Consider the following 54612-nt stretch of genomic DNA (forward strand, 5'->3'; position numbering starts at 1 on the left):
GATGGCCTCGAGCGCCGCGCGCAGGCTGTCCGAGCGGCGGGCCGTCGCCGCGTCGCGTTCGGCCTGCGTCGGCGGCGCTGTGCGGGGCGCGGCCGAGACCGGGCGCACGGCTTTGCGCCCCGCGCTAGCGACGATGGCGTCGATATCGAGGCCCGAGATTTCGTTCGATGACACGCTGCGCAGCGGTTTCGCGCGGACCTGTGGCGTCGTGGGCACGGGTGCGGGCGCAGCGGTTGTCGGGGCCGCAGCACCGGGTCTCGCGGCGACCGGCGGCGTGGTCGCATGGCCCGCCGCGCCGCCCAGATAGGCCGTCTGCACCGCCGGGTCGTGCAACAGCGCCTGCGCCGTGTCCTCGCGCAGGATGCGGCCGTTTTCCAGCAGGTAGCCCCGGTCGGCAATCGACAGGCTCAGCTTGGCGTTCTGTTCCACCAGCAGGATGCCCAGTCCCGCATCGCGCACCGTTTTCAGCGTCTGGAACAATTCCTTGGCCAGAAGCGGCGACAGGCCGAGGCTGGGTTCGTCCAGCATCAGGATCTCGGGGTTCGACATCATCGCGCGGCCGATGGCGACCATCTGTTGTTCGCCGCCCGACATCGTGCGCGCGGCCTGCCCGGCGCGTTCACTGAGCTTGGGAAACAGCGTCGTCAGGCGGTCGAGATTGGCCTGAACCTCGTCGCGTGCGCGGGCGGGGTTGCCGCCCAGCACGAGGTTCTCGCGCACCGTGAGTTCGCCGAAAATACCGCGCCCTTCCGGCACCAGCGCCAGCCCGCGATCCACGACCTTGTGCGCGGGCAGGCCCAGGACCGGCTCGCCGTCGATCGAGACTGCGCCGCTCGCCTGCCCCTCGCAGATCCCGGCGATGGCCTTGAGCAGCGTGGATTTCCCCGCACCATTGGCGCCCAGAATGACAACGATCTCGCCGGGTTTCACCCGCAGCCCGACCTCTTCAAGCGCGATATGCTTGCCGTAGCGAACCGAGAGATTGCTGACCTCAAGCATCGTCGTCTCCCAGATAGGCGCGGATGACCTCGCGGTCGGACAGGACCTCGGCGGGCGTGCCCTCGGCGATCTTGGCGCCCGAGGACATCACCACGCAGCGGTCGCACAGGCTGCGGATCGCATCCATGACGTGTTCCACCAGAATGATCGTGCGCCCCTCTTCGCGCAGCGAGCGGATCAGCGCGATGCCGGTGGACAGCTCGGTCGGATTAAGGCCCGCCAGCCATTCGTCGAGCAGCAGCACTTTGGGATCGCTTGCCAGCGCGCGCGCCAGTTCGACCCGCTTGGTGTCGATATAGGTCAGCGCCGAGACCGGCATTCCCATCGCCTGACCCAGCCCCAGCCGGTCCAGCAGGCCGCGCGCGAAATGCTCGGCCTCATGGCCCCAGCGGCGGCGATGGCCGAAGGCGGCGCCGGCCATGACATTCTCGATCACGGTCAGTTCGGGCAGCAGGCGGACCAGCTGAAAGGTCCGCGCCACGCCCAGCCGCGAGACCTTGTGCGCGGGTTTTCCCGCCAACTCCGCGCCGCGCAGCCGTATTGAGCCCGCGCTCGGCGCGAAACTGCCCGAGATCATGTTGATCATCGTCGACTTGCCCGAACCGTTGGGGCCGATGATGCCCATCACCTCGTGTTCGGCCACGTCGAAGCTGACATCGTTGACCGCGACCAGCCCGCCGAAGCGTTTGGTGACGTTGCGCGCTTCCAGAATGGGGCGGGTCATGGCTGGCCTCCGTAGCGGCGGCGCAGCCGGTCCCACAGGCCCACGAATCCGCCGGGCAGCACGTAGACGATCAAGAGGAAGGCGATGCCCAGCAAAAGCAGCGTCTGGTTGGGCGCCTGCCTTGTGATGACCTCCCACAACAGCGTGAAGGGGATCACCCCGGCGATCGGCCCCCACAGGCGTCCGGTGCCGCCCAAAAGCGCCATGATGACGACCTGAAAGGACAGAAGCGGCGCGAAGGCGGTGGCGGGTTCGATATAGATGTAGCGCGGCGCCAGCATCGCCCCCACGGCGGCGGCCACCGCGCCGGGCACCATGAACAGCGCGACCTTGGCCAGCGCGGTGTCGATGCCCAAATGCTTGGCGACCGTCTCGTCATTGCCGATGATCCTGAGCGCGAAGCCCAGCCGCGAGCGCCCGATCAGCCAGCCCAGCAGATAGACCAGCGCGCCCAGCCCCACGAGCATCCAGTAGATCTCGCGCTCGGTGATCGAGGTCAGGACATACATGCCGCGATGGCCGGTCTGGTTCTGCACCCAGGTGACGACCTGACGGACCATTTCGGCCAGGCCCAGCGTGAAGATCACGAAATAGACCCCCGACAGGCGCAGCGTCACCAGCCCCACCAAGGCCGCCAGCACCGCGCCGATCCCGGCGGCGATCAGCGGCAGGGCCCAGAAGGGCAGCGACTGAAACCCGAGGCCGGTGACAAAGGTGCCGACCCCGAAGAATGCCGCCGTCGCCAGCGAGATGTAATGCGTTGGGCCAGAGAAAAGCGCCCAGCTGGTCGCCAGCACGGCAAACATCGCCATCGTCGTGCCCATCGTCAGCCAATAGGGGCTGCCATAGACCGGCAACAGCGCGCAGAGCGCCAGAAGCGCTGCGGCGATGATGAAATTGCGGATCTCGCGCGTTGTCATCCGCGGGCCTTTCCGAACAGACCCTGCGGGCGGAACAGAAGCACCAGCAGGAACAGAAGATAGGCCGCCGCCAGCGTCAGGCCGGGATCGATGAGCCGCGCAACGGCGGTTTCGGCGATGCCGAGGATCACCGCCGCGACAATCGTGCCGCGAATATCGCCGACGCCGCCCATGATGATGATGATCAGCGCCTTCATGGTGAACAGAACGCCAACCGAGGCGTCGAGCGTGAAAAACATCGACACCAGCGCGCCGCCCGTGGCGGTGACTGCGCCGCCCAGAGCGAAGGCCAGCGCCGAGGCCGCGCGCACATCGACGCCCACCAGCGGCGCGGCGGCGGGATTGACCGAGACCGCGCGCAGCTTCAGCCCGGTGCGGGTAAAGGTCAGCCACAGCCACAGCGCGCCGCCGATCACCACGGCCAGCACGAAGGCCACGACCCGGTTCTGCGCGTATGAGCTTGAGAAGATCTCGACCGGCTGAGCAAGGAAAGCATAGTTGAAATAGCCGCCGCCGAAGGCCCAGGTCATGATGCCGACAAAGGCAAAGGACATGCCGAAGGTGGCAAGGATGCTGTCGACCTCGAGCGCGCCGCGGCTCTTCGCACGGGTCACCAGCGGTTGCAGCATGATCCGGTACAACAGCCAGTTCACCACGAAGGCGACAGGCGCGATCACGATCAGGCCGACGACCGGGTTGATCTGGCCTGCGGTGTAGAACCAGAAAGCGGCGAAACCGCCAGCGACCAGCATCTCGCCATTGGCCAGATTCATGATCCGCGCGACGCCGTATTGCAGGTTCAGCCCCAGCGCGATCAGCGCATAGGTGCCGCCCAGCAACAGGCCGGTTATCAGGATGAACATCGACTGCGTCCGATCAGCTCAGGAAGGGGCGGGTCAGGAAAGGGGCGGCGCCCGACGGCACCGCCCGCATCCGGTCAGTTCCAGCCGTCGAAGGTTTCGACCTCGGTCACGCCGTCGCGTCCTTGCGAGGCAACGCCCCGGAACACGCCGTCCTGCCACTGGCCCACGGTCCAGTAGCGTTCGTTGTCGTTGTTCTCGTTGAAGTTCACCGGTCCGAGGATGGTCGCGTATTCATGCGACTGGTCCTGCAGGTATTCCAGCACGGCGGCGCGGTCGGTGGTGCCGGCGCCCTCGATCGCCTGACCGAGAATTTCGAGCGCGGCATAGGTCGCAGCCGAGGCCCAGTAATCCGGCGCCTGTCCGGCCATCTCCATATGCGCCTGCGCGAATTCCTGGAACGCGGGATCGTCGGCATTCACGCCGCCCATGCCCAGAACGCCCTCGATCTGATCGCCGAACCGCTCCTGATAGGCCGGGAAGGCGGTGGCGACGGCGGTGAAGAATACCTGCGGCGCGAAGTTCTGCACGATGGCCTGATCGGTCAGCGCGAACGTGTCGCCGGGATAGGACCACGCGATGAAGGCATCGGCTTCAGCGGCGCGCGCGCCATCGATCACCGGGGCCAGATCCTGCGTTCCCAGCGGATACGAAGTCTCGTAGACGATTTCGAACCCGTTCTCCTCGAGGATCGCCTTCGAGATACCCGCCATTTCGATGCCGAACGCATCGGCCACGTTGACCAGCGCCACCCGGTCGCCCAGATCGCCGCGCTCGCGCATATCGACCAGAAGCTGCGCGGTATCCTCGGCCATCACGCTGGTGCGGCCCAGCACAAAGAACATGTTGGGGAATTGCGCGGCCAGCGCGGGCTGCTGATCGGTCACGGCGGTGCCGGTGATCATCGGATAGCCGAGCTGCGCGAAGATCGGCGCGGCGGCAAGGTTCAGGCCGGTCGAATAGGGGGCAACCATGAAGTCGACCTCGTCCTGCGTCGCCATGCGCTGGGCGGCCTGAATCGCCTGCTGCGGGTTGGTCTGGTCGTCGTATTCCACCAGCTCGATGGTCATCTGCTGGTCGCCGACCTGAAGCCCGCCGTCCTCGTTCGTCTGCTGCACCCAGAGCCGAACGGCGGGCCAGTGGGTCACGGTGGCCCCGCCCGCAAGCGGGCCGGTCTGCGGCGCGGCGGCGCCCAGCAGGATCGTGTCTTGTGCCCCGGCCGCGCCGAGGCTGCCAGCGAACAGGGCGGCGGCAGCCGCACCCGTCATGATCGTTCTGCGAATCATGGTCTCTCTCCCTGTTATGTCGAAACCGGCTTCGGGGCCGATCCCGTCTTTCGTCCTTCGCGAATGCGGTCCGTCTGTCGCGGCGTGGTCCGTCGTGACCGATGCCAGTCGCAGATCCGTCGCCGGGTTCGCGTCAAGGTCTGGTGCCTCCCTCCCGAAGCACGCTGAGTATTCATACTGGACGAGCCGGGATTCTTTTCAAGTCCCTGTGATCACGAATTCGCACCCTGGGGGAATAAGTCCGGTGCTGATTGCCAGAAGTCACTGATACCAAAGGTATGCCTGAGATCACGAAATCGCAGAAACGCGTTAAACTGCCGCATAAGCGCAGCCAGTTCCGGCGATCAGCCCGGCTTAATCTCTGTGATGTTCACGCGTTAAATGTATACATCCGCTCTGCGATTCGGTTCACAGACGCCTTCCCGCCGGTTGACGCGCGGGCGTTCGCCGGTGCGGAAATGGGTCATTGCGTGACCGGCCAGTTCTGGGCACCATGGGGCAAAACGCATCGAAAGGTGAGCAGAACGATGCAGATGAACCGACGCCTCTTCGGGCTGGGGCTGGCAAGCCTTGGCCTTTCCGCCTGTTCGCGCTCTGTCGCAAGCCGCCTGAGCACCGACGCGCCCGACACCCTTCCTCCCGACCTGTTGCCCGCGCCCAACGCGGATTACGACGCATGGGTCGCCGCCTTCCGTTCGCGGGCGATGGAACAGGGGATCTCGGCCTCGACCCTGAACACCGCCTTTCGCGGCGCGGGCTTCCTGCCCGGGGTGGTCACGCGCGACCGCAGCCAGACCGAGTTCCGGCGCTCGCTGGAAGATTACCTGTCCATCGCCGCTTCGGACGAGCGGGTCGAAAAAGGCCGTCAGGCGCTGGCGAGACATCGCACGACGCTCGAAGCGATCGAATCCGATAGCGGTGTCAACAAAGAGATCGTCACGGCGATCTGGGGTCTTGAGAGCTTTTATGGCGAGCGGCAGGGCCTGATCCCGGTGATCTCGGCGACGTCGACGCTGGCTTACGAAGGCCGTCGCGGGCGCTATTTCGAACGCGAGCTGATCGCCGCGCTGAGGATCGTGCAGAACGGCGATATCCCGGCGCGCCAGATGACCGGCAGCTGGGCGGGGGCGATGGGTCATACCCAGTGCATGCCCACGGTTTTTCAGGAATACGCGGTGGATTTCACCGGCGACGGGAGGCGCGACATCTGGTCTGCCGACCCCTCCGACGCGCTGGCCACCACGGCGGCCTATCTGCGCCGCCACGGCTGGACCCGCGGTCTGCGCTGGGGCGGTGAAGTCGGGCACGGTGAGCCCGAGGGGACGATCATTCAGCCGCAGGAAGGCGGGCCGCGTTTCTCGGTCACCCGCAATTTCCGGGTCATCAAACGCTATAACCCGTCGGACGCCTATGCGCTGGGCGTGGGGCATCTGGCCGACCGGATCGGCGGCGCGGGGCCGCTGCGCGGCACCTTCCCGCCTGACGAATACGGCCTGACCCGCGCCGACCGGATCCGGCTGCAAGAGCGTCTGACCGCGCGCGGCTTCGACACGCAGGGCGCGGACGGGGTGATCGGTGACAACACCGAAGCCGCGATCCGCGATTTTCAGGCCAGCCAGGGGATGGCGGTCACGGGCACGCCCTCGCAGGATCTGCTGCGGCGGCTGGGCTAAATCCGCGATTCCCGATCCCGGATCCGCCGGGACGGGGGCCGCGACAAGGGGAGGCGGATGGCCAGAATCCTGATTGCCGGCGCCGGTATCGGCGGCTTGTCGGCCGCGCTGAGCCTGCAGGCATCGGGGCACAGCGTGCAGGTCTTCGAGTCGGTCGCGCAGATCCGGCCGCTGGGGGTCGGTATCAACGTGATGTCCTCGGCGGCTTTGGTTCTGCGCGAACTCGGTCTGGCCAAAGCGCTGGACGAGACCGCGATCCGGACCCGGTGCATCGAGTACCGCACGCGCTTTGGCCATCTGATCCAGTCCGATCCGCGCAACGTGGAGGCCGGGTTTCCCGCACCGCAATATTCGATCCATCGCGGCGCACTTCAGTCCCTGCTGCTGCGTGCCCTGCAAGAGCGCGCCGGCGAGGGTGTGGTCGAGACGGGGCGCCGCGTCAGCGGTTACCGTCAGGATGCCGACGGGGCCGCGTTGATCTTTGCGGATGGCCGGATCGAGCGTGGCGATCTGATTATCGGCGCCGAAGGCCTGCGTTCGCCCCTGCGCGCGCAGATCCATCCGGATGACGGGCCGCTGAATTACGAAGGCACAATGATGTTCCGGGGCGCGGTGGAGATGCCGGTGATCGGCGACGGGCGCACGATGGTCATCGCCGGCGACCACGATTGCAAATTCGTCACCTACCCGATCAGCGAACAGGCCCGGCGCAAGGGACGCGCGCTGACCAATTGGGTGGCCGAGATCCGGCATTCCGCGCCGCGTCATATCGACGATGCCGATTGGCGGCGCGGGGCGACGATGGATTACATCACGCCATTCCGCGATTTCCGAATGCCCGACATGGATATCGCCGCGATCCTTGAGGCCACGGACAACGTGACCGAATTCCCGATGATCGACCGCGATCCGCTGCCCTTCTGGACCGATGGACGGGTCACCTTGCTTGGGGATGCCGCGCATCCGATGTACCCGATCGGCGCCAATGGCGCGAGCCAGGCCATTCTGGATGCAAGCGCGCTTGCCGCGGCTTTGGCAGAGGATCCGGGGCCGGGGGGCCTGAAAACCTATGAGGCCGCGCGCTTGCCCGTCACCACGAATGTCGTCCGCGCCAACCGTCTGGGCGGGCCCGAGCAGGTGCTCGACATCGCGGCGGCGCGGGTGACGGGGCCCGAAGACCGGATCGAGGATCTGATTACCAAAGAAGAGCTGGAAGAGGTCGCCGCGAATTACCGCCGGATCGCGGGATTCGACAAGGCGGGCGCATGACCCCATAGCGGCGCCTGCTGGCTTCCGGCGCGACCGCAGGGGCCGCGCCGGGAAAGTCGTATCGCGGGTTCAGCGCGCGAAGGGATCGGCCAGAGCGGGCAGCACCATGCCGGAGCAATCGCCGAAGCCGATCGTGTAGCCGTCGCCGTGGCAGACGCCCTTCAGGGTCAGCGTGTCGCCGTCCTCAAGGAAATTCCGCGTCTCGCCACCGTCCAGCGTCACCGGCTCCTTGCCGCCCCAGCTGAGTTCCAGTAGCGAACCACGGCTTTCCTTGGTCGCGCCGGAAATGGTGCCCGAGCCCAGAAGATCGCCCGCCCGCATCGGGCAGCCCGAGGTCGTGTGATGCGCCAGTTGCTGGGCCGAGGAATAGTACATTTCCTTGTAGTTCGTGCGCGTGATCTCGGTCGCCTTGCCGCCTTCGGGCGTCAGCTCGACCGAGAGGTCGATGTCATAGAGCATCGGCCGCGGCTCTTCGAGATAGGGCAGCAGTGGCTTCTCGCGCTCGGGCGTCGAGGCGCGGAACGGGGCGAGCGCGGGCTTGGTGACGATCCACGGGCTGATCGTCGTGGCCGTGGCCTTGGCCTGGAACGGGCCCAGCGGCACGTATTCCCAAGCCTGGATGTCGCGCGCCGACCAGTCGTTGAGCAGCACATAGCCAAAGATCATGTCGTCGGCTTCTGCCACGGTCACGGGGCCGCTGGACGGTTTGCCGACGATGGCGCCCATTTCCAGTTCCAGATCGAAGCGCGCACAGGGGGCGAAGTGCGGCGCGTCATCCTGCGGGCCTTTCAGCTGACCCCAGGGGCGGCGCACCCCGGTGCCCGACACGACGACCGACGAGGCGCGGCCGTTATACCCGATCGGGATATGCAGCCAGTTGGGCGGCAGTGCGTTCTCGGGCCCCCGGAACATCGTCCCGACATTGAAGGCGTGGTTCTTGCCGGCATAGAAGTCGGTGTATTCCGAAACCCGGAACGGCATATGCATGGTCACGCCCGACAGCGGGTGCAGGTATTGCGCGACCTGATCTTGCGTCGACGCATTGTCGGACAGATGTCCCAGAAGCGCCGAGCGAAGTTTTTCCCATGTCTCGGGGCCCGCTTCCATCAACGGGTTCCAGACGCCGCTTTGCAGCAGTTGGGTGTCCGAAATCCGCAGCAGCCCGGCTTTTTCCATGCCCGCCACGTCCAGCACCTGATCGCCGATGGCGACGCCGCAGCGGGGCTGCGTGCCGGGCGTCGAGAACACGCCGTAAGGCAGGTTGTTCAACGGAAAGGGGCAATCGGCGCTGTTGGCGCTGTCAATCCAGCTACGCATGAGGGTCATGTAAAGTCCTGTCGGTCGTGTGTCTTTGTGGCGGATACCTGGTTCAGATAGGGCCTGAACCGGGTCTGTGCTAGGGCGCGGGGCGCGCAGATGCGACCGGGGCCGCCTGCGGCGCGATCACTTGATGCCGGGTTTGCCGTCGAATTTCTTCTCGAGCGAGTTCCAGCATTCGAGATATTCGTCCTGCAGCGGCGCCTCGGTCGCGGCCCATTCCGTCAGGTGCTGCGGGAAGCGGGTCTCGAACATGAAGGACATCGTGTTGTCCAGCAGATGCGGCTTCAGATCGGAATTCGACGCCCCTTCGAACGCGTCACGGTCGGGCCCGTGCGGCAACATGCAATTGTGCAGGCTCAGCCCGCCCGGCTGGAAGCCCTGCGGCTTCGCGTCGTACTGGCCATAGATATTGCCCATCAGCTCGGACATGATGTTCTTGTGATACCACGGCGGGCGGAAGGTGTTCTCGGCCACCATCCAGCGCTCGCGGAACAGCACGAAATCGATATTCGCAGTGCCTTCCTGACCCGACGGCGCGGTCAGCACAGTGAAGATCGACGGGTCCGGGTGGTCGAACAGGATCGCGCCGACTGGCGAATAGGTGCGCAGGTCGTATTTCACCGGGCAGTAATTGCCGTGCCACGCCACCACATCGAGCGGCGAATGGTCGATGAAGGTCTCGTGGAACTGGCCGCACCACTTGATGACCACGCGGCTTTCGACCTCGCGATCCTCGAAAGCGGCGACGGGCGTCTTGAAATCGCGCGGGTTGGCAAGGCAGTTCGCGCCGATCGGACCCCGGTTGGGAAGGTCGAATTTCTGGCCGTAATTCTCGCACACGAAGCCGCGGCAGGGGCCTTCCAGAACTTCGACCCGGTATACGAGGCCGCGCGGCAGGATGGCGATTTCCTTGGGTTCAAGGTCGATGATCCCCATCTCGGTGCAGAACCGCAGACGGCCTTCCTGCGGCACTACCAGCAGCTCGCTGTCGGCCGAATAGAAATACTCGTCCTCCATCGACGCGGTCACAAGGTACACATGCGTGGCCATGCCGACCTGCGTGTTGACGTCGCCCGCCGTCGTGACGGTGCGCATGCCGGTGATCCACGAATAGCTCTCGCCCGCGCCCGGCATCGGCACCGGGTCCCAGCGATACTGGCCCAAGCTGATCACATCGGGCAGCACATGCGGCGCGGTTTTCCAGCCCGCGACCTCGATCTTCTTGAACCGCGCGGTGTGCTTGACCGAGGGGCGGATGCGGTAGCACCAGGTCCGCTCGTTCTGGCCGCGCGGCGCGGTGAAGGCGGTGCCGGAAAGCTGCTCGGCATACAGCCCGTAATTGCATTTCTGCGGGCTGTTCTGCCCCTGCGGCAGCGCGTCAGGCAGGGCCTCGGTTTCGAAATCGTTGCCGAAGCCCGGCATATAGCCCTCATGCGGACCGTTATGGGTCGTGGCACGGATCATGCCTTTCGGCAGGCTCTGGTCGGTCATGGCTGACTCCTGTTAGCGGCGTTCGGCCCGCACCCCGAAGGGCGGGCCTGTGCAGGTCCTGCCCAAACATTTATTGCACATGCAACAATGTCAAGCCCCCGGTCAGGCATGTGGTCGGGCATGTGGTCGGGCGAGGGGGCGGGCGGTCGCGTGTGTTGCCGCCTTGCTGGATTGTCCGGCGTTGATAGGCCCCGCAGCCTGCGTCGCATTGATTTCGGCAGGCGAGTGTGATCCGCTTGCGCACCCTTTCCCCGCCATACCGGACCCGATGACTGACGCCGACAGATTTGATCTCAACGACTTCCTTCCCTATCGGCTGAACGCCGCCGCCAGCCGGATCAGCCGGGCCTTTTCCGAGCGCTATCGCGAAGAATTCGGCATCTCGATCCCGGAATGGCGCGTGCTGGTGCATCTGCATCATGCCGGCGACGTCTCCGTCCGCGATATCGAGGCGCGGGTCGATATGGAGAAATCGAAAGTCAGCCGCGCCGCCTCGCGGCTGGAAACGGCGGGCTATATCACCAAGGGCGTGAACGATACCGACCGCCGCCTGCTGGTCCTCAGGCTGACCGACAAGGGCGAGGCGCTGGTCGCCCGCCTGCTGCCGGTGGCGATGGAATACCAAGACGAGATGCGCGCGCGCCTCGGTCCGCTGGCCGCGGGGCTCGAAGCCGGGTTGTCTGCGCTTCTGTCGGACGAGGCATGATCCGCGCGCTGGCGCTGATCCTGCTGTGCCAGCTCGCCGGCGAAACCGTCGCGCGCGGCCTGTCCCTGCCGGTGCCCGGCCCGGTTCTGGGTATGGTGCTGCTGCTGGGCCTGATGACAGCCTTTGAAACACTCGCGCAGCAGGTGAAACCCGTAGGCGAAGGGATCCTCGCGCATCTCTCGCTGCTCTTCGTTCCGGCCGGGGTGGGGGTCGTCGGCCATCTTGGCACGCTCGGCCCGCAGGCGCTGGGGCTGGGCGTGGCGATCCTCGTCTCGACCGCGCTGGCGATCGCGGCAGGGGCACTGGCCTTCACGCTGGTGGCGCGCTGGACCGGAGGGGTGGGCGAGGATGCGTGACGTGGCCGATATCTGGTCCTACCTCGCCGAAGGGCCGCTATTGTGGCTCACGCTGACGCTCGTTGCCTACAGCCTTGCCGAGACCATCGCCCAGGCGGCGGGACGCCATCCGCTGGCCAACACGGTCCTGATCTCGGTGATTTTGCTCGGCCTGATGCTGTGGGCCACCGCGACGCCCTACGCCACCTATTTCGAGGGCGCGCAATTCGTGCATTTCCTGCTGGGCCCGGCGACCGTCTCGCTGGCGATCCCGCTCTATGCGCAGGGCGCGCGGCTCAGGCGCGCGGTGCTGCCGGTGCTTGCGGGCGTCGGCGTGGGCTCGCTCGTTGCGGTCACCTCGGCGCTTGCCATCGCCCGCGCGCTGGGCGTGGACATGCCGACACTGGCGGCGCTCGCCCCGAAAAGCACCACGGCGCCGGTCGCCATCGGCATCGCCCAGTCGCTGGGCGGCTCGCCCACGCTGGCGGCGGTGCTGGTGATCCTGACCGGCATCACCGGCGCGCTGATCGCCACGCCGCTGCTGAACGCGATGGGCCTGCGTGACTGGCGCGCGCGCGGCCTTGCGGTTGGCACCGCGGCACATGGCATCGGCACGGCGCGCGCGTTTCAGGTGCACCCTACGGCCGGCGCTTTCGCCGGGATCGGCATGGGCCTGAACGCGATCCTGACGGCGCTTCTGGCCCCGGCCGTGCTGCATCTTTTCCAATAGGTCCCGCGCAGGCGGAGAGCGCCGGGGGCCAGCCCCCGGACCCCCGGGATATTTATCGAACAAAGATGCGCGGATTTTGGCCGCGGGCATCTCTAATCCGAAAGTATCCTGGGGGTGGATGGGCGCAGCCCAGAGGGGGCAAAGCCCCCCTTCCTTCCGTCGTTCCAGCGTGGCACATCTTCGGCAAAGGAGGCGCCGATGCCCGATTACCCATCCCTTGCCGCGACGATCCGTGCGCTGACGCAGGGCGAGACCGATCAGGTCGCGCTGATGGCGACGTTGGCCTGCGAGGTGCATCATTTTGATGATCGCTTCGACTGGACCGGGTTCTACCGCGTGACCGAGCCCGGGTTGCTGAAGATCGGCCCCTATCAGGGCGGACATGGCTGTCTGGTGATTCCGTTCGACAGGGGGGTCTGCGGGGCTGCGGCGCGCACGGGCGAGGTTCAGCTCGTTCCCGATGTCGAGGCGTTTCCCGGCCATATCGCCTGCGCGTCTTCGACGCGCTCCGAACTGGTCCTGCCAGTTTTCGACCGGGCGGGGGCGGTGATCGGCGTGTTCGATATCGACAGCGACCGGCCCGATGCCTTCACCCCTGAGGATGCGCGCGAACTGGCGGCGATTCTTCAGGAAACCTTTGCCAAAGAAACCGTTGCCGGAGGCTGACATGGTTCATCTGTGGGTCCGGGCCGAGCAGCGGCCCAACGAAGAGCGCGTGGGTCTAACGCCCGAAGGGGCGGCCGCATTGATTGCCAAGGGCTTTCGCATCACCGTCGAGGAAAGCCCGGCCCGTGCCCTGCCGTTGCAGCCCTATCTGGAGGCCGGTTGCGGGATGGCTCCCTTCGCCAGTTGGCCACAGGCGCCGGCCGATGCGATCATTTTCGGGCTCAAGGAACTGCCCGCCAATGGCACGCCGCTGATGCACCGGCATATCTTGTTCGGCCATGCCTATAAGGGGCAGCCCGATGGTCCCGCTTTGCTGGCGCGGTTCCGCGCCGGGGGCGGCGTGCTTTACGACCTCGAATCGCTGGTGGACGAAAGTGGCCGCCGTGTCGCCGCTTTCGGCTACTGGGCCGGGTTCGCCGGTGCGGGGGTCACGGTCAAGGCCTGGGCAGCACAGCAGGCGGGCGGGATCTGCCCGCCGGTCGCGCGCTACCGCGATCAGCAGGCGATGGTGGCCGAACTGGCACAGGCTCTGGACGGGCGGCAGCCGCGCGCCCTGATCATCGGCGCTTTGGGGCGTGTCGGTCGCGGGGCGGCCGATCTGCTCGGGGCGCTGGGTCTGTCGGTAACCTGCTGGGACATGGCCGAGACGGCGTCGGGCGGGCCGTTCCCCGAGATCCTTGAGCATGATCTGTTCTTCAACTGCATTCTGGCCCGGCCCGGCTGCCCGGTCTTCGTGCCGCATACCGCGCTGGCCGCGCCGCGCAAGCTGACCGCAATCGGCGATATCGCCTGCGATCCGGGCAGCGCGTATAATCCGGTGCCGGTCTATGACCGCGCCACCGATTGGGAGGCGCCGGTGATCCGCGTGCAGGACGCGCCGCCGCTCGATGTGATGGCGATCGACAACCTGCCTTCGCTTCTGCCCGTCGAGGCGTCCGAGGATTTCGCCGCCCAGTTGTTGCCGTATCTGATGGCGCTGGATACGCCCGAGGCCGGGGTCTGGGGCCGCGCGAAGGCCGAATTCGAGCGTTTCACAGGTTAAAAAGGTCCGGTCGGGGGTTTTCGAATCTGTGCTTTACGGGCATAGAAAACGGCCCGGCAGACGTGCCGGGCGTTTTCATTGGTGAGCCGATGTCTGCCCCTCCTGAATTGCCGGAGACCGCTCCGATGACGCCGCCGCCCGGTGGCGCGACCCTGCCCCCGACGCCTGTACGTACCGGGTTCCGGACCAATGCGCGGGCCGTGCTGGTGCTGGGCCTGCCTTTGGTCGGCAGCCACGTGGCGCAGTTCGCGCTGCATGTGACGGACACGATCATGCTGGGCTGGTACGGCGTTACCGACCTTGCGGCGGGGGCGCTGGGGGCCACGGTGTTCTTCGTGCTGTTCACGCTGGGGATCGGGTTCTCGCAGGCGGTGATGCCGATGGTGGCGACCTCGGCCGCGTCGGGCGAGGATACCGAAGTGCGGCGCGTGACGCGGATGGGGATGTGGCTGTCGCTGATCTATTTCGTGATCGTGCTGCCGTTCTTCCTGTTCTCGGCGCCGTTGCTGAACCTGCTGGGGCAGGATCCCGACGTCGCACGTCTGGGCGGCGGCTATCTGGCTATCGTCGGCTGGGGATTGGCACCGGCGCTGCTGGCGATGGTGCTCAAGAGCTACCTCGCCGCGCTTGAGCGCACGCAAGTGGTTCTGTGGGCGACGCTTCTGGGGGTGGCGGTCAATATCGGCGTCAACTGGGTGCTGATCTTCGGCAATCTGGGCTTCCCCGAGATGGGCGCGCGGGGCGCCGCGACGGCCTCGGTACTGGTGCAGCTGGTGACGCTGGGGGCGCTTCTGGCCTATGCGCTGTGGCTGCCGGCGCTGCGTCACTATCAGCTTCTGGTGCGCTTCTGGCGGCCCGACTGGGCGGCTTTGCGGCAGGTCAACGCGCTGGGGCTGCCCATCGGGCTGGCGCTTCTGGCCGAGACCGGGCTTTTCGCGGCCTCGGCGGTGATGATGGGATGGCTGGGCAAGGAGACGTTGGCCGCGCATTCCATCGCGCTCGAGATCACGGCGATGTTCTTCATGGTCCATCTGGGTCTGTCGAACGCGGCGACCGTGCTGGTGGGCCGCGCGCGCGGACAGCGCAATCCCGAGGCTTTGCGCGCCGCCGCGACTGCGTCGGTGATCATCTCGCTGATTTTTGCGGTGGCGACGATGGGCGTGTATCTGATCTTCTCCGAACAGATGGTCGGTCTGTTCCTGAAACCCGACGATCCGGCGCGCGTCGTCATCGTGCCTCTGGGCGCCACGCTGCTGTCGGTGGCCGCTTTGTTCCAGCTGGCGGATGGCGGGCAGGTGATGGCGATGGGGCTCTTGCGGGGGATGCAGGATACCCGCCAGCCGATGGTGATCGCCGCTGTGTCCTACTGGCTGATCGGGCTGCCCGCGGGCTATGCGCTGGGCTTCATCGTCGGCTGGGAGGGCATCGGTGTCTGGTTGGGTCTGGTCGCCGGGCTGACCTGCGCCGCGATCGCGCTGCATGTGCGGTTCTGGCGGTCGATCTGAGCGCATAGCCAGCGGATCTGCGACACCAGCTCGCCGGGGGGCTGACAGCGCAGGATGTCGCGGATCATGCCCGCATCCGAGACGAGGCCGCGCCAGAGGCCTTGTTTCTGCGCCTTCCACGGGCTTGAGACGCCGCGCCAGCCGACCACGGCGACGCGCGCGTCGCGGGACTTCAGCGCGCGGTTAAGGAAGACTTCGAAGCCGAAGGCGGGCAAGCCGGACAGATGCGGGGCGACCTCTTTGAGCAGCGCCACGGGCAGCACCCGCTCGCCCGAGATGTAATCGACCCCAAGCGCCTGCCACAGTCCCGGCGCGTTGCCGCGCAGCGACAGCGTGGCCTGCGCCTGACCGACCAGAACGGGCGCGGCAAGGCGGGTGATGTCCTGCGCGGTCAGCCCCACCAGATCGGCATCGAGCAGCATGACGTGCTCGCCCCTCAGTGCGGCGATGCCTGCGGCCAGTGCCGCCGTCTTGCCGCCATTGACGGGCAGCGCCAGCACCTCGGCCCCCATGGCGCGCGCGATCCGGGCGGTGCCGTCGGTCGAGCCGTCATCGACCACAAGGACGCGGTCCAGCATCGGATGGCCCAACGCCGCGCGCAGAACGGCGGGCAGGCGCTCCGCCTCGTTCCAGGCGGGGATGAGGCAGGTCAGGCGGCTCATACACGCTGCATCCGCTTGCGATGCACCCAGACGGCCAAGCCAAGCACGGCGGCGAGGGCCACGACCACCACGGCGCGGTCGAGCCAGACTTCGGCGCGCTGCCAGCGGTCGCCCAGCCACCAGCCAAGCGCGACCAGCGCGCCGCTTTTGATCGCAGTGGCGCCCAGATTGACCACCACGAATTTCGCGAACGGATAGCGCATTGCCCCCGCCGCCATCAGCACCGCGAACCCGGCGCCATGGGTCAGCTTGCCCAGAACCAGCAGCCTTACGCCGTGATCGGTCAATTCGTGGCGCAGGCGGCGTTGCAGCGCCGAATCGGGGTTCAGGACGCGCGCGCGCAGCCGTTCGGGCAGCAACCCTCCGCCACGCATACCGACCCAGTACAGCACCATGTCGCCGAACAGATCGGCAGCGATGACGATGGCCAGCACCGACCAGACATTGAACAGGCCCGCGCCGCTCAGCGATCCGCCGAGAACCGACATGATCGGCCCCTCGATCACCGCGAGCGGGGCCAGCAACAGCAGGCCGTGGTCCTGCACGAGGGTTAGGATCTCAGGATTGGTCATCATTCCGCAGGTGAAAGCGCCGGTTCACGCCCGGCTTCGGCCTCGACATTAGAGCCCATGGCGGTGCCGCGCCAATCAAATCCCCGCCGCGCGAAGGTCGCGAGCCACAGCGCGGGCAGCATCGCGTCGCGAAGCGGCAGGACGGCGATATCGCGCCACCCGGAAGGCCAGTGCGCGCGCCGCATCAGCAGCGCCTCGGCACCGTACCACACCACCAGATAGCTCAGCGCGGTCAGCGGTCCGGCGGCGCTCAGGGCCATCAGCGCGGGCAGGGCAGCGCCGTTCAGGATTTCAAGCGTGAAGAGACGCGGAAAGGCATCGCGCCGCACCCGGCTCCAGCGCAATTGCCGGTCCCAGACCTGCCGCAGGCGACGGTATCCGATCGGCTGGGCGAAGGGGGCAGGCGTCAGTCGCACGTTCAGCCCCAGCCCGCGTACCATCTTCGTCGCCGTGGCGTCTTCGGCCATGTGACGGCCCAAAGCGGCGAAACCGCCGGCGCGCGCGATAAGCCCGCGATGAGTGAACATCGTCTTGCCCTGCGTGAACCCGTGCCCGAGGCTGTCGGCGGCCAGTTGCAGCCGCGCCTGATTGGCGTTGAGCAGGGCGCATTCCAGATGCCCGCCCCAGCCTTCGGGCCTGATCCCCACCGGCGGAGAGGAAACGAGGCCGGTCCCCGCAGCCCAGCTTGCGACCACGCTGCGCAGGTAGTCGCGCGGCAATAACAGGTTCGCATCGGTCATGCAGATCCAGTCCGATTCCGCCGCCTGCCAGCCCTTCCACAGGTTGTTGAGCTTGGGATTCGACGTGATCGGATCGCTGCCGATCAGGATCCGGGCGGGAATTGCCGGATGACGCGCGATCAGCGACCGGACCAGCGCGATCGCCGGGTCGTCGGGTGTCTGGGCGCAGAAGATGATTTCGTAGTCGGGATAATCCTGCGCGAAACTGCTTTCGAGGGTCTCCGCATCGAACGGATCGATCCCGCAGACCGGCCGCAACAGGGTGACGCGGGGGGTGCCGATCTCGGGCCGGGGCGGGCGCGGACGCCGCAGGCGGTGCAGCGTCAGCGCCACGCTGGCCAGATGAAGGGCAAGGAACAGCGCCGCGAGCAGGGCCAGCAACAAGGGCATGTCAGGCCTCCACCAGATCGCCGTTGGCAGAGGTCGGCGCCGGGACGGGGGCGGGCTCCGGGTGCGGCGCGGTCAGCAGTTGCAGCGCGCCGTCGAAGCTCTCGATCACGCCGCTCACGCTGTCGACCCAGTCGCCGCAATTGGCATAGACCAGCCCGTGTTCGTCATGCAGCGCGGCAAGGTGGAAATGCCCGCAGATCACACCGTCCAGCCCCTCGGCCCGTGCCAGATCGACCAGCCGCTTTTCATGCGTGCGACTCATATGGGTGAGCGTGCTCAGCCAGACCAGCAGCGTTTCGATCGTGCTGCGGGCCTCGCCGGGCGATTGCCGCCAGAGCCGCTTCAAACCCCGGTCGAGACTGCGCAGCGCGTGGTCGATGCGGCTGCCCAGACGGGTGAACACATGCGCGCGGAAGAACCGCGAATCGACGCAATCGCCGTGGATCACCAGATAACGGCGACCATCGGCGGCGTGGTGGATGATGCGGTCCTGCGCCGCCGCGTCGGGGCGGGCCTTTGCGGGCGCGCGCTCGGGCCGGGGATCGTGGTTGCCGCGCAGATAGATCAGCGTGGCGCCCTCGGCCTTGCGCTGGTTGAGATGGTCGACGACCGCCTGATCTTCGGGCGTCCAATGCGGCAAGAGCGGCTGCCAGAGATCCAGCACGTCGCCCACCAGCACATAGGTTTCGGCGCGGTGGGCCTTGAGGAAATCGAGCACCCGTTCGGGCTGCGCACCCAGCGCACCGAGGTGAAGATCGGACAGAAACAGCGTGCGGCAGGCGCGCGGGGAGGGGCGGGAGATATCGGGCATCGGGAACCTGCGTCTCGCGGTAGTCGCGGGCAACCTGCCGGGGCCTCACTACGGTTGCGTGACGGTTTGATGGCGTTTCTGCAACGCAGCGGCGGGAAATGGCCCTTTGTCACGGCCCCCTGCCGGATATGTGGCACCCGGCGCGCCGTTGCTTGAAGCAAGACATGCCCTCGCGGACATCCGCGAAGGCGTTTTCGAGGCGTCAGCGATCCGGGAGAAACCGGCGGCCCGCGAGACCGCGCGCCGCCGGGCAGGCACGCTGTGAGCGCCCGCTCACGGCCAGATCGGCGCGCCCTCCAGACCCGCTGTCTCGGGCAGGTCACAGATCAGGTTTGCATTCTGCACCGCGTGACCGGCTGCCCCCTTGCCGAGATTGTCCACGACCCCCATCGCGATCACCAGTTGCCGATCCGGGTCAGCGGCATAGCTGACGAGCGAAAGGTTCGAGCCGCTCACCCATTTGGTCTGCGGCGGGCGGTCGGTCACGCGGACGAAGGGGCGGTCGGCATAGAAGCTGCGCGCCGCATCGAGGCATTGCTCGGTGCTGGCGCTGCCCCGGCAATAGATGGTGACGAGCAGGCCCCGCGTCATCGGCACCAGATGCGGGGTAAAGACCAGCCCTGCGGCACTGCCCCCGCTCAGTTGCGCGATGGTCGTTTCCATCTCGGGCATATGGACATGTCTGAGCAATCCATAGGGCTGCAGATTCTCGTTCGTCTCGGCATAGCCGAACCGGCTGTCGCCCCCGCCCCGCCCGGCGCCGGAGATCCCGGTCTTGGCGTCGATCACGATATTGCCCGGCTCGATAAGCCCGGCCGTCAGCAGCGGCGCCAGCGCGGTCAGTGTTGCCACCGGAAAGCAGCCGGGATTGGCGATGCGGGTGCGGCCCCGGATCCGCTCGGGCCAGATGTCGGCCAGACCATAGGCCCACCCGTCGACATACCGATGATCGCCGCCGATATCGACGATCTTCACGCTGTCGGAAACCCGTGCCAGAGCCTCGGCAGAGGTGCCGGTGGGCAGCGAGGCGAACAGGATATCGAGATCGGGCAGGGCCTCTGGATCCCATTTCTCGATCACCAGCCCGGCCAGCTTATGGGGCACTCCGGGGAACCGGTCGATCAGCGGGCGGCCCGCGCTGCTATCACCTGCGGCGTAGACGAGGTCGAAAGCGGGATGGCCCGCGATCAGGCGCAGCGCTTCGCCGCCCCCGAAACCGCTGATGCCGACGATGCCGACGCGAATGCTCATAAGTATGTCCTTCCATTGTTCGGGAAAAGAAAGCCCCCGAAGCCGAGGGCTGCGGGGGTTCAGGAACGCGGATCGAGGGGGGTCGTCGGCGGTATCTACGAAAGACCGGATACCTTGCCGAAAGCCACTGAACGACGCGCAGCCCGAAGAGCCACCGCTTGAAGGCGGCAACGGCGTCGATCGAAAAGGGGCTGGTTCCCGAACATGAAGGCAGGAATGTCCGCCGCGATGCTCTGCGTCAAGCGCTTTGTGGGGGCGCGGCGTGTTGCCTGTGGGGCGGGTGCGAATCGGTCAAAGGGACTTTCTGCGCGCCAGACGTCCGACAAGACGCCGCCGAATACGTCCGGCAGGCCCGCCCCGAACCAACCGCTTAAACGCCCAGCGCCCAGGCATTGTTGCCTGGGCGCTGGAAGAAAATGGTGAGCCGGATAGGGATCGAACCTATGACCAACTGATTAAAAGTCAGTTGCTCTACCGCTGAGCTACCGGCCCACGATGCGAGGCTAACTAGAAAGAACTGCGACCGGGGTCAAGGCGTAACCTGCCATTTTTTTGCATGAGTTTGCAGGTCTGTATTCCGGAACGTCGCGTCGAGCGGCGCAAGGGTCGCCACAGGGTCGCCGAAGACGGCACGCTGCCTCTCCCGGTTCAGCCCGCCCTCAGCCCGCGGTCAGCATATATCCCTCGCCCCGAACCGTCTGCAGATAGCGCGGTCGGCGCGGATCGGCCTCGATCTTGCGGCGCAGACGGGTGATCTGCACATCGATCGCCCGCTCCTGCGCGGGATCGGCGCCCAGCCCCCGGTCGCGTCCCAGCTGATCGACCAGCGCCTCGCGGCTGACGACCTGCCCGTGGCGCTCGGCAAGGATTCGCATCAGCGCGGTTTCGGTCTGGGTCAGCCGCACCGGATCGGTCCCGTCGCGCAATTCGCCCGTCTCCATCTCGTAGCGCAGATGGCCGAGAATCAGCACATGCTGGGCCACGGCATTGGTCTCGGGCTTGGGCGAGCGGCGCAGGATGGCATTGATCCGCAAGACCAGCTCGCGCGGCTCGAAGGGTTTGGGGATGTAGTCGTCGGCTCCGGCCTCGAACCCGGCGATCCGGTCTTTCGCCTCGCCCCTCGCGGTCAGCAGGATGACGGGCGTTCCCATCTCGCCGCGCAGCCAATGCGTCAGGGCCACGCCATCCTCGCCCGGCATCATCACGTCGAGCACGATCAGATCGAAGGCCAGCCCGGTCAGCAACCGGCGCGCCTGTGCGGCATCGCGCGCGGCGGTGACAAGGAAACCCTGTTTGACCAGATACCGCTTGAGCAGATCGCGGATACGCGCGTCGTCGTCGACGATCAGCAGATGGGCTGCATCATTCACGGACCATCCCCCTCATGTCCTCGTATCCTTGATCGAGAGATATTGCGCGCGGATCGACTCGTCCATCATCGCCTCGAGCACCTGCCGGAACCCTGCCACTGCCTGCGGCCCCGCAGCGCGATAGGCCGCCCGCATCCGCGCCCGCTGCGCTTCGGACAGCTTGCGCTCCAGATCGGCGCCCTCCTTGGTCAGGTAGAGATGCCGCTCGCGCCGGTCTTCGCGGCCGACGCGGGATTCGACCAGCCCGTCCTCGATCAGCGTGCGCAGCACCCGGTTGAGCGACTGCTTGGTCACGCCCAGCACCGAGAGCAGGTTGTTCACCGTCGTCCCGCTCGAGCGGTTGATGAAATGCAGCGCCCGGTGATGCGCGCGGCCATAGGAAAGCTCGCCCAGAATCCGGTCGGGATCGGCGGTGAAGCCGCGATAGGCGAAGAACATCGCCTCGATGCCCTTGCGCAACTGCTCGTCGGTCAGAAACAGCAGGTTCTCGCCCCCTGTCGTACCGTCCGCCATCGTGCACCCCCGTCTTGACGCTACCCTGCCGCATCCCGCCCCGTGGACGCTGCGCGCAGGGGTCCTTTTATGTCAGCCTTGTTGACTTTCCAAGAATCAATTGCTACCAGACCTGCCAGTTGGCGCAAGATTATGTCAGGTCATAGCGATCTCGCGCAACAATTGAAAATTTAGTGCCGGGAATGCCAGGAGGGGATCGCGATGAACGGGGCCTATGACGACAGGGATGGCTATATCTGGATGAACGGGACGCTGATCCCGTGGCGCGACGCCAAGGTCCATGTCCTGACCCATGCGATGCATTACGCCTCGTCGGTTTTCGAAGGCGAGCGCTGCTATTCCGGCAAGATCTTCAAATCGCGGGAACATTCCGAACGCCTGATCGAATCGGCTCGGCTTCTGGACATGACGATCCCCTATTCGGTCGATGAGATCGAAGCGGCGAAATACGCCATGCTGAAGGCCAATGGCTGGACCGACGCCTATGTCCGCGCCGTGGCTTGGCGCGGCGCGGGAATGGATATGGGCGTCTCGGCAGCGCGCAACCCGGTCTGTCTGGCCGTCGCGGGCTGGGAATGGGGCGCCTATTACGGCGACGCGAAATGGCAGGGTGCCAAGCTCGATATTGCCAAGTGGAAACGCCCGTCGCCCGAAACTATCCCCACCGCCGCCAAGGCCGCCGGTCTCTACATGATCTGCACGATGTCCAAACACGCGGCCGAGGCCAAGGGCTGCTCGGACGCGCTGTTCATGGATTACCGCGGCTACGTGGCCGAGGCCACGGGCGCCAATGTGTTCTTCGTCAAGGACGGCGTGGTCCACACCCCCAAGGCCGATGCCTTCCTCAACGGCATCACCCGGCAGACTGTCATCGCTATGCTCAAAGATATGGGGATCGAAGTGGTCGAGCGTCACATCATGCCCGAAGAACTCTCGGGCTTTTCCGAATGCTGGCTGACCGGCACTGCGGCCGAAGTCACGCCGGTGGGTCAGATCGGCGATTTTCATTTTCAGGTCGGTGAGCTGACGAAGAAAGTCTCGGACAGCTACGAAGCGCTGGTCCGCAGCTGAGAGCAAAGAGGGGGCAGACAGCCCCCTTACCCGGCGGCGCGTCCGGCGTTGCGGCCCGAGAACAGGCACCCGCCCAGAAAGGTTCCCTCCAGCGCGTTGTAGCCGTGATAACCGCCGCCGCCGAAGCCCGCGCATTCGCCTGCGGCGAACAGCCCGTCAATGCGGGCGCCTTGCGCGTTCAGCACGGCGCCATCCGTATCGGTGTGCAGGCCCCCCAGCGTCTTGCGCGTCAGGACGGACAGACGCACGCCGATCAGCGGCCCCTGCGCCGGGTCGAGGAGGCGGTGCGGTTTCGCCGTGCGTATCAGCTTGTCCCCGAGATAGCGGCGCGCGCCGCGAATCGCGGTGATCTGGGCGTCTTTTGAAAACGGGTTCGTCACCTGGGCGTCGCGGGCTTCGATCTGGGCGCGCAGCCGGGTCACGTCGAGCCTTGGGTCGCCCATCGCGTCGGCGATGCCGTTCATCTTGTCGACCAGCGCGTCGAGCGTATCGGCCACGGCGAAATCGGCACCGTGTTCCTTGAAGGCCTCGACCGGCGCGGTGGCGCGTCCGCCCGCGCCCAGCCGTGACGCCAGCACCTCGCGCCAGCGGCCCGAGCTGATGTCGGGATTCTGCTCGCTGCCCGAAAGCGCGAATTCCTTGCGGATGATGGCTTGCGTCAGCACGAACCACGAATGGGCGTGGCCGGTTCTCAGGATCCGTTTCAGCGTGCCCAGCGTGTCGAAGCCGGGCAGATAGGGCGGCTCCATCCGTGTTCCCAGCGCGTCGAACCACATCGACGAGGGGCCGGGCAGGATGCGGATGCCATGGGCGGGCCAGATCGGGTTCCAGTTCCGCACGCCTTCGGTGTAGTGCCACATCCGGTCGGTATTGATCAGCGCGGCGCCCGCTGCCGCAGCGGTGTCGATCATCGCGCCGTCGACATGCGCGGGTACGCCCGAGATCATCCGCGCGGGCGGCGGTCCCAGCCGATCAATTGGCCAGGCGCGGCGGACGCGCTCGAGATCACCGCCGATCCCGCCCGAGGTCACCACGACCGATCCGGCGCGCGCCTCGAACGCGCCGATTATCGTGCGGTTCGACGCTTCACCACGCGCGGTGTCGGTTTCGGCGAGGATCTCGCCCGCGACCCCCGACAGGCGACCGCCGTCGCGGGTGATTTCCCGCACGCGGTGACGATGGGCGAAAACCAGCCGATCGCGGGCGACGTGCTCAGCCGCGCGCGACAGGAAGGGGGCCAGAACGCCGGGCCCGGTCCCCCATGTGATGTGAAAACGCGGCACCGAATTGCCATGCCCCGAGGCCAGTTCGCCGCCGCGTTCGGCCCAGCCCACGACCGGAAACCAGCGCATCCCCATCGCCGCCAGCCATGCGCGCATCGGACCGGCGGCAAAGTCGATATAGGCCTCGGCGACGCGGCGCGGCCAATGGTCTTCGGGGCGGTCGAACTGTGCCGATCCCAGCCAGTCGGACAAGGCCAGATCGGCGGTGTCGCGGATCCTCATGCGGCGCTGTTCGGGGGTGTCGACCATGAACAGACCGCCCAGCGACCAGAAGGCCTGACCGCCCAGATTCTGCGGGCCTTCCTGATCGAGAACCAGAACGCGCTTGCCCCGGTCGGCAAGTTCGCAGGCGGCGGCCAGCCCGGCAAGGCCGGCGCCGACGACGATGACATCGGCCTCGTGGCGTGTGTTCATGGCGGATCCTCCCGTCGCCACGATGGCAGGCTTAGGGGCATCGGGCAATCGATGCCGCAGGGCCAATCCGGGCGGAAAACGGTGTGGCTTCAGCGCTTCGGTCAAGAAACAATCGTCGCCAACGTCTTGCCGCGTCACGGGAACATCAGTAGCGTCTCGCGCAACAAGCGACACGGTCCGCAATGCCGGAAATCCGGACTCGAACGAGCCGCGTGTCGACGACAACGAAAGAGCGGACGACAGTGGACAAGACTGAAACGATGCCGGCCATGGCGTGCGAGATGCCTTCCCAGAAAGGCTCGGGCCTTGGATTGCGGAGCCTTCGCCGCTTCGCCGCCCTGATGCTGATCCCCGCTCTGATTGCCGGCTGTTCGATGCCGCGCGGTGCCGCTTTGCAGCAGGAAGTGCTGCGCGGCGCCGATGACCCGGAACTCGGCGTGCAGGTGTTCGAGGTAACGCGTGCCTCGATGGACGTGCTGCAGGACTGGCCGCTGGGTACCAGCGCGCTGCGCAACAACTGGACCACGGCCAGCGCCGCACCGACCGCGCGGATCATCCGGGCGGGCGATCTTCTGTCGATCTCGATCTGGGACAGCCAGCCCGATTCGCTGCTGACGACCACTGAGCAGCGCATGGTGTCGATGAACGAGGTGCCGGTCTCGGCCTCAGGTCGTGTCTTCGTGCCCTATGTGGGCGAGCTGCGTGTTGCGGGCATGTCCTCGGAAATGGCGCGCCGGACGATCCAGCAGGAAATGCTGTCGATCGTGCCCGACGGTCAGGTTCAGTTGTCGGTGACGCCGGGCGCGGGGAACACGATCGACGTGGTGACCGGTGTGGCGCGGCCCGGGCGGCTGCAACTGCCCGAGATCAGCCCGACGATTCTGAGCGTGATTGCCGAAGCGGGCGGGATTTCCGCCACGCTGCGCAACCCGCTGGTGCGTCTGAACCGCGCCGGCGTCGCCTATGCCATCCCGGCGCAGGAGCTGTTCGCAAATCCTGCCTATGACATCCAGATGCGCGGCGGAGACCGGGTTCTGGTCGAAGAGGATCAGCGCAGCTACATCATGCTGGGTGCGTCGGGACGGCAGGATGTCGTCTATTTCGAGCGCGAGGAAGTCACCGTTCTGGACGCGATTTCCAACAATGGCGGTCTGTCGCAGGCCCGCGCCAATCTTCAGGGCGTGCTGGTTCTGCGCGAATACCCGTCCAGCGTCGTGCGCCCCGACGGTCCCTATCCGCATGAAGAAGAGGTCGTGTTCACCTTCGATCTGACCTCGGCTGACGGCCTGTTCGCCGCCGACCGGTTCCAGGTGCATTCGGGCGACGTGATCCTTGCCACCGAATCCGCCCTGCCGCTGATCGCGCAGGTGATGAGCGTCATGCGCAACGCGGGTCAGACCGTGCGCGGCTTCAGCAACTGATCCCGGATACCGGTTTTGCGCGGCCCGTCCTTCGCGGCGGGCCGTTTGCACAAGCGTGATTGCGGCGCACCCGAGCCCTTGCCGAAGCGCGGGAAAGCCCGCAAACAGGCCCGAAGATCGGAACACCGCGCATGCACCACGTCCCTTCCTCAGCTCCCGCCGCCCGACCGCAGCCGCGCGCCGGGATGCGCGTGAGCGGCCATTTCGGCGAGCTCTTGCAGGGGCGGCTGGGGGCCGAGGGGCCTTTGGTGCTGATCTCTCTGCCCTGTCCGGCGCTTTGGGTGGAAATCGGGGCCGGCGATCACAGCCTGCTCGGTCCCCGGCGGGTGCGGGCGCTGTGCCGGGCGCTGTCGCTGACCGACCCCCACACCGTGCCGCCGATGCAGGCCAATATGCCCGCCGGTGGCGGTGGCGGGTCGTCCACGGCGGCCTTGGTGGCGCTGGCGCGCTGGCTGGGCTTCGAGGGCCCGCCCGAGCGGCTGGCACGCGCCTGTGTCGCGGCCGAGGGCGCCAGCGATCCGCTGATGCTGCCCCGACCGGAAACCTGCCTTTTCGCATCGCGGCAGGGCGAGGTGGTCGAGCGGCTTCCCGCCCTGCCGCGTTTCGAGGTGCTGGGCGGTTTTCTGGGGCCGGTTCAGCGCACCCGCGCCGAGGACGACGCGTTCCCCGATATCGCCGATCTGGTCGCGCGCTGGCGCGGCGGCGTCGATCTGCCGGGTCTCTGTGCGCTGAGCAGCGAAAGCGCAAGGCGCACGCTGGCGCTGCGCGGTCCTGCCGATGATCCGACCGCCGCGCTGGCCGCCGAGCTGGGCGCGCCGGGATGGATGATCGCCCATACCGGCAGCGCGCGCGGGCTGATCTTCGCGCCGGGCACGGTTCCGAGCGGCGCCGAGGCGCGGCTTGCGGAAGCGGGCTTTACCGGGGTGATCCGCTTTGCCGGGGGCGGGGCATGAGTGCTGCTGCCGCGATCCTGATCGCCATGCTGATCGATGCGGCTCTGGGCTGGCCCGACGCGCTGTATCGGCGCATCGGGCACCCGGTGACGTGGATCGGCGCGCTGATCCATGCGCTGGAAGCAAACCTGAACCGGGGTCCGTTCCGCCGGGCCAAGGGTGTCGCCGCCGCGCTGATCGCCATCGCGGTCCCCACGGGCGTCGCGCTGGCCATCGTGCTGGCGCTGCCGGATGGCTGGATTGGCACCGTTTTCGCCGGGATCCTTGCCTGGCCGCTGGTGGCCTTGCGCTCGATGCATCAGCACGTCGCGGCGGTGGCCGCGCCGCTGGCCCGGGGCGATCTGTCCGCTGCGCGCTTTGCCGTGTCGATGATCGTCGGGCGCGACCCTAACCGGCTGGACAAGGCCGGGGTCGCCCGCGCGGCGGTCGAAAGCCTGGCCGAGAACACTTCGGACGGGATCGTCGCGCCGGTTTTCTGGGGCGTGGTCGCAGGCCTGCCCGGCATTGTCGCCTATAAGGCGATCAACACGCTGGATTCGATGATCGGCCACCGGACCGAGCGGTACGAGCAATTCGGCTGGGCCTCGGCGCGGATCGACGATCTGGTCAATCTGATCCCCGCGCGGCTGACCGGCGGGCTGTTTGCGCTGGTCAGCGGTCATGCCCAACGCGCGCTGAGGGTGGTCGTCGCGGATGCGCGCCATCACCGCTCGCCCAATGCGGGCTGGCCCGAAGCGGCGATGGCGGGCGCGCTATGGATCCGTTTGTCGGGTCCGCGCGTTTACGAGCGGGGCGTTTCAGACGAGCCCTGGGTGAACGCGACGGCGCCCGATCCGGGGCCTGCCGATCTTTCCCGGGCGTTGCGTCTCTATCGTCACGCGATGACGGCGCTTGCAGCGATGGTGGCAATCTTGGCGGTGACGGGATGGTAAGCAGAGACCACGGCGGCAATCTGGACGAGGCCCGTGCGCATTATGGCGGCGAGGCGTGGATCGACCTGTCGACAGGAATCAACCGCAGCCCCTATCCGGTGCCGGATTTCCCGGCCGAGGCCTGGACCTGTCTGCCCGGTGTCAAGGCACAGCGCGATCTGGTGGCGGCTGCCGCTGCCGCCTATGGCGTGCCCGCAGAATGCGTCTTGCCGCTTGCGGGGGCGCAGGCGGCGATCCAGCTTTACCCGCGCCTGCGCCCTGCAGGCGATGCAAGGGTGATCGCGCCGACCTATAATGAACATGCCGCAAGCCTCGTCGCGCATGGCTGGACGCTGCAGAATGCCGATGGCATCCGCGCGCTGGCCGGGGCCGATCTGGCCGTGGTGGTCAATCCCAACAATCCCGATGGCCGAAGCTGGACGCCGGAATCGCTGGAAGGGGTCGCCAAGCGGGTGGGGCTGCTGGTGGTGGATGAAAGCTTCGCCGACCCGCATCCAGAGCTGTCCGCCGTGCCCGTGCTGAGCGAGCGGATGCTGATCCTGCGGTCGTTCGGCAAGTTCTTCGGGCTGGCCGGTGCGCGGCTGGGCTTCGTTCTTGGCGATCCGTCGGTGATCGACCCCCTGCGTCAGCTCGCGGGCCCGTGGAGCGTGAGCGGCCCGGCGTTGGATCTGGGGACGCGTGCCCTGAGCGACAGGGCGTGGCACCGCGCCACCGCCGGGCGGTTGGCGACGGATGCCGAGCGGCTTGATGCCATAGCCGCGCGCGCGGGCTGGCCGCTGGTGGGCGGAACGGCCTTGTTTCGCACCTATGCCACCCCGGATGCCGAGCGCGCGCAGGACCATCTGGCCCGGCGCGCGATCTGGTCGCGGCGGTTTCCCTATTCGAAGACATGGCTCCGGCTGGGCCTGCCCCATGGCGGGGAATGGGCGCGGGTCGAGACGGCGATCACGGAATGGCGCCCGGTCTAATGGCGCCCGGACTAATGGTGTCCGGTCTGAAGACCGGACGCGCGGCGAGCGGTGCGTGCAGAGCACGCACCCTACAGCCTCAGCCTGCGGGCTGCTTCTGTTTGAGCGCCTGACGGTCGATCTTGCCGGTGCCGGTCTTGGGCAGCGTTTGCGCGAACTCGACGATCCGGGGGTACTTGTAGGGCTGCAACTGCCCCTTCACATAGCCCTGCAGATCCCCCACATCGCCCGTGCGTCCGTCGCGCATCACCACGATGGCGCGCAAGGTCATCCGCTTGTCGCCAAGCTCATGCGCCAGCACGGCGCATTCGTGCACATCGGGATGGTCGTTAAGGCAGCGCTCGACCTCGAGCGGCCAGACCCATTGGCCCGAGACCTTGATCAGCTCATCCGCGCGGCCCTGAAAGTAGTAATAGCCGTCCTGTTCGATGAAGCGGTCGCCGGTATAGATCCAGTCGTCACGCATCGTCTCGCGGGTCTTGTCGGGGCGGTTCCAGTAACAGGGCGCGCTGGAATGGCCGCGCACATACATCACGCCTTCCTCGCCGGGCCGGGCGATGGTGCCTTCGGGCGTCACCAGCTTGATCTCGTAGCCCGGCACCGCCGCGCCTGCCGCCCCCAGCCGGTGATCGTCGAGCGCATTCGATAGGTAGACATGCAGCATCTCGGTCGAGCCCAGACCTTCGGTCGGGCCATGCCCCACCAGCGCCTTCCACGCGTCGTAGATATCCGACGACAGGATCTCGGCCGCCGACATGCTTTGCCGGATGCTCGACAGGTCGCGGCTCTCGATCCCCGGCGTGCGGGCGAGCGCGGTGTAGAGCGTGGGCAGGCCGAAGAAGACGGTGGGTTTGTAGGTCTCGATGCAATCGAGCACGGCGTCTGCGCGCGGCTGGCCGGGCAGCAGAAGCGTCGTCGCACCGACCGAGAACGGGAAGGTTATCGCGTTGCCGAAGCCATAGGCGAAGAAGATCTTCGGCACCGAGAAGCAGATATCGTCGGGCCGCAGATTCAGCACCTCTGCGCCGAAGCTCTGCTGCGAATAGGCCATGTCGTGATGCAGGTGGACGATGCCCTTGGGCCGCCCGGTCGAGCCCGAGGAATACATCCAGAACGCCATGTCGTCGGGGCCGGTATCGGCGGCTTGCAGCGTGTTGGAATGACCGGCGGTGAAATCGTCCCCGCCATTTACCCGCACGACGCGTTCGACGCTGGTCCCGTCGAGCACGGCATCGGTGAAGATATGGCCCAGCGTTTCTTCGCACAGGGCGATGCGCGCGCCGGTATCCTTGAGGAAGAAGTTCAGCAGGTCGGGCGTCGTCTGGGTGTTCAGCAGCACCGGCACGAAGCCCGCACGCACCGCGCCGAAGAAGGCGGCCGGATAGGCGGGCGTGTCATCGAGGAAAAAGGGAATGCGGTCCCCTTTCTTCAGCCCCGCCGCCGTGAACGCATTGCCCCAGCGCGCGGCCTCGGCGATCAGGTCGCGGTAGCTGAGCGTGCCGGCCGGTCCGGTGAGGGCGGGCTTGTCGGGATTGCGCGCAAGGTTGTCCCACAGAATGTCCGCGCAATTGTTATGCGCGGTCTTGTCGAAGCCGATCTCTTTCGCTCCGGCGGTGTCGTCGCCTACCGGGTCCACGGGTTGTGCGGCGCTGTGTTCGGCATCCCAGCGGGCCATGAACTCGGGCGCGATGGCACGCAGCCGGTCCAGATCGACGCGGCCCGAGCGCGTCAGATAGTCGAAGGCGAAATCGACGGGGGCCATGTCCATCTTGGTGGCGAAATCCTCGTACCACTGGGCCGAGGTATTGGCGGCGTTGACGATCTTCTTCGCAATCGGCATCCGCTCGCGCTGATAGCTTTCCAACGCCTCGGTCAGGTCGTCATGCGATGACAGCGCCCGGACGAGCGCAATCGCGTCTTCCATGGCCAGCCTTGTCCCCGACCCGATCGAGAAATGCGCGGTATGCGCGGCATCGCCCAGGATCACCGTGTTGCCGACCGCCCAGCGTTCGCACCACAGCTTTGGGAATTGCCGCCAGATCGAGTTGTTCTTGATCAGCTTGGCACCCTGAAGGATCGGCGCGAAGACCTCTTCGCAGATCTCGGCCGTCTGGTCCTGATCCATCCCGGCGAAACCGTATTCTGCAAAGGTCGCGTCGTCACATTCGACGATGAAGGTGCTGCGGTCGGGCGTGAAGCGGTAGTGATGCGCGTTGAACGCGCCGCGGCCGGTCTTGATGAAGCTCTGGGTCAGCGTGTCGAAGGGCCGGTCCGCACCGAACCACGCGAAATGGTTGGTGAATGTGTCCCATTGCGGGGCAAAGCCCGCCTCGTTCGAGCGCCGCACGAGCGAGTTCAGGCCATCCGCCCCCACGATCAGATCGCCGTCGAGCTGATTGAGCGCGGTGATCGGCGTGTCAAACAGGATCTCGACGCCCAGTTCCAGCGCGCGCGCGGCCAGGATCTCGTTGAAGTCCTGCCGCCACACGGCCGAGAAGCCCACGCCGTCCAGCGTCACCTGCCCGGCGGGCAGGTTCAGCGTCATGTTGCGCCAGCGCTCCATGTTCGGGGTGATCGTCGCGTGGATCTCGGGATCGTCGGCCTTCAGGAAGTCCAGCGCCTGATCCGAGAACACCACGCCGAAGCCGAAGGTCGCGCCGCGCGGATTCTGTTCATACACCCGAAGCCGCAGTTGCGGCATTGCCTTGCGCAGCAGGATCGCCGTGTACAGACCCGCCGGCCCGCCGCCGAGAATATCAACGCTTGAAAGTGGCATGGGCTCCTCCTCCGACCTCGACACCGATTTGCGGGCAAGGTACATTGTTTTCCAATATGCGCAATAATTTTTATGGAGCGGAAAACTTGTCCTCGACCCACGACCTGACCTACACCGTGACTTTCGGCGATTGCGATCCGGCGGGGATCGTCTTCTATCCCAATATTTACGGGTGGTTCGACCGCTGCTTCCACGACTGGCTGGGCCGGTTCGGCGGCCACGCGGCGATCTGCAAAGAGGTCGGCGCGGTCGGTGCAGGGCTGATGCAGGCCGATGCCGTGTTCCGCCGCCCGATGCGCCCGAACGACACGATCAGCGTGTCCATGACGATTCGCGAATGGGGCCGGAAATCGCTGACGCTGGATTATCAGATCCGTCTGGGCGAGACCGTCACCGCCACCGGAACCGAGGTGCGCGGGCTGTTTAAACCTGGCGAAAAGGGTATCGTCGCGGGCGAAATGCACGAATTGAAGGATGCGATCGCCCGCCATGAAGGGTGAAGACGAAGCCAGCGGGGGGATCCAGTCGCTCGATGCGGCGCTGCGGATGCTGGGCGCCATGTCCGAGCGGCGCGAGGCCGTCTCGCTCAGCGAACTGGCGCGCGATTGCGCCATGCCGCCATCGAAAGTGCATCGCTATCTCGCCAGTTTCCTGCATGCCGGGCTGGTCGTTCAGGCCGGGCGGTCGGGCAAGTACGACCTTGGCCCCGGCGCGATCCGGTTGGGGCTGTCGGCGCTGGCGCGGCACGATTTCGTCAACCGGACCGCCGATGCCTTGCCCGATCTGGTCGAGCGGACCGGCCTGACCGCGCTTCTGTCGGTCTGGGGCACGCATGGCGCGACCGTCGTCCGGTGGGAGCGCGCGGCGGTGCCGACCGTCACGTCGATGGGGTTGGGCACGGTGATGCCGCTGCTGAACTCGGCGACCGGGCGGGCCTTTCTTGCATGGGCGCCGCAGGCCCCGTTGCAGGCCGTGCTACAGGCCGAGCTGGTCCGCGCGACGGGCGATCTGCCGCGCGACGAAGGCGGGGTTTCTGATCTGGTCGCGCCGATGCGCAAGGCGGGATTCACATGGGTCGACGGGCGCTTCATTCCCGGTCTGGTCGCCATCGCGGCGCCGGTGCTCGACTGGCAGGGCGAGGCACAGGCGGTGATCACGCTGATCGGCACGGACCCCGCGCTGGCCGATGCACAGGGAGGGATCGTTGCGGCGCTGAAGGACTTTGCGAAAAGCCTGAGCTTCGCCTAGCGGCGGCTGGTCCCGGACAAGCTGACGTGAGGGGCGGGGGATGGAATTGCCGCGCCGCCGTCCCATATCCAAGGAACAGCGCACCGGAGGATGACGATGAGCTATACCAAGACCCCAGAGGCCCTTGCCCGCCTGACCCCCGAACAATACCGGGTGACCCAGCAGAACGGCACCGAGCGGCCCTATTCCAATGAATTCGACGAACATTTCGAACCCGGCCTGTATGTCGATATCGTCTCGGGCGAGCCGCTTTTCACATCCGCAGCCAAGTACAATTCCGGCTGTGGCTGGCCCGCCTTTACCCGCCCGGTCGACCCGCAGAACGTGGTCGAGCTGCGCGACAACACGCATGGCATGATCCGCACCGAGGTCCGCTCGACACATGGCGACAGCCATCTGGGGCATGTCTTCCCCGATGGCCCGCGCGATCAGGGCGGGCTTCGGTATTGCATCAACTCGGCCTCGCTTCGCTTCATCCCCAAGGACGAGATGGCGGCCGAAGGCTACGGCGCTTACCTGCCGCAGGTCGAAGGCTGAGCCTCGTGTGGCGCCCGGTCTGGCCTGCCCGCACCGGGTGCCAGGACGGGTCGTTCGGGGGCGTGATCCTGCGGACGATCCGCCGCGCCGCGACTGAACATGTGAAAATCCCCCTCGCGCATCGTGTTTTCCCCCTGTCCGGGGCGACGAGGGGTTTTTTCCTGCGGCGCGGGATGCTCAGTTAGAGCCAAGGGAATGCCGCATCGAGCGCGCCGGGCGACGGGCGCCGCGAAAGGGGCGGCGCTGACAGAACGGACGGACCCATGAACCTGATGCAAGATTTCCGGCGCGGCACGAAGCTTCCGGACGACAAGGATTGGTGGCGCGGGGCGGTGATCTATCAGATCTATCCGCGCAGCTATCAGGATTCGAACGGCGACGGCGTCGGCGATCTGGCCGGGATCATTCACCGTCTGGAGCATATCGCGCAGCTTGGTGTCGATGCGATCTGGATCTCTCCCTTTTATCGCTCGCCGATGCTCGATTTCGGCTATGACATTTCGAATTACTGCGATGTCGATCCGATGTTCGGCAGTCTGGGCGATTTCGACGCGCTGATCATGCGCGCGCATGATCTGGGTATCCGGGTGCTGATCGACCTTGTGCTCAGCCACACCTCGAACCAGCATCCGTGGTTTCAGGAAAGCCAGAACTCGCACGATAACCACAAGAGCGACTGGTATGTCTGGGCCGATGCCAAGCCCGACGGCACGCCGCCCAATAACTGGCTGTCGATCTTCGGCGGTTCGGCCTGGGAATGGTCGGGCGACCGGATGCAGTATTTCCTGCACAATTTCCTCAAGGAACAACCCGACCTGAACCTGCACAATCCCGAGGTTCAGGACGCGCTTCTGGGGATCGTGCGGTTCTGGCTGGAACGGGGCGTCGACGGATTCCGGCTGGATACCGTGAATTTCTACTTCCATGACGGCCAACTGCGCGACAACCCCGCGCTGGATCTCGAGCGCCGCAACGCCACCCTCGCGCCCGAGGTCAATCCGTATAACTGGCAGGACCATATCTATTCCAAGAACCAGCCAGAGAACCTTGCCTTTCTCAAGCGGCTGCGGACCCTGATGGACGATTACGGCGCCACCACGCTGGTGGGCGAGGTAGGGGACGGGCAATACGGGATGCAGCTTCAGGCCGCCTATACCGAGGGCGAGGACAAGGTGCATATGTGCTACTCGTTCGACCTTCTGGCCGGGAACGAGCCCACCGCCGAATTCTTCGGGCAGGTCCTGCGCACCCATGAGCGCGAGATTGGCGACGGCTGGGCCTGCTGGGCGTTTTCCAATCACGACGTCATGCGCCATGCCACGCGCTGGGCGCTGGGCGAGGAACAACGCACGCTCTTCGCGTCGATCCTGCTGTCGCTGCACGGCACGGTCTGCCTGTATCAGGGCGAAGAGCTGGGTCTCACCGAAGCCTATGTCGCCTTTGAAGACCTGCAAGACCCGTATGGCATCCGCTTCTGGCCGAAATTCAAGGGCCGCGACGGGTGCCGCACGCCGATGCCCTGGACCAGCGATTATCCCCATGGCGGGTTCTCGTCGCACGAAAAGCCGTGGCTGCCGATGGCGGCCGAGCATCTGTCCAAGGCCGTCGCGGTGCAGGAAAACGACGATGAAAGCCTGCTGGCCTTCTACCGCCGGATGGTCACCTATCGCCACGCGCGCCCGGTGCTGGCCAAGGGGTCGATGACCGTGGTGCGGGATTCGGACGGGGTGCTGGCCTTCCTGCGGGTGCTGAACGGCGAGCGGTTGCTCTGCGCCTTCAATCTCAGCGACGAACCCAAGGACTTTACCCTGCCCGAAGGCGACTGGGTCCCCGATCACGACGCGCCGTTCAAGGCCGATCTGAGCCAGCCCATCGCCCCGTTCAGCGCGGTCTTCGCGCAGCAATCGGTCTGAAGCCAGCGCGCCGGTTCGCGACGATGCGAACCGGTGCCCGCGTCAGGGGCGTTCGATGGCGATCGCCGTGCCCTCACCGCCGCCGATGCAGATCGCCGCGATGCCGCGCTTGAGGCCCCGGTTTTCCAGCGCGTGCAGCAGGGTGACGATGATCCGCGCGCCCGAGGCCCCGATCGGATGCCCCAGCGCGCAGGCGCCGCCATTGACGTTGACCACGTCGCGCGGCAGGCCCATCTCGTGCATGAAGGCCATCGGCACGACCGCGAAGGCCTCGTTCACTTCCCACAGGTCCACATCCGACACGTTCCAGCCCAGCCGGTCGAGCAGCTTCTGCGCGGCGGGGACGGGCGCGGTGGTGAACCAGCCGGGAGCCTGCGCGTGGCTGGCATGGCCGCGAATGATGGCGCGGACGGGGGCGCCGCGTTCCTCAGCCGCGCGGCGCGAGGACAGAACCAGCGCCGCCGCGCCGTCCGAGATGGACGAGGAATTCGCCGCCGTCACGGTGCCGCCGCTGCGGAACGCAGGCTTTAATGTCGGGATCTTGTCGGGACGGGCATTGCCGGGTTGCTCATCCGCGTTGATCGTTATCTCGCCCTTGCGGCCCTGAACCGTGACCGAGGTGATCTCGCCGTCGAAGGCGCCGTTGGCCTGCGCATCCAGAGCATTCGTCAGCGAGGTCAGCGCGTAATCGTCCTGCGCCTCACGCGTGAACTGGTAATGCTCGGCGCAATCCTCGGCGAAGGTGCCCATCAGGCGCCCCTTGTCATAGGCGTCTTCGAGCCCGTCGAGGAACATGTGATCGATCACCTGACCGTGCCCGATCCGGGCCCCGCCGCGCATTTTCGGCAGCAGGTACGGCGCCTCGGTCATGCTTTCCATACCGCCCGCGATCATCACCTGCGTATGGCCAAGGGCGATCTGGTCATGCGCCATCATCGCTGCTTTCATGCCCGAGCCGCACATCTTGTTCAGCGTGGTGGCCGGCACGTTCTGTCCCAGACCCGCCTGAAAGCCCGCCTGCCGCGCCGGGGCCTGTCCCTGACCTGCCGACAGGACGCAGCCCATCAGCAATTCCTCGACCGCCTCGGGCGGGGTGCCGGCGCTTTCCAGCGCCGCGGTGATCGCCGCGCCGCCCAGTTCCGCCGCTCTGACGCCGCTGAAGACGCCTTGGAAACCGCCCATGGGCGTGCGTGCGGCACCGGTGATGATGACTTCGCTCATGGCATGTCCCCTTTCGGCGTGAACCATTTGGCAAGACTTAAGCCCTAGCGTGGCGTTCGGACAAGCCATATGCGGGGGGCAAATTGGACATCGCCACGTCACGCGCCGGAGAGTCGCTTGTAATCACGGTTAACGATGGCCGGATCGATGCCGCCGTGGCGATCGCGTTCAAGGAAGCGGTACGCCGCGCCACCGACCTGCCGGGCAACCCCGTCATTCTGGATCTTGGCAAGGTCAGCTTTCTGGATAGCAGCGGGCTTGGCGCCGTGGTTGCGGTGATGAAATTCCTTGCGCCCGAACGGCGGCTGGAACTGGCCGCCCTGACCCCGCCGGTCGCCAAGGTGTTTCGCCTGACCCGCATGGACAGCGTCTTTACCATCCATCATCAGCCACCGGGCGATCTGCAGGCCGTCGGTTGACATGGCGGGACGGACGCTCGGATCAGGGGGCTGGGGCGGCGCGCGGTCAGGCATTGGCGCTTCGCAACGCCGACGATCCGGCGCTTTGGACGGGGCCGGCGTTCCCGGGCCGCTTCTGTTCCACCGCCGCTTTGTCGCCGGGGATCAGACGACGCGGACGGTGCTGGAAGATCTGAACGCCACCCTGTGCGAAGACGGCTTGCCGCCCAAGGCGATTTCGAATGCCGAGCTGATTCTGGCCGAGGTTCTCAACAACGTGGTCGAGCATGCCTATTCCGGTGACCCCGGCCTGATCGAGCTATGGGTGCGCGATGACGGGGGTGGTCTGGCCTGCACAATCGCCGATCAGGGCGTACCGTTTCCCGACGACGTCATGCCCGGCTCGGATCTTGCGGCGATCACGCCGCCCGACCTGCTGCCCGAAGGCGGCTTTGGCTGGCACATCATCCGCAGTCTGGCTGTCGAGTTGCATCATCAGCGACGGGACGGTCGCAACCTTCTGGCGCTGAAGGTCCCTCTGGGCTGAAGCGCCAGCGCGGATCGTCAGTTCAGCTGTGCCTGAAGCGGGTAATACCCATTCTCGAAATCGCCGAACAACTCGGGCAGGTCGGGGTGATCGACCGGCTCCCCGGTATCGTCGGCCTCGAGGTTCTGCTCGGACACATAGGCGACGTAATAGCTGTTCTCGTTCTCGGCCAGCAGGTGATAGAACGGTTGGTCCTTGCTGGGGCGGCTGTCTTCGGGAATGGCGTCGTACCATTCTTCGGTGTTGGCAAACATCGCATCCACGTCGAACACCACGCCCCGGAACGGATGTTTCCGGTGCTTAACGATTTGACCCAGTCCGAACTTGGCGTGTGATTTCAACATTAGCGCGATCCCTTCGCGCCGTTTCTAGCGCGAGTCACGGTCATACGTCCATGGGGGCGAATGCAGGGGCGCAGAAACAAACTGTGAATCTTGACCCGACAAAGGCTTCAAAGTGGCAAAATTGCGGCAGCCTGCGCGGGGCCGTTGCGCAAGCAGAAGGCGATCCACGCCGGTACCGGGCGTCACGCAACAGATCCTGACCCGGAAGTGATTTCAAATTTGCGAGAAATCGGCTAAAACGGAAAAAAACACAAGAAACTCGACCGAGGCAGATCATGAGCAGATTTCCCCGCCTGTTGGCGGCGGCCGCCCTGGTGGCCGCACTCGCGTCCTGCGGCGGGCGCAGCTACGACCCCCCGAGCAATATCGATGATGCCTGCGCGCTGGCCGCCGAACGTCCGGCCTATCTGCGCGCAATGCGGGCGACCGAGCGCGAATGGAACGTGCCGGTGCCCGTGCAGATGGCGATCATCCATGCCGAAAGCCGGTTCAGGGGCGACGCGCGCACACCGCACCGCTACGCGCTGGGCGTGATCCCGCTGGGGCGCCAGAGTTCGGCCTATGGCTATAGTCAGGCGCTGGACGGCACGTGGGAAGAATACCAGCAGATTACCCGCAATCATCGCGGCGAGCGCGACGATATCCGCGATGCCACCGATTTCATCGGCTGGTATGCTTCGACCGCGCGCGAGCAGAACGGCATTCAGCCGACCGATGCGCGCAACCTCTACCTTGCCTATCACGAAGGTAATGCAGGGTTTCGCCGGGGCAGCTATCGCAATCAGGACTGGCTGATCCGCGTCGCCAACCGGGTCGGCGACCGCGCGATCATGTACGACATCCAGCTGATGGCCTGCGGGCGGCGCTGAGCGTCAGGGCTCCGGGGCCGTCAGCGGTTGCTGCGCAGGCCCCGGCGCTGCATTTCCAGATCGATGCTGAACAGCATGGAACCCAGCGACACCCCGGTGCGCAGGGTTCCCAGAATGACCGTGGTTTCGCGTCCGGTATCGTCGGTCACCACCCATTGCCGCAGCTCAGTCGGATCGGCGCTGAACACAAGCCGGATCGAGCCGTATTCGGGATGCTGGGGGTCCTGAGCCAGCACGACCGTCGTCGGGCCGTCGGCATAGTGCTCGACCACCATGCGCTCGCGCGACAGGTTGACGGTATCGTCGAGGATCAGGTTCAGCGGCGTGCGGCTCAGCGGATAGCTCGACGGCTCGGTATTCGAGCGCGCATCGAAGATATTGACCGAGCCGCCGGCGGCCAGCACCAGCGAGCGGTCGGGCGCGTCATATTCGAAGCGCACGCGACCGGGGCGATGGATCATCAGCCGCCCGGTCGAAATCGAGCCATCCGGGTTCACCTGCGTGAAATCGGCCTGCGCGGTCCGGAAGCTGTTGAAATAGCGCGAAATCTCATCCAGCGAGATCGGCGCATTCTGCGCCACCCCGAGGGTCGGAGGCAGCGCGGCGAGGGCGGCAGCGCCCATGGAGGCAAGAAGAGTGCGGCGTTTCATGCGCCCTAGATAGCGTCTTGCGCGGCGTTCTCCAGCACCCAAATTCCTCACACGGCTACACAAGCGCGCGACAAGTCGGCAACAAAGTCGCCTGTCCCGACGCGGTGCGGCATGCAAAAGGCCCGCACCACGGGGGCACGGGCCTTGTCACGCATCGGAACCCGGGGGTTACGACGGCGCTTTGGCCTTGCGAAGATAGGGCAGCGGGATGTCCAGCTGACCGTATTTCGCCTTGGCGTCATCGGTCGACACCGACAGCGCGACGATCACGTCGTCACCGGGCTGCCAGTTCGCGGGGGTCGCGAAGGGCTGGGCGTCGGTCTGACGGATGGCGTCGAGCGCACGCAGGATCTCGTCGAAGTTCCGGCCCACCGACATAGGATAGATCAGCATCAGGCGGATTTTCTTGTCCGGGCCGATGATGAAGGTGGTGCGCACGGTGGCGGTGTCGTTGGGCGTGCGACCGTCGGGCAGATAGGCCTCGGCGGGCAGCATGTCATAGAGCTTGGCGATCTTCAGGTCGCCATCGGCGATGATCGGGAAGTCCGGCGCGGCACCGCCATAGGTCTTCACGTCATCCATCCACTTCTTGTGGTCCTCGACGCCGTCGATCGAGATCCCGGCAAGCTTGGCATTCCGCTTGGCGAATTCACCCGACAGGTTGGCAGCGGCCGAGAATTCGGTGGTGCAGACGGGGGTGAAGTCCTTGGGGTGGCTGAACAGGATCGTGTAGCTGTCGCCGATGTAATCGTGCCAGTTCAGCGTCCCCTGAGTCGTCTCGGCAGTGAAGTCGGGGGCGATATCGTTGATGCGAAGGCTCATGGTTTATTCCCGTTTCTGAATGCTTAATGGGCAGATAGGGCCTGTTTTCGGGTAATGAAAGGCCTGAAGCGGCATTTCTTTGCTCCGGGATATTCCGTTGCGTAGCCGAAGCGCCGGGTCAACGGAAAAGTCGATGCGGCTCTGAAGCCCGGCAAGACCCTGCGTGCGTTTACCATTCATTAACACGGATAGCGCGAAGTGGACTCATGTCGCGTTGTCAGTTCCGCGTTTTCTGTGTTGCGTTCCTGTTGCTGCTGGTGCCGACCGGCGCGCTTCAGGCCGGGCCTTGGCCGCAGCCGCGCGGCGGGCTGTTTTTGTCGACCACATCGACACTGGTCCCGGATTTCGGGCTGCGCCCGGTTCGGACCGAGCAATATGTCGAATACGGGTTTCGCCCGCGGCTGACCCTTGGGGGCGGGTTCGAGCTGTCCTCGCGGCTGGAACGGCTGGATCTGTTCGCCCGCTGGCATCCGCCCGACCTGCCGTGGGGCGTGGCATGGGGCCTGACCGGCGGGCTACGCTATACGCCAGAATACTACATCACCACGCGCGCAGTGATCGGCATCGATCTGGGGCGCGGCTGGGATGTGGGGGGCGGCAATGTCTGGGTCCGGGGCGGCGTGCGGCTGCTGGCGGGCGAGGGCTTTCTCGGGCCCGAGCGCGACGCGGATCTCACGCTGCAAACCGGCTGGCGCACGGGACGGTTCATGGGGATCGCCGCGATCACGCATTATGAAAACCGCTGGGGCGGCTTTACCCGGCTCAGACCGGCGCTGGGCGTGACCTTCGGTTCACTGACCGTCGTGGCCGAGGCCGTGATCCCGCCCGGCGGCGACGTCGAAGCGCTGCGCGTCGGGATCTGGAGCGACTTCTGACAGCGCGTCAGGTTGCCGTTTCGGGCCCTGTCTGATGGCCACCCGCCCTTGCCCTCGTCAGAAGCGGGTGACACTCTACGCGCAAAATTCCGAGAGAGGCAGCGATGCTCGACAAACGCAAATTCTACATCAACGGACAATGGGTCGACCCGGTCGACGGGCGCGATCTTGAGGTCATCGATCCTTCGACCGAAGAAGCCTGCGCGGTCATTTCGCTGGGCGGCACGGCGGACAGCGACGCGGCGGTCGCCGCCGCGCGCGCGGCGCTGCCGGGCTTCATGGAAACCCCGCCCGCCGAACGCAAGGCGCTGGTCGAGAAGATCCTCGAGGTCTACACCCGCCGCAACGATGAGATGGGCGAGGCGATCAGCCTTGAAATGGGCGCGCCCATCGACATGGCCAAAACCAGCCAGTCGGGATCGGGGACGTGGCATATCCAGAACTTCCTGCGCGCCTTCGACCAGATCGAATTCGAAGCGCCGCTGAGCGAAAAGGCGCCCGAAGACCGGATCATCAAGGAAGCGGTCGGCGTCTGCGCGCTGATCACGCCGTGGAACTGGCCGATGAATCAGGTCACGCTCAAGGTGATCCCGGCGCTGCTGGCGGGCTGCACCATGGTGCTGAAACCCTCGGAAATCGCGCCGCTTTCGTCGATGCTGTTCGCCGAGATCCTCGATGAAGCGGGCGTACCGGCGGGGGTGTTCAACCTTGTGAACGGTGACGGGCCGGGCGTGGGCACGGACCTGTCGGGCCATACCGATGTCGATATGGTCAGCTTCACCGGCTCGACCCGCGCGGGTATCGCCATCTCGAAGAACGCGGCCGAGACGCTCAAGCACATTCATCTGGAACTGGGCGGCAAGGGCGCGAACATCATTTTCGCCGATGCCGACGAAAAGGCCGTGGTGCGCGGCGCGCGGCATTGCTTCAACAATACCGGACAGTCGTGCAACGCGCCCACCCGGATGCTGGTCGAGCGCTCGATCTACGATCAGGCGGTCGAGATCGCTGCCGCCACCGCCGAAAAGACCAAGGTCGGTTCCGCGCATGAAGCGGGCAACCATATCGGCCCGGCGGTGAGCCAGGCGCAGTTCGACAAGATTCAGGGCCTGATCCAGAAGGGCATCGACGAAGGCGCGAAGCTGGTCGCGGGCGGTCTGGGTCGTCCGGACGGCGTCAATCGCGGGTATTTCGTGCGCCCCACGGTCTTTGCCGACGTCAACAACGACATGACCATCGCGCGCGAGGAGATCTTCGGCCCGGTCCTGTCGATCATCCCGTTCGAGGACGAAGCCGATGCGCTGCGGATCGCCAACGACACGCCCTATGGCCTGACCAACTACGTGCAGACGCAAGACGGCGCCAAGCGCAACCGCGTGGCGCGCCGTCTGCGCTCGGGCATGGTCGAGATGAACGGCAAGTCGCGCGGGCGCGGCTCGCCCTTTGGCGGCATGAAAGCCTCGGGACGCGGGCGCGAAGGCGGCGTCTGGGGCATCGAGGACTTTCTCGAGGTCAAGGCCGTCTCGGGCTGGTCGCCCGACGATGCGTAAGCGCGCCCTCGCGCTGGCGGTGGCACTGGCGCTTGCCGCCCCGGCGGCGGGCGCGTGGACCGAGCCGCCGCGCGGCTCGGCGCTCAGGGCTGACCTGATGGATGCGGCCCGGCCGCTGGCCGAACGGGTGCTGGGGGCGCCGGTCGAATTCGTGGTGCACGACCTGCGGGTCGAGGGCGATGTGGCCTTCGCCGCGCTGGTCGCCCAGCGCCCCGGGGGTGCGCCCATCGACATGCTGTCGACCCCGGGCTACCGGCGGGGCGAGATCGATCCGCAATACATGGACGGCTCGACCCTGCAGGTTCTCTACCGACGCTCGGGCCGCCAATGGGTCGCGGTCGAGCATGCCATCGGCGCCACCGATGTCTGGTACGCCGACCCCGTCTTCTGCCCGATCTGGGCGCCCGTCTTGCCCGGGAATTTCTGTCCCGGGTCCCCGCCGATGAAATGAGACCGGAGTAACCGCCGTGGCTTATGCCTATGATACCGAAAACATCTTCGCCAAGATCCTGCGCGGGGAGATCCCCTGCAACAAGGTGATGGAAACCGAGCATTCGCTGGCCTTCCAGGACATCCGCCCGCAGGCGCCGCAGCATGTGCTGGTGATACCCAAGGGGCCTTACGTGACTTTCGATCATTTCGGTCTGGAAGCGTCGGATGCCGAAAAGGCGGATTTCGTCACGCTGATCGGCAAGGTCTGCGCCGAGCTGGGCGTCCAGCCGGGCGAAGGCGGCGCGGGCTACCGGGCGATTTCGAATGCGGGCGAGGACGGCGTGCAGGAGGTGCCGCACCTGCATGTGCATATCCTTGCGGGGCGGATGTTGGGCCGCATGGTCCAGTCGGCGGATTGACGAAACGGGGGAGGGGGCTGTCTGCCCCCCTCTTTGCCTTGCGGCAAATTCACCCCCCGAGGATATTTTCCGGATTAAAGATGGGAGGGGGGCATGGCGCGGATCGAGGCTTGCATCTTTGATGCCTATGGCACGCTCTTTGACGTGGGCGCGGCGGCGCGGATCGCGGCGGGCGAGGCGGGGGCCGAAGGCTGGGCCGCGTCATGGCCGCAGATCGCGGCGGACTGGCGGCGCAAGCAGCTTGAATACAGTTGGCTGCGCGCGGTGGCGGGGCATCATTGCGATTTCTGGCAGGTGACGCAGGACGGGCTCGACTGGGCGCTGGCGGCGGCGGGGCTGGACGATGCGGGTCTGCGCGAACGGCTTCTGTCGCTTTATTGGGAGCTTGCCGCCTTTCCCGAAGTGCCCGCGATGCTGCAGACGCTGGGCGCGCGGGGAATGCGGCTGGGTATCCTGTCGAACGGCTCGCCCGGGATGCTGGACGGCGCGGTCAGGTCCGCCGGTCTGCAGGGCGTGTTCGAGTGCCTGCTATCGGTCGAAAGCGTCGGCGTCTTCAAGCCGCATGCGCGGGTTTACGACCTTGTGGGCGAGGCGCTGGGGCTGGCGCCCGAGGCGGTGCTCTTCGTCAGTTCGAATGGTTGGGACGCCTGCGCGGGTGCGGCTTACGGCTTCACGACGGTCTGGGTCAATCGCGACGGGGCGCCCATGGACCGCCTGTTCGGCACGCCCGACCATATGCTGCGCGATCTCTCGGCGCTTCCCGCGCTGCTGGACGGAGCTTAACGCGTGAAATTGGCAGTGGTCGGGCCCGGGCGCGCCAACTAGGCTGCCCGGATGATCCAGATACTCGATTCGCGCTATTCATGGACCCGCCTTGCCGTGACGCTGGCCATCGCCACGGTGGGCAATGTCGGCATGTGGTCGATCATCGCCCTGTTGCCCTCGGTGCAGGCCGAATTCGGTGGCGGACGCGGCGCGGCGTCGATCCCCTATGCGATGACGATGGCCGGGTTCGCCGTCGGCAACCTTGTCTGGGGGCGCGCGCTGGACCGGTTCGGGGTCAGCCGGGCCCTGTCGGGCGCGGCGGTGATGTCGTCGCTGGGCTATGTGCTGGCCGCGCTCAGCCCGACGATGACGCTGTTGTCGCTGGCGCAATTGCTGATCGGGCTGGGTACGGCGGTGTTCTTCGGGCCGCTGCTGGCCGACGTGTCGCTGTGGTTCCGGCGGCGGCGGGGGATCGCCGTGGCGATCGCGGCGAGCGGGAATTACCTTGCCGGTGCGCTGTGGCCCTGGGCGTTGAGCGGGGTGCTGGAAACGCAGGGCTGGCGCGGCGTCTGTCTGGTGCTGGCGGTTGTGGTGCCGGTGCTGGTCATTCCCGGTGCGCAATGGCTGCGCCGTGCGGTTCCCGCCGACAGCCTGACCGCCGCCGCACAGGCGACCGGGCTGGTCCCGCGCCGGGTGCCGTGGTCGCCGCGCGCCCTGATGCTGATCCTTGGCGTGGCCGGGATCGGCTGCTGCGTGGCGATGTCGATGCCGCAGGTCCATATCGTCGCCTTCTGCGTCGATCTGGGCTACGGGCCGGCGGTGGGCGCCGAGATGCTGAGCGTGATGCTGCTGGGCGGTATCGGGTCGCGGCTTGTTTCGGGCTTCATAACCGACCGGCTGGGTGGGATTCCGACGCTGCTGATCGGTTCTGTCGGGCAGATGATCGGGCTCATTTTGTACCTGCCCTTTGACGGGCTGGCCTCGCTTTACGTGGTGAGCCTGATCTTCGGCCTCAGTCAGGGCGGGATCGTGCCAGCGTATGCGATCATCGTGCGCGAATACATGCCTGCGCGTGAAGCCGGGGCGCGGGTCGGTTTCGTGATCATGGCGACGATCGTGGGCATGGCGCTGGGCGGCTGGATGTCGGGCTGGATCTATGACGTGAGCGGATCCTACCAGCTTGCCTTCATCAACGGCATCGCGTGGAACCTGCTGAATATCGCCATCATGATCACGATCCTGCTGCGCAGCCGCCCCAAGCGGCCCGACGGGTTGGTGGCGGCCTGAGCGACGTCCTGTATGAATAAGGGGCGGCACCAGGTGCCGCCCCGTCAGACTAAGGCAAAAGTCATTGAATACGCTCAGGGTAACGACCCGGTGATCGCGTACAACTGTAACTAGTCACAGGTCAGGCCGGAAGAAGGTGGCGCGCGACGGCGATGGCGATGGCCTCGGCCCGCGATCGGGCGGCAAGCTTGCGGCGTGCATTCTCGAAATGAAACCGCACGGTGCGAATGCTGATCTCGGCAGCCTCGGCGATCTTGGCATCGGTCAGGCCCTGCCGCGCATAGGTGAGGATCTCGATCTCGCGGTTGCTGAGCCGGATCTCGGGCGCAATCCGGCCCGAGGCAGACAATTCGCGCAGCCTGTCATGCGTGTGTTCGGCAAGGAATTGCAGCCTTGTGCGGGTTTCGGGATCGGGGTCAGGGCCGGTGCCGACAAGGCAGGCGATGCCCGTATAGCCCTGCGCGCGGTAGATCGGCACAATCAGCCCGTGCGGCAGGCCGAGCTCGGCAGCGAAATCGATCACCTCCCGTTCATCGGGTGAAAGCTGGAAGCCTACGCGCCCGGCGCGCAGGTCGCCGATGGTGAAGGCGCGGCCAAGGCTTGAGATGGCGCGCAGCGTCGGGTCACGTTCGCCGAATTGTCGCTCGAAATAGGCTTTCTGCCAGCGTTGCGGCCAGTTGGTGACAAGGAAATCCGCCGGATAGGGGGCCGAGGGATGGGGCACGGCGCCGATGGCGTAGACCGAGAAGCCGAAGGGCTCCATATGCGTCACCAATTCGGCGCAGGCGGCGGTGACATTGGGCGCGTTGGCCAGCTTCTCGGGGAACTGGAACAGATCTGACACGGGCGGCCGGTCCTTCGGGGTTTGGCGGGGCCGGGCGCGGACCGGCAGGCTTCAACGGCATTGCAGGGCAGGGCGCGCTGGTGTTTTCTGGGGGCAGGAGGCGCCAATGCCGCATGATCATGACAATCATCTCGATCCGATGGAAGCCCGTGTGCGGGCGCTTGAGACGATCCTGACCCGGAAAGGGCTGATCGACCCGGCCGCCGTCGATGCGATCGTCGAGACCTACGCAAGCAAGGTCGGCCCGCAGAACGGGGCTGCGGTGGTCGCGCGCGCATGGACGGATGCCGATTTCGCCGACTGGCTGGCGCGCGATGCGACGGCGGCGGTGGCCGAAATGGGGTTCGCCGGACGTCAGGGCGAGCATCTGCAGGCAGTCTTCAACACGCCTGAGCAGCACAATGCCGTCGTTTGCACGCTGTGTTCGTGCTATCCGTGGACGCTGCTGGGCCTGCCGCCGGTCTGGTACAAATCCCCCGCCTATCGTGCGCGCATCGTGTCGCATCCGCGTGCGGTGCTGGCCGAGTTTGGAACCCGTCTTCCCGAAGCGACGCGCATCCGCGTCTGGGATTCGACCGCCGAGCTGCGCTATCTGGTGGTGCCGATGCGGCCCGAGGGTACCGGGGGCCTGACGCCCGAGGCGTTGGCCCGGCTGGTGACGCGCGAAAGCATGATCGGCACCGGGCTGCCGAAGGTTCCGGCATGAACGGCCCGCAGGATCTGGGCGGGCGCGACGGGTTCGGTGCGGTTCAGCCCGAAGCGAACGAGCCGCTTTTCCATGCCGCGTGGGAAGCGCGCGCGCTGGGGATCACGCTGGCAGCCGGGGCGCTGGGCCACTGGACGCTGGATGAAAGCCGCCACGCGCGCGAAAGCCTGCCGCCGGCGGTCTATTATCAGTCGAGCTATTACGAGATATGGATCCGGGCGCTTGAGGTTCTGTTGCAGCGCCACGATCTGATCGATGCAGACGACCTTGCCGCCGGCGATGCAGCGCCCGGTCCGGCGCATCCCAAACGGCTCGATCCCGCGCGGGTTCCCGCCGTGCTGGCCAAGGGCGGGCCGACCGACCGTTCGCTGACCGCCGCGCCGCGTTTCGCGCCGGGTGACCGGGTCGTCACGCGGTTGCAGGCGCGCGAAGGGCATACGCGGTTGCCCACCTACCTGGCCGGGCGTCCGGGGGTGATCGAAGCCGATCGTGGCGGGCATGTCTTTCCCGACACCAACGCGCATGGCGGCGGAGAGCAGCCACAGAGGCTCTACACCGTGGTTTTCCAAGGCGGGGACCTTTGGGGTACCGATGCGGAACCCGGCAGCACGGTCAGCGCCGATCTGTGGGAGAGCTATCTTGAGCACGCCTGAGCCCGTTCTGGATATCCATGCCGACGCGCCGTTCGACGCGCCATGGCAGGCCCAGCTTTTCGGGCTGACCGTGGCCCTGTCCGAGGCGGGGCTGTTCGGCTGGCCCGCATGGGCAGAGACGCTGGGCGCCGAGATCGCACGCGGAACGCCCTATTGGCCCGCGTGGTTACGCGCGCTTGAGACCATGCTGAGCGAGCGGGACATTGCCCTGCCCGACGATATCGCGCTGCTGGCGGCGCGTTGGCAGGACGCCGCCCATGCAACGCCGCACGGGCAGCCCATCCGGCTGGAAAACGCGAAATGCTGATTTCCGCACTAAGCTGTTGAGATCCGCGTTTCCATGATATGGGCGGATCATGTCCGCAAATTCGCAGATCCAGCCGGTTGCCGGCCCGTCCACCGGTATCGCCACGCTCGGCGTGATCCTTGCCTCGGTCGGCTTCGGCATCGTCCCGCTCTTCGCGCGCGGCCTGACCGAGGCCGGGATGGCGCCGCACGCGGTCGCGATGTACCGCTACCTGCTGGCCAGCGTCGTGATGGCGCCGATCGTCTGGCGCTACAGGCATCATGCGCGGGTGCTGGTCTGGGGGCTGGCCGTGGGCGTGGCGATCGGCCTGGGCTGGGTCGCCTATGTCCGCGCGGTCGAGGTTGCGCCGGTCTCGACCGTGGGCGTCCTGTACATGACTTATCCCGCCTTCACGCTGGTCTTCGCCTGGGCATTGTTCGGCGAGCGGCCATCCTGGCGCGCGGTGATCGGCGCGGGCGTGATCCTGTTGGCCGCCGCGCTGGTCACCACGCCCGGCGCGGTCGCGGTCGAGCATATTCCGGCGTTGCTGTTGTCGCTGGCGGCGCCTGCGGGCTTCGGTTTCGGCATTTCGGTGCTGGTGCACCGGATGACACCCATCCCGGCGCTGGCGCGGATCGGTATTGTCTCGGCAGGCTCGATGCTGGGTCTGTTGCCGCTTCTGTTCAGCACGCCTGTTTCGGGGCTTGTCCCGGCGGACGGTCTGGGCTGGCTTATGGTTGTGGGGGTCGGGCTGGCCACGGCGCTGGTGCCGCAGCTTCTTTACACCGCGTGTTCGCCGGTCATCGGCACCGCCCGCACGGCGATTGCCGGAAGCGTTGAACTGCCGGTGATGTTTGCCATCGGCTGGCTTGCGTTTGATGAAACGCTGCGCCCGGTGCAGATCGTGGCCTGCGCGATGGTTCTGGGGGCGATCCTGCTGACCCCCGCGCGCCAGCCCCGCTCGATCGCGGCCGAGCGCGAGCGTCGATAGCCTAGACCCGGTGCATCACTTCGACGCCCAGAACGGTGGGCAGGTGGCGGGCGATCTCGGTCCAGTGTTCACCATCGTCGGTCGAGGCGAAGACGCTGCCCGAATTGGTGCCGAAATAGATCCCGGCCCGCCGCGCCTTATCGGTCGCCATCGCCTGCCGCAACACCGTGAAGAAGGCGTTGTCGGGCAGCCCGTTGCGCAAGGGCTCCCATCCCTCGCCCGCATTGCCCGAGCGCCAGACGGTCGCCTTGCCGTCGGGCGGCGTGCGCCCGCCCCATTCCGACAGCGGCAGAACATAGAGCGTATCGCTGTCGACCGGATGCGCGGCGACCGGGAAACCGAAGGTCGAGGGCAGGCCGTCCGATATCTCGTCCCACGAGCGGCCCTCGTCGCGCGAGCGGAACACGCCCTGATGGTTTTGCATATACAGGGTGCCGCCATCGGCGCTGCGCGCGATATTGTGGACGCAAGACCCGATCTCGTGCCCGCATTCGCCGGTCACCGGGTTGGGCGTGGTGGCTTGGTTGGTGCGCCGGTTGCGCCGCTCCCACGTCTTGCCGCGATCCTCGCTGGCGAAAAACCCGGCGGCCGAGATCGCCACCATCAGCTTGTCGCCGTCACCAAGGATCGTATGCAGCACAAGCCCCGCCCCACCCGGTTCCCATCCCTCGGCCGAGGGGTGGTTCGACAGGCCCTCGACACGTTCCCATGTCTCGCCCTCGTCATGGCTGGCAAAAAGCGCGGCGGGGCGGGCACCGGCATAGAGCGTGTCGCCCAGCCGGGTGATGACCCACAAGGCATTGATCTGCCCCTTGAATGGCGCATCGGGGGCGGGGCCACGGCCCAGCATCTTGCGGAAATTCTCGTCGGCGGCGAGGTATTCGTCCATCTTGCCATTGGACAACTGGCTTTTCGACCAGCTTGCACCGTGGTCGTCCGACCGGAACACGCCGACGCCTTGCCACTCCCCGCCAGCAGCGGCCCAGATCCGGCCCGTCGCCGGATCGCCGGTGGCGTGATTGACCGGCCAGCCGTCGCAGAACGGCCCGCTGATCGACCATTCCCGGCGTTCGCCGTCGCTGTCCAACAGAAAGAGACCCTTCGTCGTGCCCACGAGCACGGTAACGCTTTCGCCCATCGATTCCACCGCGTTGCCCCCCACAGAATAACACGAGAGCGCCGCTTGTGGCCTGCTATTCGTGCTCGGCCCTGATGAGGGTCGCGCGGAAGAAACCGTCATAATCGGGCGTTCCCCAGAGGTTTCCCATCTCGACCCTGGACGGGATGCCGAAGCCGTTGAAATCCCGCGTTTCCAGAACACGCCCGCCAAAGGGTTGAAGGCGGTACTCGCGCTGCGGATTGGCATTGGACCAGCGCAAGGCAGTGATGGTTTCCAGCGTTCCGTCCGCGTTCAGGGTGATCTCCATCGCCGGCACATCGCCAAAGGCCGCAAGGCTGACACGCGCCGAATCCGGGCCGGTCTGTTCCCATTGTGCGCCAAAGCGGGGCAGGAAGGCGGCGGGGGTCCAGACGCTTTCCAGCAGCGCGCGGGTGCGGGCCGAGCGGCGGTGATCGTCGCTGCCCCCGGCGCGGGCAACCGGGATCACGCCCCAGATGCCGAACCGCGTCCAGCTTCGCCCCTCACCCAACGCCTCATCCTGCCTGTCGTCCAACCCGTCGGACCCGGCGATCCGCATGATCCCGCTGCCCATTGCGGCCTCCCAGATGAAGCCGCCGGGCGTCAGAATCTGACGCGCGGTCATCGGTAGCGGCTGACCGTTCAGAAGAAACGTGCCCTCCATCCTGAGCGTGACCACGCGCGAAAGCGGCGTGCCGGGCCGGATGGCGCGGGCGAAATAGCGTTGTGCGATCTCGGGCAGATCCTGAACCATGGCGGGGTCGTATCGCTCGGGCTCCGGCGCGCGTGCGGCGAGAAGCGCGGCGCGCAGGCGCAAGACCTCCTGCCGGTCGCGCAGGGTCAATCCGACGACCGCAAGCGCCGACAGACCCAGCACCCCAAGCACCCCAATGACAAGACCCTTTAGCATTCCGGCCTCCCGCTTTGCACCGCGATCTTGCGCAGCCGGGCCGCGCTTTGCCTTGATCCTGCGCAAACGGGCAACGCGATCCGGGTTGACTTGCCCCCTGCCAGCCGCAAGATGACAGGCGATTCATGTTTCAGGAGTCTCGATGCCCGATCCCGAACCCCGACGCGGGCCGTCGCAAAAGCCACGCACCCGGCGCGGCAAGGATACCCGCGCGGCGATCCTGCGCGCCGCTGAGACGGTGATCGGCGATGTCGGATTCGCGGCGGCCTCGATTGCGGATATCACGCGGGCGGCGGGCATCGCGCAGGGCACGTTCTATATCTATTTCCAGTCCAAGGACGAAGTCTTCCGCGAACTGGTGGTCGAGATGGGCCGCCTGACCCGTGGCTTCCTGACCGAAGCCGTCGCCGACGCCCCCGACCGCCTGACCGCCGAGCGCCGGGGCCTGCGCGCCTTTCTCGCTTTCGTGGCGCAGCGGCCCGCACTTTATAACATCGTGATGGAGGCGCGCTTCGTCGCCCCCGATGCCTATCGCGATTACTACCAGACCTTTGCGCGGGGTTATGTCCAGAACCTCGCCGCCGCCGTGCAGGAAGGTGAAATCCGCTCAGGCGATGTCGAAACGCGGGCTTGGGCGCTGATGGGAATGGCGATTACGCTGGGCGAGCGATTCGCCATCTGGGACAAGACGAAGGATCTGGATCAAGTGGTCGACGATGTGTTCGACATGCTGGAACGCGGGCTTAAGCCGTGATGCAGGCCGGAACGGATCAACCGGCACGCCCCGGTCACGGGGAGGGCTGAATGGGCCGCATCCCCGATCTTGCCGCGCGGCGCGCGCAGCTTGCGCCCGATGCCCCGGCTTTTGTCGATCACGAAACCGGACGGGTCTGGAGCTTTGCGCAGGTCGATCGGGCCGCCGCGCGTCTGGGCGCGGCATTGCTGGAACGCGTCGCGCCGGGCGCGCGGATCGGCCTTCTCAGCCTTAACCGCCCCGAAGTCTTTGTCGTGCTGTTCGCCTGTCAGAAAGCCGGGCTGATCCTTGCGCCGCTCAACTGGCGCCAGCCCGCGGCGGAACTGGCGCCGGTGGTGGCCGGGATCGACTGCGCGCTGATCCTGCATGACGCGTCCTTTGCCGGGCTGGCCGGGGCGCTGGACCCTCCAAGCCTGCCGCTTGAGATCCCCAAGGACGGCCCCGCGCTTGCCCCCGCCGACGTCGATGAAGAAGCGCCTTGGTACGTGCTCTTTACCTCGGGCACGACGGGAATGCCCAAGGCGGTCATCCAGACCCCGCGCATGGTGGTGTCCAACGCGATGAATATCGCGCAATGCATGCGGCTGACTTCGGATGATCGGACGCTCAATTATCTGCCGCTGTTTCATACCGGTGGCATCAATCTGTTCACCATGCCGATCTTCCTGTGGGGCGGTTGCACCACCGTGCTGCGCAAATTCGATGCGCCCGAGCTTGTCTCGCTGATAGGGCAGGGCGAGGTGACACAGTTTTTCGGCGTTCCGGCGATCTATCAGGCGCTGATGGAGATGGATCTGAGCGCTGTCGATCTGGCATCGTTGCGCGGCTGGGCCTGTGGCGGCGCCGCTTTGCCCGAAGCCACGATCCGTCATTTCGCCGAGCGCGGCGCGCTGATCTGCAACGGCTTCGGCATGACCGAGACAGGGCCGACCGGGTTCTTGCTGGATCGCGACGCGGTGTTGCGCAAGGTCGGATCGGTGGGCAAGCCGCAATTCATGACCGAGGCCCGGCTCGACGGTATTCCCGACGGGCAGCCCGGCACCGGCGAGATCCAGCTGCGCGGGCTGACGGTGACGCCCGGATATCTCGACAACCCCGAGGCAACGCGCGAGGCCTTCACCGCGGATGGCTGGCTCAGATCCGGCGATATCGGCACCCGCGATGCCGAGGGCTATTACCGCATCATCGACCGGATCAAGGATATGTACATTTCGGGCGGTGAAAACGTCTATCCGGCCGAGGTGGAAAAGGTGCTGATTACCCATCCCGACATTCTGGACGCGGCGGTGATCGGCATCCCCGATACCCGCTGGGGCGAGGTAGGCGCGGCTTTCCTGATCGCCCGCAACGACCGGTTGCCTGATCCCGCTGCGCTGTCGGACTGGCTGCGCGAACGGATCGCGGGCTACAAGCTGCCGCGTGTGTTCCATGCGCTGAAGGATTTTCCCCGCACCGCCGCGGGCAAGGTCCGCAAGACCGAATTGCGGAAGCTGCTGCCATGATGCGCGCGGAATGGACGCCGACACAGGCCGAATTCGACGCTTTCGCCAAGGTCTCGGGGGATACGAATCCGATCCATGTCGATCCGGGTTTCTGCCGCGCCACGCCGTTCGGCAGACCCGTGAGCCATGGCATGCTGATCTATGCCCGGCTTTGGCAGATGGTGTCTGTCGCGCGGCCCGGCGCGCGGCACCGGATGCAGGAGCTGATGTTCCCCAACCCTGCCTATGCCGACGAGCCGCTGGTTCTGGAACTCAGCGAGGCGGGGACATCCCTGCAGGTCAGCGCGACGCGCAAGGCGGACGGCGCGGTCTGTCTGCAGGGGCTGGCGGTGCTGGCATGATCGTGGGCGATCATGCGCAGGTCACCCGGCGCTTCGGCGCTGCGGATGTGGCCGATTTCACCGCGCTGATGGGGCAGGCCGGGCCGTCGGACCCCAAACCCGCCGACACGGTGCCTGAGCCGCTGATCGGCGCGTTGTTTTCCTATCTTCTGGGGGTCGAGCTGCCGGGTTTCGGCACCAATTACCTCAAGCAGAGCCTGCATTTCCACGCTCCGGCGCCACTCGACACGTGGCTGACCGCGCGGGTTCAGATTACCCGGCTGCGGCCTGAGAAGCGGCTGGTCGATCTGGCGACCACCTGCCACGCGGCGGATGGAACGCTGATCTGCGACGGCCGAGCGCTGGTTCTGGCCCCGTCGGGTTGAGCGTTCCGGGGCGCTCAGCCCAGCAATTCTTTGATCGCGCGGTGAAAGATCCCGATGCCCTGGGGGATCAGCGTGTCGGGGAAATCGTAGGTCTGGGTGTGCAGCCCCGGAACTTCGCGCCCCGCGCCCAGCAGCAGCATCGCCGATTTCGATACCGATCCGAAGCGTCCGAAATCCTCGGAGGCGCGCATCGGCAGGTCGCCGGTCTCATGCGCGATGCCCTGCGCCTCAAGCGCGCGGGCCAAAAGCGCGGCGGCATCGGCATCGTTGGTGCAGGCGCTGAAACGGTCGTGGATCTCGAACTCCACGTTCAGACCCGACGCCGTGGCCTGTTCGCGCGCAAGGCTTTGCGCCTGATCCAGCAGCGCCTCAAGATCGCTGTCGCCCAGCCCGCGCAACGTCACCCAAAGCTCGGCCTCGCCGGGCGCGATGCCGAAGGCCGGCTCGCCCATGCGCAGATGCGTGATCGTCGCCAGCCTGAACCCCGGGCCCATCGCCCCGCCCGGCCCCATGGCGCGCAGCCCGTCGATCAGCCGGGGCAGGGCGGGGGTCGGGGCCTTGCCGTCTTCGGGGGTCGAGGCATGGGCCGTGG

At 66.3% G+C, this 54612-nt stretch carries 58 protein-coding genes and 1 tRNA gene (1 of these 59 only partly in view); 34 read left to right on the plus strand and 25 right to left on the minus strand.

The window, feature by feature from the left end; all coding sequences use genetic code 11:
• The 5 genes from JI664_RS15865 to JI664_RS15885 all read right to left on the minus strand — a co-directional run.
• Nucleotides 1-999, minus strand: a 999-nt coding sequence (locus tag JI664_RS15865; protein ID WP_207014746.1) for an ABC transporter ATP-binding protein, incomplete at its 3' end; no start/stop codon positions are given.
• Entirely contained in the window at nt 992-1723 is a 732-nt protein-coding gene (locus tag JI664_RS15870) for an ABC transporter ATP-binding protein (RefSeq protein ID WP_207014747.1), read from the minus strand. The genes JI664_RS15865 and JI664_RS15870, both read right to left, overlap by 8 nt.
• Nucleotides 1720-2643, minus strand: a complete 924-nt coding sequence (locus JI664_RS15875; RefSeq protein WP_207014748.1) for a branched-chain amino acid ABC transporter permease — start codon at nt 2641-2643, stop codon at nt 1720-1722. Before JI664_RS15875 ends, JI664_RS15870 begins: the two co-directional genes overlap by 4 nt.
• A complete protein-coding gene (locus JI664_RS15880) occupies nt 2640-3506 on the minus strand; it encodes a branched-chain amino acid ABC transporter permease (protein ID WP_207014749.1) in 867 nt (288 codons plus the stop codon). The genes JI664_RS15875 and JI664_RS15880 overlap by 4 nt, the downstream gene beginning before the upstream one ends.
• Before the next feature lie 74 nt (nt 3507-3580).
• Entirely contained in the window at nt 3581-4789 is a 1209-nt protein-coding gene (locus JI664_RS15885) for an amino acid ABC transporter substrate-binding protein (RefSeq protein ID WP_207014750.1), read from the minus strand.
• Nucleotides 4790-5316: 527 nt separating this feature from the next.
• Between JI664_RS15885 and JI664_RS15890 the strand changes: the two genes are divergently transcribed.
• Nucleotides 5317-6462: a lytic murein transglycosylase gene (locus JI664_RS15890; protein ID WP_207014751.1), complete on the plus strand. Its 1146-nt coding sequence runs from the start codon at nt 5317-5319 to the stop codon at nt 6460-6462.
• Between the two features lie 57 nt (nt 6463-6519).
• Entirely contained in the window at nt 6520-7731 is a 1212-nt protein-coding gene (locus tag JI664_RS15895; protein ID WP_207014752.1) for an FAD-dependent monooxygenase, read from the plus strand.
• A 69-nt stretch (nt 7732-7800) separates the two neighbouring features.
• On the opposite strand, the gene fahA is transcribed toward JI664_RS15895, so the two are convergent.
• The gene (gene fahA, locus JI664_RS15900) at nt 7801-9057 is read right to left on the minus strand and encodes a fumarylacetoacetase (RefSeq protein ID WP_207014753.1); all 1257 of its coding nucleotides are present in this window, start codon (nt 9055-9057) and stop codon (nt 7801-7803) included.
• Nucleotides 9058-9174: 117 nt separating this feature from the next.
• Entirely contained in the window at nt 9175-10542 is a 1368-nt protein-coding gene (gene hmgA, locus JI664_RS15905; protein ID WP_207014754.1) for a homogentisate 1,2-dioxygenase, read from the minus strand.
• A gap of 268 nt (nt 10543-10810) precedes the next feature.
• Here hmgA and JI664_RS15910 point away from each other — a divergent pair, with 268 nt between their 5' ends.
• From JI664_RS15910 to JI664_RS15935, 6 genes are all read left to right on the plus strand, one after another.
• The gene (locus JI664_RS15910) at nt 10811-11248 is read left to right on the plus strand and encodes a MarR family winged helix-turn-helix transcriptional regulator (RefSeq protein ID WP_207014755.1); all 438 of its coding nucleotides are present in this window, start codon (nt 10811-10813) and stop codon (nt 11246-11248) included.
• On the plus strand, nt 11245-11604 hold the full coding sequence (locus JI664_RS15915) for a CidA/LrgA family protein (RefSeq protein ID WP_207014756.1): 360 nt from the start codon (nt 11245-11247) through the stop codon (nt 11602-11604). The genes JI664_RS15910 and JI664_RS15915 overlap by 4 nt, the downstream gene beginning before the upstream one ends.
• Nucleotides 11597-12313, plus strand: a complete 717-nt coding sequence (locus JI664_RS15920) for an LrgB family protein (RefSeq protein ID WP_207014757.1) — start codon at nt 11597-11599, stop codon at nt 12311-12313. Before JI664_RS15915 ends, JI664_RS15920 begins: the two co-directional genes overlap by 8 nt.
• A 198-nt stretch (nt 12314-12511) precedes the next feature.
• Nucleotides 12512-12979, plus strand: a complete 468-nt coding sequence (locus JI664_RS15925) for a GAF domain-containing protein (RefSeq protein ID WP_207014758.1) — start codon at nt 12512-12514, stop codon at nt 12977-12979.
• 1 nt (nt 12980) lies between these two features.
• The gene (locus tag JI664_RS15930) at nt 12981-14021 is read left to right on the plus strand and encodes a saccharopine dehydrogenase (protein ID WP_207014759.1); all 1041 of its coding nucleotides are present in this window, start codon (nt 12981-12983) and stop codon (nt 14019-14021) included.
• A 125-nt stretch (nt 14022-14146) separates the two neighbouring features.
• Nucleotides 14147-15526: an MATE family efflux transporter gene (locus JI664_RS15935; RefSeq protein ID WP_207014760.1), complete on the plus strand. Its 1380-nt coding sequence runs from the start codon at nt 14147-14149 to the stop codon at nt 15524-15526.
• On the opposite strand, the gene JI664_RS15940 is transcribed toward JI664_RS15935, so the two are convergent.
• From JI664_RS15940 to JI664_RS15975, 8 genes are all read right to left on the minus strand, one after another.
• The gene (locus tag JI664_RS15940; protein WP_207014761.1) at nt 15412-16188 is read right to left on the minus strand and encodes a glycosyltransferase family 2 protein; all 777 of its coding nucleotides are present in this window, start codon (nt 16186-16188) and stop codon (nt 15412-15414) included. The two genes, JI664_RS15935 and JI664_RS15940, sit on opposite strands and share 115 nt — an antisense overlap.
• Nucleotides 16185-16760, minus strand: coding sequence for a DedA family protein (locus JI664_RS15945; RefSeq protein ID WP_207014762.1), 576 nt, complete (start codon nt 16758-16760; stop codon nt 16185-16187). Before JI664_RS15945 ends, JI664_RS15940 begins: the two co-directional genes overlap by 4 nt.
• A complete protein-coding gene (locus tag JI664_RS15950) occupies nt 16760-17890 on the minus strand; it encodes a ceramide glucosyltransferase (protein WP_286174133.1) in 1131 nt (376 codons plus the stop codon). The genes JI664_RS15945 and JI664_RS15950 overlap by 1 nt, the downstream gene beginning before the upstream one ends.
• 1 nt (nt 17891) lies before the next feature.
• Nucleotides 17892-18701 carry a UDP-2,3-diacylglucosamine diphosphatase gene (locus JI664_RS15955; RefSeq protein ID WP_207014763.1) on the minus strand — a complete coding sequence of 270 codons (810 nt, stop codon included), beginning with the start codon at nt 18699-18701 and terminating at the stop codon, nt 17892-17894.
• Between the two features lie 273 nt (nt 18702-18974).
• Nucleotides 18975-19952, minus strand: a complete 978-nt coding sequence (gene argC, locus JI664_RS15960; protein ID WP_207014764.1) for an N-acetyl-gamma-glutamyl-phosphate reductase — start codon at nt 19950-19952, stop codon at nt 18975-18977.
• Between the two features lie 417 nt (nt 19953-20369).
• Nucleotides 20370-20444 (minus strand) — tRNA-Lys (locus JI664_RS15965).
• A 167-nt stretch (nt 20445-20611) separates the two neighbouring features.
• The gene (locus JI664_RS15970; protein WP_207014765.1) at nt 20612-21322 is read right to left on the minus strand and encodes a response regulator; all 711 of its coding nucleotides are present in this window, start codon (nt 21320-21322) and stop codon (nt 20612-20614) included.
• A 12-nt stretch (nt 21323-21334) separates the two neighbouring features.
• Nucleotides 21335-21835 (minus strand): MarR family winged helix-turn-helix transcriptional regulator, encoded by a 501-nt coding sequence (locus tag JI664_RS15975; RefSeq protein ID WP_207014766.1) that lies wholly within the window; start codon nt 21833-21835, stop codon nt 21335-21337.
• 201 nt (nt 21836-22036) lie between these two features.
• Between JI664_RS15975 and JI664_RS15980 the strand changes: the two genes are divergently transcribed.
• Nucleotides 22037-22906: a branched-chain amino acid aminotransferase gene (locus tag JI664_RS15980; protein ID WP_207014767.1), complete on the plus strand. Its 870-nt coding sequence runs from the start codon at nt 22037-22039 to the stop codon at nt 22904-22906.
• 26 nt (nt 22907-22932) lie between these two features.
• Here the strand turns inward: JI664_RS15980 and JI664_RS15985 are convergent, their stop codons facing one another.
• Nucleotides 22933-24603 carry an FAD-binding dehydrogenase gene (locus JI664_RS15985; protein ID WP_207014768.1) on the minus strand — a complete coding sequence of 557 codons (1671 nt, stop codon included), beginning with the start codon at nt 24601-24603 and terminating at the stop codon, nt 22933-22935.
• Nucleotides 24604-24845: 242 nt separating this feature from the next.
• On the opposite strand from JI664_RS15985, the gene JI664_RS15990 reads away from it, so the two are divergent.
• The 4 genes from JI664_RS15990 to cobD all read left to right on the plus strand — a co-directional run bounded on the left by JI664_RS15990 (nt 24846) and on the right by cobD (nt 28877).
• The gene (locus JI664_RS15990; RefSeq protein ID WP_207014769.1) at nt 24846-26024 is read left to right on the plus strand and encodes a polysaccharide biosynthesis/export family protein; all 1179 of its coding nucleotides are present in this window, start codon (nt 24846-24848) and stop codon (nt 26022-26024) included.
• 131 nt (nt 26025-26155) lie between these two features.
• The gene (locus JI664_RS15995) at nt 26156-26977 is read left to right on the plus strand and encodes a propanediol utilization protein (protein WP_286174134.1); all 822 of its coding nucleotides are present in this window, start codon (nt 26156-26158) and stop codon (nt 26975-26977) included.
• Nucleotides 26974-27909: an adenosylcobinamide-phosphate synthase CbiB gene (cbiB, locus tag JI664_RS16000; protein WP_207014770.1), complete on the plus strand. Its 936-nt coding sequence runs from the start codon at nt 26974-26976 to the stop codon at nt 27907-27909. The genes JI664_RS15995 and cbiB overlap by 4 nt, the downstream gene beginning before the upstream one ends.
• Nucleotides 27903-28877, plus strand: coding sequence for a threonine-phosphate decarboxylase CobD (cobD, locus tag JI664_RS16005; RefSeq protein ID WP_207014771.1), 975 nt, complete (start codon nt 27903-27905; stop codon nt 28875-28877). Before cbiB ends, cobD begins: the two co-directional genes overlap by 7 nt.
• 79 nt (nt 28878-28956) lie before the next feature.
• Here the strand turns inward: cobD and JI664_RS16010 are convergent, their stop codons facing one another.
• Nucleotides 28957-31653 (minus strand): benzoate-CoA ligase family protein, encoded by a 2697-nt coding sequence (locus JI664_RS16010; RefSeq protein WP_207014772.1) that lies wholly within the window; start codon nt 31651-31653, stop codon nt 28957-28959.
• An 86-nt stretch (nt 31654-31739) separates the two neighbouring features.
• Here JI664_RS16010 and JI664_RS16015 point away from each other — a divergent pair, with 86 nt between their 5' ends.
• The 4 genes from JI664_RS16015 to JI664_RS16030 all read left to right on the plus strand — a co-directional run bounded on the left by JI664_RS16015 (nt 31740) and on the right by JI664_RS16030 (nt 35351).
• A complete protein-coding gene (locus JI664_RS16015; RefSeq protein ID WP_207014773.1) occupies nt 31740-32153 on the plus strand; it encodes an acyl-CoA thioesterase in 414 nt (137 codons plus the stop codon).
• Nucleotides 32143-32901 (plus strand): IclR family transcriptional regulator, encoded by a 759-nt coding sequence (locus JI664_RS16020; RefSeq protein ID WP_207014774.1) that lies wholly within the window; start codon nt 32143-32145, stop codon nt 32899-32901. Before JI664_RS16015 ends, JI664_RS16020 begins: the two co-directional genes overlap by 11 nt.
• 96 nt (nt 32902-32997) lie before the next feature.
• Nucleotides 32998-33438 (plus strand): peptide-methionine (R)-S-oxide reductase MsrB, encoded by a 441-nt coding sequence (msrB, locus tag JI664_RS16025; protein ID WP_211201725.1) that lies wholly within the window; start codon nt 32998-33000, stop codon nt 33436-33438.
• 263 nt (nt 33439-33701) lie between these two features.
• Nucleotides 33702-35351 (plus strand): alpha-glucosidase family protein, encoded by a 1650-nt coding sequence (locus JI664_RS16030; protein ID WP_414707742.1) that lies wholly within the window; start codon nt 33702-33704, stop codon nt 35349-35351.
• Between the two features lie 42 nt (nt 35352-35393).
• Here the strand turns inward: JI664_RS16030 and JI664_RS16035 are convergent, their stop codons facing one another.
• Nucleotides 35394-36572, minus strand: coding sequence for a thiolase family protein (locus JI664_RS16035; protein WP_207014776.1), 1179 nt, complete (start codon nt 36570-36572; stop codon nt 35394-35396).
• Between the two features lie 83 nt (nt 36573-36655).
• Between JI664_RS16035 and JI664_RS16040 the strand changes: the two genes are divergently transcribed.
• Together JI664_RS16040 and JI664_RS16045 are read left to right on the plus strand one after the other, a co-directional pair.
• Nucleotides 36656-36991 (plus strand): STAS domain-containing protein, encoded by a 336-nt coding sequence (locus JI664_RS16040; protein WP_207014777.1) that lies wholly within the window; start codon nt 36656-36658, stop codon nt 36989-36991.
• Nucleotides 36992-37076: 85 nt separating this feature from the next.
• Nucleotides 37077-37517 (plus strand): ATP-binding protein, encoded by a 441-nt coding sequence (locus tag JI664_RS16045; RefSeq protein ID WP_207014778.1) that lies wholly within the window; start codon nt 37077-37079, stop codon nt 37515-37517.
• 17 nt (nt 37518-37534) lie between these two features.
• On the opposite strand, the gene hspQ is transcribed toward JI664_RS16045, so the two are convergent.
• Nucleotides 37535-37861 carry a heat shock protein HspQ gene (gene hspQ, locus JI664_RS16050; RefSeq protein WP_207014779.1) on the minus strand — a complete coding sequence of 109 codons (327 nt, stop codon included), beginning with the start codon at nt 37859-37861 and terminating at the stop codon, nt 37535-37537.
• A 275-nt stretch (nt 37862-38136) separates the two neighbouring features.
• Here hspQ and JI664_RS16055 point away from each other — a divergent pair, with 275 nt between their 5' ends.
• Nucleotides 38137-38730: a lytic transglycosylase gene (locus JI664_RS16055; RefSeq protein WP_207014780.1), complete on the plus strand. Its 594-nt coding sequence runs from the start codon at nt 38137-38139 to the stop codon at nt 38728-38730.
• Between the two features lie 20 nt (nt 38731-38750).
• Here JI664_RS16055 and JI664_RS16060 read toward each other — a convergent pair whose 3' ends face one another.
• Together JI664_RS16060 and JI664_RS16065 are read right to left on the minus strand one after the other, a co-directional pair.
• Nucleotides 38751-39380, minus strand: coding sequence for a LolA family protein (locus tag JI664_RS16060; protein WP_207014781.1), 630 nt, complete (start codon nt 39378-39380; stop codon nt 38751-38753).
• Nucleotides 39381-39548: 168 nt separating this feature from the next.
• Nucleotides 39549-40202: a peroxiredoxin gene (locus tag JI664_RS16065; protein WP_207014782.1), complete on the minus strand. Its 654-nt coding sequence runs from the start codon at nt 40200-40202 to the stop codon at nt 39549-39551.
• Nucleotides 40203-40408: 206 nt separating this feature from the next.
• Here JI664_RS16065 and JI664_RS16070 point away from each other — a divergent pair, with 206 nt between their 5' ends.
• From JI664_RS16070 to JI664_RS16095, 6 genes are all read left to right on the plus strand, one after another.
• Nucleotides 40409-41077 carry a hypothetical protein gene (locus tag JI664_RS16070; protein WP_207014783.1) on the plus strand — a complete coding sequence of 223 codons (669 nt, stop codon included), beginning with the start codon at nt 40409-40411 and terminating at the stop codon, nt 41075-41077.
• A 104-nt stretch (nt 41078-41181) separates the two neighbouring features.
• The gene (locus tag JI664_RS16075) at nt 41182-42627 is read left to right on the plus strand and encodes an aldehyde dehydrogenase family protein (RefSeq protein ID WP_207014784.1); all 1446 of its coding nucleotides are present in this window, start codon (nt 41182-41184) and stop codon (nt 42625-42627) included.
• On the plus strand, nt 42620-43078 hold the full coding sequence (locus JI664_RS16080; RefSeq protein WP_207014785.1) for a hypothetical protein: 459 nt from the start codon (nt 42620-42622) through the stop codon (nt 43076-43078). Before JI664_RS16075 ends, JI664_RS16080 begins: the two co-directional genes overlap by 8 nt.
• Nucleotides 43079-43094: 16 nt before the next feature.
• On the plus strand, nt 43095-43478 hold the full coding sequence (locus JI664_RS16085) for an HIT domain-containing protein (RefSeq protein ID WP_207014786.1): 384 nt from the start codon (nt 43095-43097) through the stop codon (nt 43476-43478).
• A gap of 93 nt (nt 43479-43571) precedes the next feature.
• Nucleotides 43572-44261: a haloacid dehalogenase type II gene (locus tag JI664_RS16090; RefSeq protein ID WP_207014787.1), complete on the plus strand. Its 690-nt coding sequence runs from the start codon at nt 43572-43574 to the stop codon at nt 44259-44261.
• Nucleotides 44262-44312: 51 nt separating this feature from the next.
• Nucleotides 44313-45530, plus strand: coding sequence for an MFS transporter (locus JI664_RS16095; RefSeq protein WP_207014788.1), 1218 nt, complete (start codon nt 44313-44315; stop codon nt 45528-45530).
• A 121-nt stretch (nt 45531-45651) separates the two neighbouring features.
• Here JI664_RS16095 and JI664_RS16100 read toward each other — a convergent pair whose 3' ends face one another.
• Nucleotides 45652-46374, minus strand: coding sequence for a helix-turn-helix transcriptional regulator (locus JI664_RS16100; protein ID WP_207014789.1), 723 nt, complete (start codon nt 46372-46374; stop codon nt 45652-45654).
• A 106-nt stretch (nt 46375-46480) separates the two neighbouring features.
• Here JI664_RS16100 and nthA point away from each other — a divergent pair, with 106 nt between their 5' ends.
• From nthA to JI664_RS16120, 4 genes are read left to right on the plus strand one after another with little or no spacing between them, the layout of a single operon-like run.
• Entirely contained in the window at nt 46481-47080 is a 600-nt protein-coding gene (gene nthA / locus JI664_RS16105; RefSeq protein WP_207014790.1) for a nitrile hydratase subunit alpha, read from the plus strand.
• Nucleotides 47077-47733 (plus strand): nitrile hydratase subunit beta, encoded by a 657-nt coding sequence (gene nthB / locus JI664_RS16110; RefSeq protein WP_207014791.1) that lies wholly within the window; start codon nt 47077-47079, stop codon nt 47731-47733. Before nthA ends, nthB begins: the two co-directional genes overlap by 4 nt.
• On the plus strand, nt 47720-48040 hold the full coding sequence (locus tag JI664_RS16115; RefSeq protein ID WP_286174135.1) for a nitrile hydratase accessory protein: 321 nt from the start codon (nt 47720-47722) through the stop codon (nt 48038-48040). Before nthB ends, JI664_RS16115 begins: the two co-directional genes overlap by 14 nt.
• 49 nt (nt 48041-48089) lie before the next feature.
• Complete coding sequence (locus JI664_RS16120; protein ID WP_207014793.1) at nt 48090-49010, plus strand: DMT family transporter; 921 nt, start codon at nt 48090-48092, stop codon at nt 49008-49010.
• A 1-nt stretch (nt 49011) separates the two neighbouring features.
• On the opposite strand, the gene JI664_RS16125 is transcribed toward JI664_RS16120, so the two are convergent.
• The gene (locus tag JI664_RS16125) at nt 49012-50148 is read right to left on the minus strand and encodes a WD40/YVTN/BNR-like repeat-containing protein (RefSeq protein WP_207014794.1); all 1137 of its coding nucleotides are present in this window, start codon (nt 50146-50148) and stop codon (nt 49012-49014) included.
• A 55-nt stretch (nt 50149-50203) separates the two neighbouring features.
• Nucleotides 50204-51058, minus strand: coding sequence for a DUF6544 family protein (locus tag JI664_RS16130; RefSeq protein WP_207014795.1), 855 nt, complete (start codon nt 51056-51058; stop codon nt 50204-50206).
• Between the two features lie 142 nt (nt 51059-51200).
• On the opposite strand from JI664_RS16130, the gene JI664_RS16135 reads away from it, so the two are divergent.
• From JI664_RS16135 to JI664_RS16150, 4 genes are read left to right on the plus strand one after another with little or no spacing between them, the layout of a single operon-like run.
• On the plus strand, nt 51201-51812 hold the full coding sequence (locus tag JI664_RS16135; RefSeq protein ID WP_207014796.1) for a TetR/AcrR family transcriptional regulator: 612 nt from the start codon (nt 51201-51203) through the stop codon (nt 51810-51812).
• Nucleotides 51813-51862: 50 nt separating this feature from the next.
• Nucleotides 51863-53314, plus strand: coding sequence for a class I adenylate-forming enzyme family protein (locus JI664_RS16140; protein ID WP_207014797.1), 1452 nt, complete (start codon nt 51863-51865; stop codon nt 53312-53314).
• The gene (locus JI664_RS16145) at nt 53311-53655 is read left to right on the plus strand and encodes a MaoC family dehydratase (protein WP_286174136.1); all 345 of its coding nucleotides are present in this window, start codon (nt 53311-53313) and stop codon (nt 53653-53655) included. The genes JI664_RS16140 and JI664_RS16145 overlap by 4 nt, the downstream gene beginning before the upstream one ends.
• A complete protein-coding gene (locus tag JI664_RS16150) occupies nt 53652-54020 on the plus strand; it encodes a phosphate acetyltransferase (protein WP_207014798.1) in 369 nt (122 codons plus the stop codon). The genes JI664_RS16145 and JI664_RS16150 overlap by 4 nt, the downstream gene beginning before the upstream one ends.
• Nucleotides 54021-54034: 14 nt before the next feature.
• Here JI664_RS16150 and JI664_RS16155 read toward each other — a convergent pair whose 3' ends face one another.
• Nucleotides 54035-54612: the 3' portion of an amidohydrolase gene (locus JI664_RS16155; protein ID WP_207014799.1), read on the minus strand. It continues 562 nt past the right edge of the window; only the last 578 of its 1140 coding nucleotides appear in the window; its start codon lies beyond the right edge, outside the window; it ends in the stop codon at nt 54035-54037.

Origin of the sequence: Rhodobacter sp. NTK016B (assembly GCF_017303295.1) — a bacterium.
GTDB lineage: Bacteria > Pseudomonadota > Alphaproteobacteria > Rhodobacterales > Rhodobacteraceae > Pararhodobacter.

What these genes read in the sequence shown, in the direction of transcription:
- JI664_RS16030 (WP_414707742.1), top strand. Translation starts at nt 33,702, where the DNA reads ATGAACCTGATGCAAGATTTCCGGCGCGGCACGAAGCTTCCGGACGAC.
- JI664_RS15950 (WP_286174133.1), bottom strand. Translation starts at nt 17,890, where the DNA reads ATGCCCTTGTTGCTGGCCCTGCTCGCGGCGCTGTTCCTTGCCCTTCAT.
- JI664_RS16140 (WP_207014797.1), top strand. Translation starts at nt 51,863, where the DNA reads ATGGGCCGCATCCCCGATCTTGCCGCGCGGCGCGCGCAGCTTGCGCCC.
- JI664_RS15955 (WP_207014763.1), bottom strand. Translation starts at nt 18,701, where the DNA reads ATGCCCGATATCTCCCGCCCCTCCCCGCGCGCCTGCCGCACGCTGTTT.
- JI664_RS15880 (WP_207014749.1), bottom strand. Translation starts at nt 3,506, where the DNA reads ATGTTCATCCTGATAACCGGCCTGTTGCTGGGCGGCACCTATGCGCTG.
- JI664_RS16130 (WP_207014795.1), bottom strand. Translation starts at nt 51,058, where the DNA reads ATGCTAAAGGGTCTTGTCATTGGGGTGCTTGGGGTGCTGGGTCTGTCG.
- cobD (WP_207014771.1), top strand. Translation starts at nt 27,903, where the DNA reads ATGGTAAGCAGAGACCACGGCGGCAATCTGGACGAGGCCCGTGCGCAT.
- JI664_RS16125 (WP_207014794.1), bottom strand. Translation starts at nt 50,148, where the DNA reads ATGGGCGAAAGCGTTACCGTGCTCGTGGGCACGACGAAGGGTCTCTTT.
- JI664_RS16145 (WP_286174136.1), top strand. Translation starts at nt 53,311, where the DNA reads ATGATGCGCGCGGAATGGACGCCGACACAGGCCGAATTCGACGCTTTC.
- JI664_RS15885 (WP_207014750.1), bottom strand. Translation starts at nt 4,789, where the DNA reads ATGATTCGCAGAACGATCATGACGGGTGCGGCTGCCGCCGCCCTGTTC.
- JI664_RS15895 (WP_207014752.1), top strand. Translation starts at nt 6,520, where the DNA reads ATGGCCAGAATCCTGATTGCCGGCGCCGGTATCGGCGGCTTGTCGGCC.
- JI664_RS16070 (WP_207014783.1), top strand. Translation starts at nt 40,409, where the DNA reads ATGTCGCGTTGTCAGTTCCGCGTTTTCTGTGTTGCGTTCCTGTTGCTG.
- JI664_RS15980 (WP_207014767.1), top strand. Translation starts at nt 22,037, where the DNA reads ATGAACGGGGCCTATGACGACAGGGATGGCTATATCTGGATGAACGGG.
- JI664_RS15875 (WP_207014748.1), bottom strand. Translation starts at nt 2,643, where the DNA reads ATGACAACGCGCGAGATCCGCAATTTCATCATCGCCGCAGCGCTTCTG.
- JI664_RS15995 (WP_286174134.1), top strand. Translation starts at nt 26,156, where the DNA reads ATGCACCACGTCCCTTCCTCAGCTCCCGCCGCCCGACCGCAGCCGCGC.
- JI664_RS16150 (WP_207014798.1), top strand. Translation starts at nt 53,652, where the DNA reads ATGATCGTGGGCGATCATGCGCAGGTCACCCGGCGCTTCGGCGCTGCG.
- JI664_RS16055 (WP_207014780.1), top strand. Translation starts at nt 38,137, where the DNA reads ATGAGCAGATTTCCCCGCCTGTTGGCGGCGGCCGCCCTGGTGGCCGCA.
- cbiB (WP_207014770.1), top strand. Translation starts at nt 26,974, where the DNA reads ATGAGTGCTGCTGCCGCGATCCTGATCGCCATGCTGATCGATGCGGCT.
- JI664_RS16010 (WP_207014772.1), bottom strand. Translation starts at nt 31,653, where the DNA reads ATGCCACTTTCAAGCGTTGATATTCTCGGCGGCGGGCCGGCGGGTCTG.
- JI664_RS15945 (WP_207014762.1), bottom strand. Translation starts at nt 16,760, where the DNA reads ATGACCAATCCTGAGATCCTAACCCTCGTGCAGGACCACGGCCTGCTG.
- msrB (WP_211201725.1), top strand. Translation starts at nt 32,998, where the DNA reads ATGAGCTATACCAAGACCCCAGAGGCCCTTGCCCGCCTGACCCCCGAA.
- JI664_RS15890 (WP_207014751.1), top strand. Translation starts at nt 5,317, where the DNA reads ATGCAGATGAACCGACGCCTCTTCGGGCTGGGGCTGGCAAGCCTTGGC.
- JI664_RS16035 (WP_207014776.1), bottom strand. Translation starts at nt 36,572, where the DNA reads ATGAGCGAAGTCATCATCACCGGTGCCGCACGCACGCCCATGGGCGGT.
- JI664_RS16095 (WP_207014788.1), top strand. Translation starts at nt 44,313, where the DNA reads ATGATCCAGATACTCGATTCGCGCTATTCATGGACCCGCCTTGCCGTG.
- JI664_RS16075 (WP_207014784.1), top strand. Translation starts at nt 41,182, where the DNA reads ATGCTCGACAAACGCAAATTCTACATCAACGGACAATGGGTCGACCCG.
- JI664_RS15915 (WP_207014756.1), top strand. Translation starts at nt 11,245, where the DNA reads ATGATCCGCGCGCTGGCGCTGATCCTGCTGTGCCAGCTCGCCGGCGAA.
- JI664_RS15930 (WP_207014759.1), top strand. Translation starts at nt 12,981, where the DNA reads ATGGTTCATCTGTGGGTCCGGGCCGAGCAGCGGCCCAACGAAGAGCGC.
- JI664_RS16060 (WP_207014781.1), bottom strand. Translation starts at nt 39,380, where the DNA reads ATGAAACGCCGCACTCTTCTTGCCTCCATGGGCGCTGCCGCCCTCGCC.
- JI664_RS15985 (WP_207014768.1), bottom strand. Translation starts at nt 24,603, where the DNA reads ATGAACACACGCCACGAGGCCGATGTCATCGTCGTCGGCGCCGGCCTT.
- JI664_RS15910 (WP_207014755.1), top strand. Translation starts at nt 10,811, where the DNA reads ATGACTGACGCCGACAGATTTGATCTCAACGACTTCCTTCCCTATCGG.
- JI664_RS15975 (WP_207014766.1), bottom strand. Translation starts at nt 21,835, where the DNA reads ATGGCGGACGGTACGACAGGGGGCGAGAACCTGCTGTTTCTGACCGAC.
- nthA (WP_207014790.1), top strand. Translation starts at nt 46,481, where the DNA reads ATGCCGCATGATCATGACAATCATCTCGATCCGATGGAAGCCCGTGTG.
- JI664_RS15925 (WP_207014758.1), top strand. Translation starts at nt 12,512, where the DNA reads ATGCCCGATTACCCATCCCTTGCCGCGACGATCCGTGCGCTGACGCAG.
- JI664_RS15935 (WP_207014760.1), top strand. Translation starts at nt 14,147, where the DNA reads ATGACGCCGCCGCCCGGTGGCGCGACCCTGCCCCCGACGCCTGTACGT.
- hmgA (WP_207014754.1), bottom strand. Translation starts at nt 10,542, where the DNA reads ATGACCGACCAGAGCCTGCCGAAAGGCATGATCCGTGCCACGACCCAT.
- JI664_RS16080 (WP_207014785.1), top strand. Translation starts at nt 42,620, where the DNA reads ATGCGTAAGCGCGCCCTCGCGCTGGCGGTGGCACTGGCGCTTGCCGCC.
- JI664_RS15920 (WP_207014757.1), top strand. Translation starts at nt 11,597, where the DNA reads ATGCGTGACGTGGCCGATATCTGGTCCTACCTCGCCGAAGGGCCGCTA.
- JI664_RS16135 (WP_207014796.1), top strand. Translation starts at nt 51,201, where the DNA reads ATGCCCGATCCCGAACCCCGACGCGGGCCGTCGCAAAAGCCACGCACC.
- argC (WP_207014764.1), bottom strand. Translation starts at nt 19,952, where the DNA reads ATGAGCATTCGCGTCGGCATCGTCGGCATCAGCGGTTTCGGGGGCGGC.
- JI664_RS16065 (WP_207014782.1), bottom strand. Translation starts at nt 40,202, where the DNA reads ATGAGCCTTCGCATCAACGATATCGCCCCCGACTTCACTGCCGAGACG.
- fahA (WP_207014753.1), bottom strand. Translation starts at nt 9,057, where the DNA reads ATGACCCTCATGCGTAGCTGGATTGACAGCGCCAACAGCGCCGATTGC.
- JI664_RS16120 (WP_207014793.1), top strand. Translation starts at nt 48,090, where the DNA reads ATGTCCGCAAATTCGCAGATCCAGCCGGTTGCCGGCCCGTCCACCGGT.
- JI664_RS16020 (WP_207014774.1), top strand. Translation starts at nt 32,143, where the DNA reads ATGAAGGGTGAAGACGAAGCCAGCGGGGGGATCCAGTCGCTCGATGCG.
- JI664_RS15940 (WP_207014761.1), bottom strand. Translation starts at nt 16,188, where the DNA reads ATGAGCCGCCTGACCTGCCTCATCCCCGCCTGGAACGAGGCGGAGCGC.
- hspQ (WP_207014779.1), bottom strand. Translation starts at nt 37,861, where the DNA reads ATGTTGAAATCACACGCCAAGTTCGGACTGGGTCAAATCGTTAAGCAC.
- JI664_RS16090 (WP_207014787.1), top strand. Translation starts at nt 43,572, where the DNA reads ATGGCGCGGATCGAGGCTTGCATCTTTGATGCCTATGGCACGCTCTTT.
- nthB (WP_207014791.1), top strand. Translation starts at nt 47,077, where the DNA reads ATGAACGGCCCGCAGGATCTGGGCGGGCGCGACGGGTTCGGTGCGGTT.
- JI664_RS15870 (WP_207014747.1), bottom strand. Translation starts at nt 1,723, where the DNA reads ATGACCCGCCCCATTCTGGAAGCGCGCAACGTCACCAAACGCTTCGGC.